Here is a 54561-nt window from a genome sequence, read left to right as displayed (position 1 = left end):
TACACGCTGATGTTGTCGGTGCGGTAATCACCAGTCGCGGTGGCCCGCACGGTCAGTGGGTTCCAGCCGCTGCGGCTGTTGTAGCCCCAGTTGGTGCTGAAGGCCAGATGGTCCAGCCAGGCGTAGTCCCGCTGGTTTTGCAGCAGCCAGGCTTCTTCCGGGGTCAGCGGCCGGTCCGGGGTGGGGGTCCGCACCGGCGTGAAGGTGCCGCCCAGGGTCGCATTGAGGTTCCAGTTCTCCAGGGTGCCGGTATAGAAATTCTGACTGAGGTCACTGCTCAGCTGCACCGGATAGCGGTTGACCCGCACGCCAAAAGCGGTGGCGGCCTGCCGGTCCGGGCTCTCGGCCAGCAGGTCGTGGGTGTGCGATACGCTGACGGCCGCGCCGTCGGTAGGCACCAGATTCAGCGCAACCGTCTGCGGCGCGCTCAGGCGGCGGCCCGACAGCCGGTCGAAGGCGAAGGGGCTGGTGCCTTCATAGCGGATATAGCCGGAGGTGAGGCTGAGGTTGTTTCTGTCTTCTTCGCCAAAACGCTGGTTCAGCTGGGCTTCCAGGGTCAGGTCTACCGTGCGGGCGCCGGTGCCGTAGTAGCGCCCCGTAAAGCGGTTGCGCACGCTGAAATCGGCCCCGTCCCACAGCGGGCGGGCGTAGCTCAGGTCCTGCTGCTCTTCCAGGCGGGAGGTGGTGACGTTGGCCCCCTGGCGGGTGGCGCTGGGCGAATCGGGGTTGGACGCGGCGGTGTACTGCCCGGCCGTCAGCCGGAAGTCGGCGCTCAGACCCCCGCTGCGGTACGGCTTGGGGTCAATGACCACTTCGGGCCATTTGAGCGGCGTGTACTGGCTGCGCGTTTCGTCGTAGCCCAGCAGGTTGTAGAGGTTCAGCTGCCCGGTGAACAGCGGATAATCCACCCGCGCCCCGAATTTCACGCTGGTCACGCCGCGTAAAGGGTCGGTGGCGCTGCGGCCGATGTCACGGCGGGTAACCTGCAGGTCGTAGTCGAGGGGGCTGAGCGCCTCTTGCAGCGGGGCCTGGCCGCGTGCGCTGAAGTCCAGGTCCAGGTCGCGGCCTTCTTGCGGCACAGTGCCGTTAAAGGGTTTGGGGTCGGCCAGCAGGTACAGGTCGGCGCGGTCCACATACGGCAGCGGCGAATACGAGCGCAGGTCCACGCCGGCGCCGAAGCGGGCCGGGCGGTTCTCGTAGTACCGCAGCAGGGTGGTGCCCAGGGTATGGTCGCCCACGCTGAACGGCAGGTCGGCCAGCGCAGTCAGGCCGTCGCGCTCGTCCTGGGACAGTTCCAGCCGGGGCTGGCGCGAAGGTTCGTTCAGCGGCAGCACGATCACCGGCAGGTACAGCACCGGGGTATCGGCCAGCAGCAGCTGCACCCGGTAGGCCACCAGCCGGTCGCCGGGGTACAGCAGCAGGCGCTCGGCCTGGAAAGCGTAGTCGTTGGGGGTCTGTCCGCAGCCGCCGCAGGGGGTGAAATAACTGCCCATCGCCCGCAGCTGCCCCGGCACCCGCTCCAGCTCCTCGCCGCGAATCAGCAGCTTGCCCTGACTGACCAGCACGTCTTCGCCGCTCAGCGAGTTGGTGTTCAGGTCGATCACCAGATCATCACCACTGAGCTTCTGGCCGTCGCCGGTGGCGTAGCGAGCTCCGCCCACCAGCGTCAGGGTGCGGGCAGTGCGGTTGAATTCGATGCGGCGCGCCCGCAGCGATTCGCCGTCCAGCTGCACTTCTACCAGCTCCTCGGGCGAGTTCTCGTCAGCGCCGATCACCACCACTTCCTGATTCTCGATGCGGCGCAGTTCCAGGCTGCCGGCGTCCACAATCTTGACAGTGGCAGCCCCGGCGCTGCCCAGCGCAGCCAGTAGGTTCAGGCTCAGTAGGTTCAGGCTCAGCGCACCCAGTCTCAGTGTGCGCAGCCCCGCAGCCTGCCGTTCCGGGCGGCGCAATTTCACTTTCACTCGGACATCCCAGCGCTGCCGGCAGCCAGCGGCCGGGGCAGCAGTTCACCGGCCTCCGCCAGCGGCAGACTGGCCGGAGCGGAAGGTTCGGCATAGTTCAGGGCCTGCACGGCGGTGCCTGGGTAATAAAAGCCCAGCACGTCGCGGTGGTTGCGGCCCTCGCGGGCAAAGCCCAGGGCGCCGTACTGAGACAGCCCCACCCCGTGACCCGACCCCTGCCCGCTCACCTGCAGCGGCTGCGAGGCACTGACCGCGCCGCTGCCTTCAATCCGGGCGCGGCTGGACTGCCCGCCCAGGGCACGCACGAACCCGCCCGCGCTGGCCCCCGAGAGTTTGGCGGTGCGGGTGGTGCCGGTCACGGTGATTTCCTCCACCCGGCCCGAGGTGCTGGTGTGCGAGAAGGCCACCCGGCGCACGGTGCCCACGTTCAGCCGGTAGGCGCTCAGGGCCGACTGGACCTTGCCCTGGCTGACGCTCAGCTGCCAGCGGCCCCGGTCCCCGCTGGCACTCAGCGACTGCGGGTCGGGCTTGGCGATCAGGTAGGGCAGGTTCTTGCCCCAGACTTCCGAAGCGCTGGCCGTGTAGCCGCCCGAGTTGGCTGAGAAATAGGTGTCGGCCAGCTTGCCCCCGAAGGTCAGGACCTGACCGCGGGTGGCGTCGATGGCGGCGCTGGTGCGTTCGTGTTCGCCGGTCACGCCAGGGTACATCTGGCAGTTGGTGCCGGCGCAGATGTCGTAAGGCTGGGCCGGGTTGACCCGCTGGCTGACATAGGTGCGGGCCACCACCGCCTGGGCTTCCAGCGCCGCTTCGGGCCACAGCGCCGGCATTTCGGCCGGCACCACACCGCGCAGGTAATCCTCGACATTCACCACGTTGATGCCCTGCACCTGCCCCTTATGCAGCCGCAGCAGTACCCCGCCGCGGTAGGTCTGCCGCCCGATCTGCACCAGGCTGCCGGGGCTGGGCGGCACATAGAGGGTGGCGCTGCCGGCGGGGCGGCCGCTCAGGGTCAGCTCATTGCCCTTTGCGCCCACCGTCCAGGTCTGGGGCGCTGGCTGCGGGGCCGACTCGGTGCCCAGCAGCCGGACCGGCACGGTGCTGCCCTGTTGAATCAGCACCCGGACATCCAGCGCCTGCGCTGTCCCCCCCAGCAGGGTGGCAGAGGCGGTCAGCAGTGACAGGGTGAAGCGGCGCAGCATGAGCCTGAGTATAGCTTTGGGGGTTCATGAAGCGTTTCAGTGTGGGATGAGACGCCATGATGGGCAGCATGACGACGGGAGAGAAAAAGCGGCCGGGACAGGTCTGGGCGCACGTGGGGCAGCCGTTCAGCGAGGAAGAGTACGGCGCCGTGGTGCTGGGCGCCGTGGTGCTGGGCGCCGGGCTGCTGGGCACGGCGGCGGCGGTGCAGCTGCGGGAACAGGCCCCTGACCTGCGGGTGCTGCTGCTGGATGAGGGCGGCCTGCCCAACGAAGAAGGCGCCACCCTGCTGGGCGCCGGCGTCTGGGACGGCGCCGGCCTGAGCGGCGAGGCGGCCCGGCTGGCCGACCAGACCCGTCAGGAGCTGGAGCGCTGGCTGGGCGAGGACGCCCTGACCAGGCGGCCGCTGCTGGATTTCGGTGCGGAGGGCGCCGGGGACAGTGCAGCGGTGCTGCAGGACTCCCCGGCGCTGGCCGGCTGGGTGGACCCCGGAAAACTGCCACGTGTCGAGCAGCGCGAGGCCCTGCTGTACCGCCCCGGCGAGCTGACGCTGCGGCTGGGCCGGGCCGCCGTGGCACAGGGCGCCGACCTGATGCTGAATGTGCGCGCCGAGCCTGTCCCCGGCGGGGTGCGGCTTCACCGGCTAAGTGTGACCAACCGCCACGAGATCATCATTCATGAGACAAAAACGGTGCGGACCCGGCACCTGATCGTGGCGGCGGGGGCAGCCGGCCCCGACCTGCTGGAACACAGCCTGGGGCTGCACACTCCGCATGGCCGGGCTTATGTGCAGCGGCCACGGCTGCGCCAGCCCAGCGACGACACTTCGCCGGTGCTGCGGGCCGGCGACCTGCTGCTGCGCCCGCTGACCGGCGAGTATGCCCTGTATCTGCCGCCCACCGGGGCCGATCCACACGGTTATCAGCCCACCTCGGGGCGGCTGACCGGCGTACAGGTGGGCCTGCGCCGCGAGCTGCTGCGCGACCTCTTGCCGCGTATGGAAGCTCTGCCGGTGCTGGCGACCGAAGCTCTGGGCGTGGGCCGCAGCCTGGCCGACCTGGAAAGCGCCTGGCTGGGGCTGCCCTACAGCGATCCCCTCCACCCGCCCGTTGCCGAACAGGTGGCCGAGGGCCTCTGGCTGCTGCTGGGCGGCTCGGCCACCCGCAGCGGCGTAGATACCCTAGGGCTGGGGCTGGTGCAGGAGATGGTGCAGCAGCTGGCCGGCACGCTCTAGCCTGCGGCCAAGCTTCCTTAGACCAGCGCTTCTTGGGTGCCGTCCACCTTCACTTTTCGGGCAGGGCGGAACTTGATGTTCTCCCACTCGCCTTCTTCAATCACTTCTAGCGCCGGATTCAGGGCGCGGAAGTGGGCCACCACCTCCTGCACCAGGTCGTCGGGAGTGCTGGCCGCGCTGGTGATGCCGAGGCTTTCCACACCGCTCAGATCAATGTGGGCAAGGTCGGCAGCCGTTTCCAGGCGTTCGGCGCAGCCACACAGCTCGCGGGCCAGCTCCAATAGGCGCATGCCGTTGCTGGAATGAGTAGAAGTCAGCACCAAAAAGGCGTCCACCTGCGGCGCAATCGCCCTGACCGCGTCCTGGCGGTTCTTGGTGGCGTAGCAGAGGTCCTCGCTGGGCGGAATCACCAGCGCCGGAAAGCGCTCGCGCAGGATGGCGACCGTCTGGCGGGTGTCGTCCACGTTCAGGGTGGTCTGGGTCAGCACCACCAGCTTCTCCGGGTCGGGCACTTCTACCGTGCGCGGGTCGTTCAGGCAGCCGCCCACTCGGCCCTGCACCCCGATCAGGATGGTGTTCCCCGGCGCCTCGCCCTGGGTGCCGATCACTTCCTGATGCTGGGCACTGTCCCCGATAAGCAGGATGGTGTAGCCCTCGGCGGCGTATTTGCGGGCCTCGGTGTGCACCTTGGTGACCAGCGGGCAGGTGGCGTCCACCGTCGCCAGCCCCAGGCTGCGGGCCTGCTCGCGGATCACCGGGCTGATGCCGTGGGCACTGAAGACCACCGTGTCGGTGCTGTGGGGCAGCAGCGGGATTTCTTCCAGGTCTTCCACGAAACTCACGCCCTTGCCGCGCTCCAGCCGGTCCACCACGGTGTGGTTGTGAACGATGGAATGGTAAACGGTCACGGGATTGGCCTCATGGTCGGCGGCCTGCTCCACAGCCTGAATCGCCATGACCACCCCGGCACAGAAGCCACGCGGTTTGGCGAGGTGAATGCGCTTAATCATGCCGACTATTGTTTCAGATCGGACGCGGCCAGATTGGGCCCAAAGGGACGGCTGCGCTCCTGCCAGTCGGCGGCGAAACGCTCCCGCAGCCAAGCGGCGGCGCCCGGGTCGTCGGTCAGCAGCGCGGCTTCGGCTAGCCCGGCCTTGCCCCAGGAGGAAGGGTGAAAGTTGATGCTGCCGATTAGTGTTGCTTCGCCGTCCACCAGCAGCGCCTTGGCGTGGGTGGGGTAGGTCGGAACGCGGATCTCCAGCAGGTGGCTCAGGCCGCGCTCGCGGGCGGCCCGGCGCAGAATCAGCACGCCGCTGCGGTTCTGCCAGCCTTCCGGCCGGGTGTCCATGGTCAGCACCCGCACCCGCACGCCGCGCGCCATGGCGTCCAGCAGCGCCGTGTAATAGGGCGGCAGCGGCAGGTCGCGGCAGATGTCCGGCCAGGGTTGCCATACGGCGCAACTCAGCTGGGTGCTGAAAGATGTCTGGAGCAGGTCAATGTCGTGGCGGGCCGCACCGATCAGGGCCAGCTGCGCCGCGTCCGACTGCAGGTAACTGCTGCGGCGGTACAGCAGCAGCGCCGCCGAGCGGCCCGCCGGCTGCACCTCGCGGGCCAGCGGGGGGCGGGCCACCGCCTCTGCGGGCTGCCAGTCACAGCGGGCCTGCACCTGCCCGGCCTGCAGGTCCGGCGGGCAGTGCAGCTCGCTGGAAAGTGACCAGAGGTCCATAAAGGCGGCGGCAGCGTTCTGCGCCACCGGCCCGCGCAGGCTGAGGCCCAGGTCGCTGACCCCGCCGCCCTGCGGCACCTCGGGTGTGGCCGGCAGCCAGGTCAGGCCGTAGCCATAGCCGGCAGCCGTCACCACCCGGCCGTCCACCACCTGCAGCTTGGCATGGCTGTAGGGCGTCAGCCGGTAGTGGGCCAGCCGCACCTGCCAGCCCAGCCCGGCGTCGCGCAGCGGCACCCCGCGGGCCAGCAGCCCTTCGGCCAGCCGCGCCGCAATCCAGCGCGGCGGGCGCTCGGGCAGCGGATAATTGCCCAGGTGCAGCTGCACGCTCATGCCCTGCGGATAAGCCGCCCGGCCCCCTGCCTGCACGCGGCGGTACAGCTCTGCCAGGGTGTCCAGCAGGGCCTGCGGCGGGGCGTCCGCCTCGGGGTAGAAGTCCATGTTGGTCAGCAGCACCTCGGCGCGGGCGGCCAGAATCTGCTGGTTGTCGCGGGTGAACGCGTCGGGGCCAGCGTCTGGCAGCGGACTGGCCGCTTCCAGCACGCCCACCAGAGCATTGCCGCACGAGAAATCGGTCTCGCCGTACCGGCGCAGCTCCTGCCAGGCTGCCCGCACCGCCGGCTGCTGCGGCGCCGGGCAGCGGTAAGTGCCCGTTTCCAGCCGTGGCTGCGCGGGCGGGGCCAGATACAGCGGCACCTTCAGCGTCTGCGCTGCCGCCGAAGTCCAGGCGAGCAGAGACCAGAGGAACAGCAGGGGCAGCAGGCGGCACAGCCGCGAGAGGTCAGTGGGCACGGTTCCCCTAGCATAGAGTGCTCAGCTGACCCGAGTCCGATGCAGACACGACAGAAGCGGGCGCTGCACCCACCAGCCAGTGCAGCGCCCTCTAACTTTTGCGGCCGGTCAGTCCAGCACGGTAAAGCCCAGCTCCTGCGCCTTGTCCACAAAGAAATTGACATTCTCGGTGCGGGTGCTGCCGCCCAGGCTCTTGCGGTCGTGTTCGCCGGTCGCGGCGATGATCAGTGTTTCGGCCAGGCAGGCGGGCACCGCGCCCTCGCCAAATTGCAGGTCAATCCGGCTGGTCATCTGGCCGGGAGGGGCCACCACTCCGCCGGGGATGACCCGCACGCCGGGCACGTCCCTGACGCTCTCGTCCACGTCGGCCGGGCGGCCCTCGTCAAACAGCCAGGCGCCGGGGCGCACATGCTGGGCAAAAATCACCGGGTCGGGGTCGGAGGTGGCGGTAAAGATCAGCTCGGCTTCGCGCAGCAGGTCGTAGGAGGTGGTCGCCACGACCTCGGTGTCTGGGTTGGCGCGGCGCAGCGTGGCGGCCGAGCGTTCCAGCCGCTCCAAGTTACGGCCCACCATGATGACCCGGGCCACCTGCGGGGCGATGGTGCGGGCGATGCCGAAGGCCACCACCCCGTTGGCACCCACCACGGCAGCGGTGGCATGTTTCAGGTCGCGGCCCTGCGCGGCGAAGTGGTCCAGAATGCCCGGAATGGCCGCCTTGATGGTGCCGGAGGTGTAGGCCCCGCCGTTGGTGATGGTCAGCTCCGGCACAGCGTCCTGCACGTCCTGGCCCTTGTTGCCCACCACGCTCCAGAAAGCCCCCAGCCCGAAGACCTCGGCGCCCAGCTCCTGTGCCAGATGCGCACCCTCGATGGCCTTGCGGGTCGCCAGTTCCGGGTCGTCGCGGAACTGCTCGGGCAGTAGCGGGGCGCTGATCAGGTAGCAGTGGATTTCCCTGCCCTGTTCGGTGCGAATTCCGCGCAGCTCGCCCACTTTCATGGGACGGAACCGGGCCGTGACCGATTTCACGAAATCGTCGGAAATCAGCCCCGCGTCGTACAGCGGCTTCATCCAGGCAAAGCGGGCGCTGGAGGTCCACAGGTCGCTGATACGCATGGGATGGATCATGAAGGCGGCCACCACCTGATCGTCGCGCTTGCCGGCCAGCGGCACCGGCTCGCCCAGGCGCGGCTCGGTATCGTCCAGAATGCGGCCCAGGTTTTCCTTGAAGCGCCACGCGGCGCTCAGCAGCAGCGCATAGGCCAGCGCCTGCTCGGCCGCCGGACGCCGCTGCACGCTGGCAGCGCCGGCAAAAGCCCCCAGGCCCGCCACCGTCGCCAGCGCCGTGTAGTGGGTGCCGGCCAGCGCCGCGCCGTACACCGCCAGTGGCAGCAGGGCAATGCGCCCATAGCCACGGCGGCTCAGCGCCAGAAACACGCCCAGCAGCACCAGATTGCCCCGCCCGCGCGGCAGGCGGTACTCAGGAGACACGTTGCCGTACAGCGCCGCCGGGGGGTTGAGGTGGCCCAGGTAGGCTGCTACACCCGCTGCCAGGGCCGCAGCTGGCGAAGCCGGGGCCAGCACCGGAGCCAGCGAGACAGCCGCCGCGCCCTTGGCGGTGTCTAGCCCAGCGGTGCCGAGGGCCAGCGCGGGGCCGAGGTTCTGCCAGACGTTTTCCACGCCCAAGTTGTAGGCGCTGTTCAGCCGGGTGTCCTTGTGGCGGCGGGCCAGCAGCCAGTGGCCCAGCGGCAGGCTGCCGATCACGAAAGCCGCGGCAGGCACGGCCAGACGGGAGAGGGTACGCAACATGAGGGGCATTCTACGGCAGGGGGCGAGGCCCAAATGGGCCGCTGTCAGGCCGGGGACCGGGAAGGACCGTGCCGGGAAAGGCCAGCGGGCCCGGCAGGCTGATCGGGCAAGCAGCCTCAGGCAATCAGCAGCTCGCGCTGGGCCGGGCCGTGTTCCCAGAGCCAGTCGCGCAGAGCGCGGCCACTGCCGGGAAACAGACATTCCGGCCCCACTCGGCCGACCAGCTCGGCACGGATATCCTCGGAGCTCAGGCCGCGCTGAATCAGGCGGTGCAGGGTTTTCTGGCCGTCCAGCAGCCGCAGCACCGGACTCTGGCGCATCTCCTGGGGGTCATGGCAGGGCGGCAGCACCAGGGTGTCCCACTCGTAGCTGCGGCGCACCGGCCGGATCATCCCGGCCTGCTGGAGCGCGGCCAGCTGGGCGCACACCTCGTGGAGCGGCTGCCCGCTGAAAGCGGTAATCCAGCGAGCACTGACCCCACCAGGCCGCGAAAACGGGTCCAGCTCTCCATAAAAGCGCTGCGAAGGGCTAAACAGTTGCTCGCACAGACGCGGCCACTCGTCGCTGAGGCGGGCCCATTCGCCCAGCAGATTCTGAAAGGGCGCCAGCGGGGGGGCCGCGGGGGTCGGCTGCTGCCAGAACGCAGCCTGACCAGCGGCCACGTCCTGCGGAAAGCTGTAAAGGGCGTCCAGGCCGGTCCAGTCCAGGATGGCGGCGGACGTCACCTCGCCGGCACAGAAGTGCAGTTCCAGCGGCAGGTCGGCCGCGTCCAGCGCAGCCGAGACCCGCAGGGAGCCACTCTGCGACGTGCTATGAATCAGCTCCAGCGCGGCGGTCAGCGGCAGCTCCCCCAAGTCTGCCCTGAGGCCCAGCCGGGCGTCAGAAGGAGTCCGGAGCAACATCATGCCTGACTATATCATGCCTGACTATAAGGAAAGCGGGAGGCAGCGCAGGTTATGGAAATTTTGGTGTTCGGCCTGCAGGAACATCAAGGCCGGCCGGCGCCACCCGACAGCCACAACCAGCCGAAGAACAGCAGCAGCCCGGCCACGATCCAGACGGCACGCGGCACCCGCGAAAGGCCCGAGAGTTCGCGGCGGGCCTGGTCGTTATTGCGGGCACCCGAGCGGCGGTAATCCAGTCGCTGGGCGCGGCGCATGGCCCGCACCGCCTCGCTCCGCTTGCCCTGCTGCCGCAGCACCACCGCCAGATTCTGGTGTGCGGCGTGGTGGTCCGGGTTCAGCTGCAGGGCCCGGCGCAGATCGGTTTCGGCAGCGGCATAGTCGCCCTGTTCGGCGGCCAGGCCGGCACGGTTGGTCAGGGCGCGGTAGTGGCCGGGGTCGGCCGCTAGCGCCCGCGCAAAAGCTTCGGTGGCCTGGGCTTGCAGCCCAGCTTCGGCGGCCAGCACGCCCAGCAGGTTGTGCGCCTCGGCGCGGGTCAGGGGGTGGCGCAGGGCGCCGGCCAGCGCAGGAGCCGCCTCATCGGCCGTTTGCCAGCGCTTGACCGCCGTCAGGGCCCGCAGGCAGTCAGGCAGCGCCGGGTCGTGCAGGGCCGCCAGCACTTCCGGGGCCGTGGTGGGCGGCCGCAGCTCTGTGGCCGCTGCCGGCTGGGGCGCAGCAGGAGAGGGAGTGTCTGCCGTTTCGCGGGCCTCCTCCTTCTGCCAGGCTTCCAATTTGGAGAGGGCACCTTCCGGCCGCTTGTCGCGCAGCAGGCTGGTCAGTTCCCGCCAGGTTTCCAGGCCCCGCACCTGCGCCCGGTCGCCGTCAGTGCGGGCCTGTTGCAGGGCTGCTTCCAGTGGGTCGGCAGCGGCCGGCTGGCGCGAGGTTCCAGAGGTGGCAGTGGGGGCAATCACGGGTCCAGTCTATGCGAGGACGGAAGCGGCGAATGCAGCCTGAGGTGGCCCAGGTGCAGAGGCGCAGAGACGCTCAGGTCCGGCGCGGGTCGGCAGCCGGGCCAGTCAGGTCGGCCCAGGCTCCGCCCAACTCGGCCGCCACATCGCTGGCGCTCAGGCCATAGCCGTAGCGCCGGGCGGCCCGTTCGCCGGCGCGGGCGTGCAGCCGCACCCCGGCCTGCGCGGCCTGGGGCGGCTCCATGCCGGCGGCCAGCAGCGCCGCCAGGATGCCCGAGAGGGTGTCGCCCATGCCGGCACTTGCCATGCCGGGGTGCCCACCGCGCGACACGCTCAGACCACCCGCCCAGGCCACCACGCTGGGCCCGCCCTTGAGCACCACCACGCCGCCTAGGCGCTGCTGCAGGGTTTCGGCGCTTCCCAGCGGATCGGCGGTGATGTCATTCACCGAGCATTCCAGCAACCGGGCCGCCTCGCCGGGGTGGGGGGTCCAGAGGCAGCGCTCGTGCCCCTCTCCGGCCAGTTCGGGATGCAGGGCGTCGGCGTCCAGCACGGTGGGAAGTTCCCAGGCCAGCACGCGGCGGGCCAGTGCCGGAGCCAGCACACCCAGGCCCATGCCCAGCGCCAGCGCGTCCGGCCGCCGGTCCTTGTGCTGCACCCCCTCTTGCTGTGCCCAGTCGAGCAGCGACGCGTGCTGGGTCCGCATCAGCTCTGGCACCAGCAGCGGCAGCTCGGCTTCCGAGTGCAGCGTGACCAGCCCGGCGCCGGTTCGCAGCGCCCCGATTCCGCTCATGACCGGCGCGCCTTCCATCCCGGCCGAGCCGCCCAGCACCCAGACCCGGCCGGCCGTGCCCTTGTGGGCCCCGGCCGGCCGGCGGGGTAACCCGGCGCCCACCTCGGCGTCGGTAGGGCGCACCGCCCGCGCTGCGTCTGCGGCCCACTGCGGCGGCACCGCCAGCCGGGCCAGCTGCACCGCACCGCACCGCTGCGCCGCCGTGCCGAACAGGTGGGCCGTCTTGTGGCCGCTCAGGGCCAGGGTCCGGTCGGCCTGCACCGTCAGCTCCGGCGCCTCTGTCCGGTCGGCCGGCAGTCCGCTGGGCAGGTCGGTAGCGAGGACCGGCTCCGGCCGGGCGTTCAGGGCACGGACCACGGCGGCCAGCTCCTCCCTCAGCTCGCCGCTGACGCCGGTGCCCAGCAGCCCGTCGGCCCAGGCGGCGACCGGGGGCAGGGTCGCCACAGCCGCCGCGCTGAGCGGTTCTACTGCCACGCCTACGGCGCTCAGGCGCTCAAGGTTACGGCGGGTCAGGGGATGCCGGGCCTCACCGGCCAGCACCCGGACCTCCCGGCCAGCGGCGTGCAGGTGCCGGGCCGCCACCAGGGCGTCTCCCCCATTGGCCCCGCCCCCGGCCAACAGCACCAGTGGACCGGGCCGCCCGGCGCTCAGGTCCAGCAGCGCCGCAGCTGTGGCCCGGCCCGCTTCTTCCATCGCCAGTTCCAGCAGGTCAGCCGCTTCCAAGTGGTCATCCAGCGCCCGGATGCCGGCAGCCGTGAAGACATATTCAGTCATGGCCGCATTAGAGCATCCACCCCAGCCGCACTCAGGCCAGCAAAAAAATGGGGCGGAGAGCCAGCCGGCCTCCGCGCCCCACCTCATCAACTGAACTTACCGCTTACTTTTCGCCGTAGTCGTTCTCGTCCTGGCCCATATTGGTGCTGGGCGGATCGCTGGCGTCCATGGTGTCTTCCACGTCCACGTCGTAGCGGTCCATGCCCTGCTCGCGGAATTCGCCAGGGCGGGCGTTTTCAGCGTCCAGCTCGGCGTTCAGGTCATCGTTGGTGCCCTGCTCGACGTCGCGGGTGCGCTGGAACTGGAGGTCCACATTGCTGATTTCCTGCTCGTTCTTGTCGGTCATGGCCTCACCTTAGCGCGGCGGATAGGCCACCTACCCTAAAAAAAGCTTAGGGGTTGCCTCAAATCGCCAGAGAGCCGGGGCGCTGCCTGAGAAGCAACCAGCCGGAGCCCCACTCTAAGACCAGATTCTCAGAAAGGCGAAAAGGCGCGCTGGGACGGGGCCGGCAGCCATACAGACAGGTCCGGCCGCCGGGAGCCGGCTCATCACCCCGTCAGCTTCGCTTCACGCTTGCCACCGGCCAGTATGTTACTGATAGAAGCGTGACTATCTTGCAGCTGATCCAGGCAGCCGGGCCTATCTTTTACGTTATTGTCGCCCTTTCGGTCTACGTGCTGTTCTTGACCTTTGCGCGGGCGCAGACGCTGTCCCGGCTGGGCCAGGATCCCGGCACCCTGATCGAGCGGGCGCGGGCCACCACCGCCGAATCGGGGCCGGCCGCCGCACTGGCCGAGCTGGACTACGCCGGCCACAACTCACCCGCCGCCAACGTGATGCGGGCCGGGCTGTCGCGGGCCGACCGGGGGCCGCAGGCAGCCGAAGCTGCCATGAACTCGGCGCTGCTGGCCGAAGACAGCCGCATTTACGGCGGCCTGAACGCACTGGGCACCGCCGCGCAGATTGCCCCGCTGCTGGGCCTGCTAGGCACGGTGGTAGGGATGGTGCGCTCGTTTCTGGTGTTTTCGGGTACCACCAGCCCCTCGCCGGCCGAGCTGGGCCAGGGCATCAGCGAGGCGTTAATCAACACCGCCGGCGGCCTGATCGTGGCAATCATCGCCTACATTGCCCGCAACGCTCTGCGGGCCCGCGCCGACCAGATCGCCACCGCCGCCGAGCGGGTGCGTGAGGAAGTGCCCAGCTGGCTGAGCCGCCCCGCAGCGCCGGTCCCGGCTGCCCCCCGCGCCGCCCAGGCCGACCCTGAGCCGGTCTACGTGGCTGTACCGAGCGCTGAAGGAGTGACCCGGTGAGAGGCTCAGTCCGCCACCGGCTGCGGGAAGACACCCCGGTCACCTTCGACTTTGCGCCGATGGTGGACGTGGTGCTGCTGCTGCTGATTTTCTTTTTTCTGACCAGTTCGCTGCAAAACGGTGATGCCAAGCAGGCGCTGCCACTGGACCTGCCGCGCGCCAACATGACCGTGGAAGAAACTCCTGACCTGCCGGTGGTCAGCGTGGACGCCGCCGGCAAAATCTACCTGGCGGGGCAACCCACCACCCTGGACGCCCTGGCCGAACAGCTGCCACCGCTGGTGAAAGCGTCCGGCGGGCTGGTGGGCCTGCGCGCCGACCAGAGCGGCAACTACGGCACGGTGGTCAAGGTGATGGACGCCATCAAGGCGGCCGGCGGGCAGCGTCTGGCGCTGGGCACCGCTGAGGCCGGCCCCACAGGGAGCGGCAAGTGACCACCTGGAGACAGCAGGAGCAGCAGCGCAGCGACGACGCCCGCGCCGCCGCCCTGAGCCTGCTGCTGCACGGCGGCCTGCTGCTGGGCCTGCTGCTGATCAAGCAGGTGGCACCGGACCTGTTGAATGCCACGGTCATCAACCCGCCGGCGCCCTCGGTCACAGTGCCGGGCGAGGCCGGGCTGCAACCCGAAGACAACACCATCCGCAATCCCAAGGACGCCCCGCTGGAAATCGTGGCGCTGGCCCCGCGCCGCTCGGCGGTAACCCCGGCGCCGGCCGCGCAGCCCCAGCCGAAACAGCCAAAAGTCCAGGCCAGCAAGCCGGACACCCCCCAGGGCAATAAGGGCGACTCAGCCCCCGCCGCTGGTGCCGCCGGCAGTGCGGGTGCCCCGGCAGCCAGCCCCAGCCCGGCTGGAGCAGCAGATAACGCCGAAACGGAAGCGGCTGGCGCGCCTGCGGCAAGTTCTCCCCGGCGCCTGGAAGACCTGCCGCGCCGCGAGAGCCTGCCAGCCGGCGGCAGTGTGGCCGCCCCAGCCGAACAAGCTGCGGCTGCTGCGCCAGCGACCGCCCCGTCTGCGGCTCCCGCTCCTCAGAGCGCCCCGGCTCAGGCTCCAGCAACCCGGACACCCGCAGCTCAGACACCCGCAGCTCAGGCTCCAGCCACCCAAACTCCGGCAGTTCAGGCAACGCGGCCTCCTGCCACGCCGGCTTCTGCTGCGCCCCAGGCTACTCCCGACACGGCCGCCGCCCAGCCGGAAGTCCGTATCACTCCGCCGGCTCCTACGGTAGAAATCCAGGCTCCGGCCGCTCAGACGGCACTCACAGCGCCCGCGCCGCAGGTCACAGCCAACGTACCAGCACCGGCGGCACAGACTCAACCCACACAGGCCCCAGCCTCCCAGACAGTTGCCCCGGCGGCTGAAGCGCCTGCGCCTGAAGCTTCGGCACCCGAGACACCCGCAGCAGCCGCACCCAAGCAAACGGCGCCGGAGGAGACAGCTCAGGCACCGGCGGCCCAGACCGCGCCCACAGCCACAGTCAACCCGGAAACCCCGGCGCAGCCGGCTGAAGCCCCCATCGCAGCAGCGCCCGCTGCCCCGGCTCCGGTTACAGCCGAGACACCGCCGGTGCCGGCCACCCCCGTTCCACCGGCAGAAGTGGCCGATGTGCCGCTCAGCAATCCGGCGCCCAGCGGAACACCCAGCCCGGCGGCCCCGGCCCGCACGCCGGCAGAAACGGCTGGCACTGGGCCAGTGGCCTCTACGCCGCGGCCAGCCACCACGCCGGCCTCCCCCGCAGCCGAAGCGCCGGTGACGGCCCGTGGAAACGCTCCGGCTGCCAGCGGGCCTGTGCCCACAGCAGCGCCGGAAACGGCTGTTCCGGCCACACCAGCCGCCACTGCGCCCGCCGGAGAAACGGCTCCAGCGCCGGTTGCGGCCACGCCGGCCACGGCTCAGCCGGTCGCCATGCCTGCTGTGCCAACGGCTGAGACCACTGAACCTGCCGCCCCCATTGCCGGCCGGGCGCCCGCAACCTCTTCGCCTGCTCCCAGCGCCCCGGTCTCCAGCAAACCAGCCCCTAGCGCGCCGGCAGCGGCCACGGGCGCCGGCCATAACCCGGTCCCCACACCGGCCGAAGCGGCCCCGGTGGCCTCGGCCGGCCGGGGGCCGGTGACAACCGCACCCAGCACCGCCGCTGAGCCGGCGGCTCCGGTGGCTGCTGCTGGAGACGCCGCCAGGGAAACGCCAGCAACCGCCAGCGCTCCCGAAGACCCGGTGGCGGCCACGGGTGACGCCAGCCGCCCGGACAGTCCTGCCAGCGAAGCCCCGGTCGCCGCAGTCGGCCAGGCGCCGGCCAGCAGCAACGCAGCCGGCCCGGCTCCAGTCGAGGCCCCAGTGGCGGCCGCCGGCAGAGACGCCGCTGCGGCGACTCAGAATGGCGGCGAGAGCCCGGTGGCCGCTGCCGGCGGTGCAGAGCGCCCGGCTGCCAACGGCGGCAACAGTGCCGGCAACGGCTCTGGCACCGCAGAAGCACCGGTTGCGGCCACCGGCGGTGGAGCTGGAACAGCCGCCGGCAAGGGCAGCAGCGGTGAAGAACCTGTTGCAGCAGCTGGAGGCGCCGGCGGCAACGCCCAGAGCGGAGAAGGCACCCGTGCCGGAACGGGCCGCGGCGAAGCGCCGGTGGCCGGCCGTGGCGCTGGAGACAGCGGCGGCGCAGAGAAGGGCAACGGCAAACCGGGTGGCCAGGGCGAAAGTCCGGTTCCGCAGGCAAGCGGAGGCGCCGGTGAAGCAGGCCGCGGTAACGGGTCTGCCGGCTCCGGGTCCGGCAGCGGTGAAGCGCCGGCTGGCCCGGTGGCTGACCTGCCGGGCATCGCCTCGCCGGTCGGTTCCTCGCCGCTGCCGACAGCCCCGGCGGCAGAAGAAACGCCCGCCCCAGCGGCCGGCGCCGAGATGGACCAGACTGGCGGGCGAGGCGGCGAACTCTGCACCGTGGTGGTGGATGTCCGTGGCCTGGGCAGCTTTGAGCGCGACCAATTCAGCTACATTTACGGCCCCGGCGGCGAGCGGCTGTGGCCCACCCCGCAGCAGGCCGCCAACGTGGACGGTCAGCTGGCCAACGAGGGCCTGCTCACCTACTTCCGCTCGGAAGGCGAGATCGCCAAAGCCTACGGCAAGTACACCGTGATCAAGGCGGCGTCGCTGGCCCGCAACCCCGACGCCACCGCCCGGCAGATTCTCAGCTCGGCCCAGCTGGGCCCGGCCGCTGCTGCGCAGTTCCGGCAGGTCGGCTCGGAATGCCGGCTGGCCTATCTGTACTAGGCCCCGGCCCGGCCCAAAGGCGGCCTCTTCAGGTTGGTTTCAGCTTCACTTGCTATCTCTAGAGTTCACTGTCTCTTTTCAGGCTCATTTCAGGAGGAACCCTTATGCGTAAAACCCTGCCCACTCTGCTAACCCTTATTTCCCTGCCGCTGCTGGCCCCCAGTGCCCTGGCCTGGAGCCCCGCGCTGGACGAACCCACCGCCCAGAAGGTGATCGACACGGCCTTTCAGCGGCCGGTCACCGATGCCAAGCCCACCTACCAGACCGTGAACCTGGCAGTAGAAAACGGCGCTTTCAAGATGCCCGGCGCCGTCACCCAGTTTTCCGGCCCTGAGACCTGCCTCAGCAGCTGGCAGGCCGAGCCGGGCAACTTTGCCGGGGGCAGCCGTATCCAGAGCGTGACAGCCAGCGGTCAGGCCGACAGCGTGTACTGGCAGGCCAACAAGGCCTACAAGGACTGGGTCAACCTCAAGGCCGCCGACGTGCTGACCGAACAGGCCCGCGCCGGCCGCATGGCCGACAACCTGCTGCGGGTAGACATCAAAGTGAACGGTGCCAAGAGCGAGGAAACCCGCCGCGCCTACCGGGTGCGCCTGCAGTCCGGCGAAACCTTCGTTAGTCCGGTGCGCCAGAGCTACGTGGCTGACTGGAAGCAGGACGCCGGTGGCCTGTGGTCCGGCACCGTGGTGTATTACTTCGACGCCAGCCCTGCCGAAGGCCAGAGCGGCCTGCGCTTTGACCCCAACGGACAGGTAAAGCTGCAGTTCATGAACGAGCTGAGCGAGTGCGGCTACAGCGTGCCGCTGAACCTGGGCAGCTTCATTTGAGCTGAGCTGCACATAAAAAAGGCCCCCGCCAGCTATCTGGGCGGGGGCTTTGTCGTTCCGGCTCTCAGAGGCCGGCTTCGGTCAGGAACGCTTCCAGCTTCTGGGGGCGAAAGCCGCTGAGGCTATGGGCCACGTCGCCGTAGACCAGGGTGGGCACACTGCGCCGGCCGCCGTTGAGCTGCATGACCCGCTCGGCCGCCGTGTCGTCCTGCTCGATGTCTACCTCGGTAAAGGCGATGCCCTTGGCCTTGAGGGCCTTTTTGGCAATCATGCAGTCGGGGCACCAGCTGGTGGTGTACATGGTGATGGTCTGCTCGGTCATGAGAGACAGTCTAGGGGATGGCGCATGACCCCTTGTGGTCAGCGGAACATTCCGAAGACGGCGCTCAGCAGCGACAGCACCACGCTCAGAACCAGCATGCTGACCCAGGGAATAAAGACGAAGGTGTTGCCGCTTTGGTGGTTGATGTCGCCGGGCAGGTGCCCGAACCAGCCGAACAGGGCCTTCAGAGTCCCGGGCGCAAAGGCCCACAGCAGGCCCAGCAACAACAGCAGGGCACCCAGAAAGATGATCAGGCGGGGTCCATCGGTCATGCACCCAGGTTAAGCAAAGGCCGGACTGCCGCCGGCGAATGTAAAGCCCAGTTTAGTGAGCAGATGAGAAGTCGGGTGGGCGCACCAGACCCCAGGCGTCCTCCCGAACGCTGAAGCCTAGGCTCTGATACAGCGCCTGCGCGTGATACTCCGGGTCGGCCACAATGACCAGTGTTTGTGCCCCCAACTGCTGGCGGGCCCACTCGCCGGCTGCATGAACCAGGCCACCGGCCAGCCCCTGCGAGCGCCAGTCCGGATGGGTTTCCACACTCTGGTAGCGGGCCGCTGCACCACCTTCATATTCCCCGGCCCGGTAGATGCCCAGGGCCGCCCGCAGCTGCCCATTGACGAAGGCGCCCCAGACCGCCCCGGCACCACGTTCCTGCGCCTCACGCAACAGCCGCAGCCGGCTGCGGGCGAACGGCAGATAGTCGGGGATAGGGGCTTCCTCGGCGGCGTTCACCGCCAGCCGCAGGTTCAGGGCCTGGTGCCAGTCGTCGGCCAGATGCAGAGGGCGCAACACTGTGCCGGGCGGCAGGGGGCGCCGGGGAGCAGTCCGGGTGGCAGTCAGCACGGTGGACCGCTCCAGCTGGAAGCCTAGTGCTGTCCATTCGGCCAGCTGGAGCGGTGGGGGCGCGGCCGGGGTATCCAGCCCCAAAGCCACGTGACGCGCCTCCGGGAACTCGGCAGCGAAGCGGGCCAGCCACTCATGGGCCGGTGTGTGGGAGTCCAACTCCGGGAGCAGCAGGAAATTGCCCCACCAGAAGTCGGGGTTGCCGGGGGTACGCACGGCCAGATAACCGTCCCGCGCCGTCAGCTCCGCCCCCTGATGCCGCAGCACGGCCAGATCGGTCTGGTAGCCCAGCGAACGGACCGCCGGCAGCTGGGCACTCTGGGCCGGTGCAATCTGAGAGAAGGGGGCAGCTTCACACATGGGCCCAGCCTAGGCGGGCGGCCAGCCCCGGCGCATCCGGCAAATGGCGTAGAGGGGCCGCCGCGGTCGGCGCTCGCCCGTTATGCCTCAGTTCAGCCGCGCCGGTCCAGCACCCACAAGCGCATCGGCTTGGGGCTGGGCTGCCTCTCGCCCACCTCCTGCCAGGTCATGGCCGTGTCCAGCTCGGGGCGCATCACGTAGCCGCGCCGCTCAGCCAGGCTGCGGGGCGAGCGCCAGCCGGCCGGCATCCGGGGGTGGTCCTGCGGGCGCTGCACCATCGCGGCGGCCACCAGCGGCAGCCCCAGAGTTTCCGCGTGGGCTTCGGCGCGGTCCAGCAGCCGCCCGCCCAGGCCCTGGTTCTGGTATTCCGGCTCCAGCAGCACCTCGCCCACATACAGCACCTGCGCCGGGTCCAGGCCGGCGGCGCGGAAGGGGACCTGCAACTCCTCCATCTCGTGGTTTAGCGGCACGGCGGTGCAGGCCCCCACCACCCGGCCGCCGTCACGGGCCAGAATCAGCAGGGCGCCGGGGGCCTCCGCGTAAGTCCGCAGGTACTCGCGCTCGTATTCGGCGCTGCCCTCGTACAGATAGGGAAACTCGCGGAACAGCGTCAGGCGCAGGCGGGCTACCTCGTCCAGGGCGGCACTAAAGTCGCCCTGAAGAACGTCGAAAGTCATGTCATGGGAAGCAGAAATCGGCATATCAGCGCCGACTCTACCCCGCCTGGCTGCTGCGCCGCCGGCCCGGCAGCACGGTTCCGCGCTACAGTTCCCTGCATGACCCCGGGCCACAGCACAGACCTTCAGACCGTTTCCATCGTCGGCCTTGGCGCGCTGGGCATTCTGTTCGGCAGGCAACTGGCCGCCGGGCTGCCGGCCGGACAGGTGCGGGTGGTGGCCGACCCGGCACGGACAGAGCGTTACCGCACTGAGGGTGTGTGGATGGACGGCCAGCCAGTGCCTTTTGCTTACCTCACCCCGCAGGGCACCCCCTCCCCCGCCGACCTGGTGCTGGTGTGCGTGAAGTTTCACGCCCTGGAAGCCGCCCTGCCGCTTATCGCCAGCCAGCTGGGGCCAGAGACGCTGATCGTCTCGGCGCTGAACGGCATCGCCAGCGAGGAAGTGCTGGCGCAGCATTTTGGGCCGGAGCGCATCGTGTACGCGGTGGCGCAGGAGATGGACGCCCGGCGCGAGGGCAACCGGCTGGTCTACCGCGACCGGGGGCAGCTGGTGATCGGCCCGGTGACGGACGACCCGGCCGAGGCAGCGCGGGTGCAGGCAGTAGACCGCTTTTTTACCCGCGCCGGCCTACCGCACTCGGTGGACCCCCAGATGCCCCGGCGGCTGTGGGGCAAATGGATGCTAAATGTGGGCGTGAATCAGGCGGTGGCGCTGTATCAGGGCACCTTCAGCACCGTGCAGGCAGAGGGCGAACCCCGCGAAACATTTCTGGTGGCCATGCGCGAGGTGCTGGCCCTCTCGCCACATGCCGGCACCGGTCTGACCGAAGACGATTTCCACTACTGGGTGCGCGTGATGGACGCCCTGGACCCGGCCGGCAAGCCGTCGTTGGCGCAGGACCTGGAAGCCGGCCGGCCCACCGAGCTGGAGCTGTTCGCCGGCACCGTCATCCGGCTGGGGCGGCAGTACGGGGTGCCCACGCCGGTCAATGAGCGGCTGTACGCCGGGATTCGGGCGCTGGAAGCAAAGGCCCCGGAAGTTCAGGCTTCGGCTTCATCCAGCGGCACCAGCGTCAGCTCTAGCAAGTAGGGCTTCGCGCCCTCACGCAGCCCCGTTTCCAGCGCCTGAATCCGCGCGCTTAGTGCGTCGTAAGCAGCCTGCAACTCTGCTTGCTGCGTCTCATCCAGCCAGAGCCGGCCGGTGCGGTTGCTGCCCCGGCTTCGCCGCATAGAAGCGCCGGCAGAAGACGCGGCCTCGCTGTACACTTTGCCACTGGTGTCGTCGCGGTACAGCACCCGCCCATCGGAATGCACCTCGGCCAGCACGCGGGCCAATGCGCGGGCTTTGGCCGCCTGAATAGGCTGCAGGTTGCCCGCGAGCTGCGCTTCCAAGTCGGCAAATGGCGTGTACTGAAAAGGCAAAAAGATACCGCCCGCCGCACGGTACAGCCGCACAGGCCGCCCACGCCTCGGCTGCTCGCCCACGCATTCCAGCAGCCCCGCCGCCACAAATTGCCGAATGCGGTAACTCAGCCGCTCCACGCTCACGCCTGCCTCGCGCGCCGCCTGCGCTGCGCCCAGCGTGCGGCCCATAAACGGCTGAAGCATAGTCAGCGCAGCTGCGTCACTGAGTAAGCGCGCCTGCTCTGGCGTCTGCACAGTGAACCACTCGCCCGTATAGCTACCCAAAATTGTCTGCGGCATTTTCGGTAGCGTAGCGCACACGCTGGAAGGCATGACGAGGGCCAGTTCTAACCATTTACCACGCGGCTTCTGGACGTACCTTGCGGGCATGGCGGGCATGTCGCTAGGCGACGCGCTGCTCAGCCTTGCCATGCCGTTTTTAGCGCTGGGCCTAAGCACTTTGCCCGACGAGCGGGCGGTGGCGCTGGTGTTCTTGGCTGGAAGTCTGCCGCGTCTTGCTGCGCCGCTGCTGGGCAGCATGGCTGACCGCCTCACGCCCCGCGCGGCCATTGGCGTGGCGAGCGGCCTACGTGCGGCGGCGGTGCTGTCGGTGGCTGGGTTGGCACTGGCTGGAATGCTGCCGTATTGGGGTTTGCTGGCCCTCGCCGCCGCCAACGCACTGCTCAACGTGATGAATGCCCGCGCGCCTCTCGCGCTGAGTGGCGCTGGCGGCGACATTCACGCCTACGTCGTCTTTGAAGTGCTGGTGGCGAGCAGTATTTTGGTGGGCATCACGTGGGCCAGTCGGGGCCACCACATGCCCCAGCTGCACCGCTTTGCCGTGCTGGGCGCAGCGTTGGTGGCGCTGGGGCTACTGCCGATGCTGTCAGCGGCTGTGCAGGCGTGGTGGGCAGGGGCCGTGTGCTTTGGCGTGGGTCTCGGCCTCGTCAGCGTGGCCATCACCACCCGCTCGCAGCAACTGGCGCCCACGGCTGAGCGGGGCCGCACCATGGGTGCACTCATTGGCCTGAATGCACTGGGCCTGACCCTCGGCGCGGCGCTGGCGGCATCAGCCCTTCCCACGCCTGCGCTGATGCTGGGGCTGGCGCTTGGGCTGGGGGCAGCGGCGTGGGCGCTGAAAGCTGCCAGTAACTGAACTGGGAAGCAGAAGGCTGCAGACCCACCCATATTTGCCGGCCCAGCCCGCCTTTTTCCCCTAGGCTAAAGCCATGCAGCCTGCCCTCAGACCACTCCTGCCGCTGCTCGCCCTGCTGGGCAGCACGGCCGCCCTGGCCGACACCCGGATTCCTGGCACCACCGCGTCCTATAAGGTCAGCTCCAGCCAGGGGGTGAACACCAGCATGGCTTTTGTGGACGAGAAATACGACACCAGCGGCAGAACTTACCTGGCTGTCAAGTGCCAGGCCGGCTCGCCGCAGGTCAGCCTCTACAGCAAGAACCCGCTGGGCCGCAGCGCCGGCCCAGCCGATATCGTGCTGACCTGGGACGGCGGCGAACCCTATCTGGTGTCCGGCGCCGTGCAGCGTGACCGCCAGACCGGAACCCTGGGCGTCTGGGACGCGGAACGGGGCGCCAGCAGCGGCATGCTGGGGGTGTTGACCGGCGCCCGGCGCAACGTCTCGCTGACCGTGCTGCGCCCCGGCTACTCACAGCTTACCTACACCTTTCCCACCGCCGGCTTTCTGAAAGCCATGCAGGCCATTCGCTTCTGCCGCTGAGCCGGCCCGCTCCTTCTTACAGCGCCGGCAACACCGCCGCCGTCAGCTCGGTGGTGTCGGCTTTCCCGCCCAGGTCGCGGGTGGGATGGGCACTCAAGGCCGCCTGCACCGCTGTCTCCACCCGGTCCGCCTCGGCCCCCCGGTTCAGGCTGTAGCGCAGCAGCATCGCCACGCTGAGGATGGTGCCGGCTGGGTTGGCCACGCCCTGCCCGGCAATGTCGGGGGCGCTGCCATGAATCGGTTCGTACAGCCCCGCGCCCGCGCCCAGGCTGGCCGAGGGCATCAGCCCCAGCGAACCGGGCAGCACCGCCGCCAGGTCCGAAAGGATGTCCCCGAACAGGTTCTCGGTCAGCAGGACATCGTAGCGCTCCGGGCGGGTGACCAGCAGGGTCGCCACGCTGTCCACGTACTCGTGGTGCAGCGTCACGTCCGGGTACTGCTGCGCCCGCGCCGTGACCGTCTCGCGCCACAGCTCGCTGACTTCCAGCACGTTGGCCTTGTCCACGCTGGTCAGGCCGCCGCGTCGCTCCTGCGCGGCCCGCAGGGCGTGGCCGCTGACCCGCTCGATTTCGGCGCGGGTATAGCCAATGGTGTTGAAGGCGGCGTCCTCACCCCGCTCGCGGCGTGGGTCGAAGTACGCGCCGCCCAGCAGCTCGCGCACGATCAGGAGGTCCACTCCGGCGGCAATCTCGGGGCGCAGCGGGCTGAGGTGTTCCAGGCCCGGCATCACCCGCACCGGGCGCAGGTTGGCGAACACGCCCAGGTGCTGACGCAGCCTCAGCAGTCCGCTTTCCGGGCGCTGGGGCCGGGGCAGCCGGTTCCAGGCGCTGTCCTGGGCGCCGCCTACCGTGCCCAGCAGCGCAGCGTCGGCGCCGGCCAGGGCGTCGCGGGTGCTGCCCGGAAAGGGATCGCCTTCCGCGTCGAACGCCGCGCCGCCGATCAGGTGTTCTTCCAGCGTCAGGTCCGGGGCCACCTCGCGCAGCACCTCCAGCGCCGCGCCCACCACCTCGGGGCCGATGCCGTCACCGGGCAACACCACGACCTTAGGCATGGTCCGGCTCCACCGCATCCCGGGGTGCTTCAAAACTTTCGCGGTCACCGGCAGGGTGGCCGGCGTGGCCGTGGCCGCCCTCGGTGCTGGCGGTGTTCAGCGTCTCGCCCGGCAGCTCGGCGCTGTTCGCCTGGGCCGCCGCTGCATCCTGGTCACGCATGTATTCCAGCCAGCCGCCGGCTTCCTTGACCGCCAGCGCAAACTCGGGCAGCGGGGTAAATTTCAGCTCTTTGCCGGTCGTCTCATTGCGGATGGTGCCGGCTTCCAGGTCCAGGGTGGCCTCGTCGCCGTCGCTGAACAGGTCCTCAATGCCTTCGCACTCCAGCGCCGGAAAGCCGTTGTTGATGGCGTTGCGGTAAAAAATCCGGGCAAAGTTGGGGGCCAGCACCGCGCTCACACCTGCGCCGCGCAGCGCCCACACGGCATGTTCGCGGCTGGACCCGCAGCCGAAGTCGGCCCCGGCAATCACGATGTCGCCTTTACCCACCCGCTGCACGAACTCGGGGTCGTAGTCCTGCATGGCGTAGGGGGCCAGCTCTTCCTCGCGGTCGGTGGTGAGGTAGCGGGCCGGAATAATCTCGTCGGTGTTGATGTGGTCGCGCCCGAACACATGCACGTGGGCGGTGCGGGTGGTCATCGGCTGGAGGGTGTGGGTCTGCGTCTGGGTGCCGCTGCGGGTCGGTCTTGGGTCGGGTCATGGGGAAAGCTCCTTGGGAGTAGGGATCAGGCGTCAGTCGGCGGCTTCTTCAGCCTGCATGGTGCGCGGGTCGGTAATCACGCCGGTCACGGCGCTGGCGGCCACCGTGGCAGGGCTGGCAAGGTAAATCTGCGCCGTGGGGTCACCCATGCGGCCCACGAAGTTGCGGTTGGAACTGGAAATACACACGTCGTTCGGCCCCAGCACGCCGGTATGCATGCCCAGGCAGGCGCCGCAGCTGGGGTACGAGACGGTGGCCCCGGCGTCCACGAAAATCTCCATCAGCCCTTCCACCGCCGCCTGTTTCCAGATGGCCTGGGTGGCGGGCACGATGGTCATCTGCACCCCGTCGGCCACCCGGCGGCCGCGCAGAATCCGCGCCACCTCGCGCAGGTCGCTGATGCGGCCGTTGGTACAGCTGCCCACATAAGCGTGGGTCACCGGAATGGCGTCGCTGCCGGCCACCCGCCCGTTGCTGGGAATGTGCGGGTAGGCCACGGTGGGCTCCACCTGCGAGGCGTCAATCTCCACGGTCACGGCGTAGCGCGCGTCCGGGTCGGACTGGTACTCGGTGTACCCATCCGGGGTTACGCCGCGTGCCCGCAGGTACTCGCGGGTGGTGCCGTCCACCGCCACGATGCCGGTCTTGCCGCCGGCCTCAATCGCCATATTGGTCAGGGTAAAGCGGCCTTCCATATCCAGTCCATATCCAGGCCCTCGATATAGTCGCCCACCCATTCCATCACCATGTAGTTGGCGCCGTCCGCGCCGATTTGCCGGATCACTTCCAGCACGATGTCCTTGGGCGACACGCCGGGGCCGGCCTCGCCGGTCACGCGAATCAGCATGGTTTCGGGCACCTTGAACCACACCCGGCCAGCGTAGATGGCCCCGGCCAGGTCGGTGCTGCCCACGCCAGTGGCGAACGCGCCCAGGGCGCCCGCATTGCAGGTGTGGCTGTCGCCCGACACCAGCGTCTGGCCCGGCTTCATCAGGCCGCTGTTTTCCAGCACCACGTGGGCGATGCCGCCGCGCCCCACGTCATAAAAGTGGCGGATGCCTTTTTCCTGCACCCAGCTCTTGAGCTTCTGGTACATCTGCGCCGCTTTGATGTTCATGGCCGGCACCGAGTGGTCCGGGACCGCCACGATTTTCTCCGGGTCAAACACCCGGTCCATGCCGCGTTCTTCCAGCATCCGCAGGGCAGCGGGGGTGGTGATCTCGTGGCACAGCACGAGGTCGGTGCTGCACTCGATCAGTTCTCCGGGGGTGACGCTGTCTTTGCCGGCGTGCGCGGCGAGAATCTTTTCGGCGATGGTCATGCCCATGTGGGGGCCTCCTTGGCAGGTTGGCGGGGATGCGGGGAGTGGCAGGAGAAAAAAAGAAAAATGGCCCCAGCAACATGCAGCTGGGGCCATGCGGCGCGGAGCGCTATGACCCGGGTGGCAGCAGTAGGTCGCTGTAAGCATTCGTTGGCTGTCCGGGTTGCTCAGGCATGCAAGGACTATACCCAGGCCCCTCTATTTTGGCAAGTGGCAAACAAGCCTTGCCAACCGGCTGACATTCGGCTAGGATGGCCCACATGTTCCACACTGCGCCCGGCCTACTACGCTGCTGTTCTCCCTGAGAGTCAGCCAGCCGGCCCTGCACCCACGCCCATCTGCCCTGACTTCCCCCGGAGAACCCACCTGCTTCTCCCGGGGGTTTTTGCTGTGCTTGCCCGCGCCCCTTTGCCCCCTTTTCCCTACAGGAGCCCTGACCATGACCACCCCCAGTTTCCCCAGCGACCCCGGCTACATCCGCATTTTCGACACCACCCTGCGCGACGGCGAGCAGAGCCCCGGCGTGGCGCTGAACCACGCCCAGAAAATCGAGATCGGGCAGCAGCTGGCCCGGCTGGGTGTAGACATCATCGAAGCCGGCTTTCCGATTGCCAGCGCCGGCGACCTGGAGGGCGTGCAGCGCATCGCCCGCGAGGTGCGCGGCCCGGTGATTGCCGCCCTGGCCCGCGCCGGCCGCGCCGACATCGAAGCGGCGGCACGTGGGGTGGAAGCGGCACAGCGGCCCCGAATTCACACCTTTATCGCCACCAGCCCCATCCACATGCAAAAGAAGCTGAAGCTGGAGCCGGATCAGGTGGTAGAAAAGGCCGTGCAGGCGGTGGAATACGCCCGCACCTTTGTGGACGACGTGGAATTCAGCGCCGAGAACGCCACCCGCTCGGACGTGGACTTCATGATCCGGATTTTCCGGGCGGCCGCCGCGGCCGGTGCAGCCACCATCAACGTGCCCGACACGGTGAGTTACACCACCCCCGAGGAAATCCGCGCCCTGTTCGCCCGGCTGCGGGCCGAACTGCCGGAGCATGTCGTTCTCTCGGCGCACTGCCACGACGACCTGGGCATGGCGGTCGCCAATTCCATCGCGGCGGCGCAGGGTGGGGCGCGGCAGATCGAATGCACCGTGAACGGCATCGGTGAGCGGGCCGGCAACGCCAGCCTGGAAGAAATCGTGATGGCCTTTCATACCCGCGCCGATCAGTACGGTTTCAGCACCGGGATTCAGACCCGCGAACTCTACCGCGCCTCGCGCCTGGTCAGCCGCCTGAGCGGGATGCCGGTGCAGCCCAACAAGGCCGTGGTGGGCGACAACGCTTTTGCCCACGAATCGGGCATTCACCAGGACGGGGTCCTGAAAGCCCGCGAAACCTACGAGATCATGAACGCCGAACTGGTGGGCCGGTGGGCCGCGAGGCCGCCGTGATGGTGATGGGCAAGCACTCGGGCCGCGCCGCGTTCCGGCAGGCGCTGGCGGACCTGGGCTACGCGGACATGGACGAGGACAAGGTGCAGGGGCTGTTCGGCCGCTTCAAGGACCTGGCCGACCGCAAGGGGCAGGTGTTCGCCGAGGACCTGCGGGCGCTGGCCGACTCGCGCACCGACGTGCCACAGACCTACAGCCTGGACGCTTTCCAGATCACCTCCGGCATGAACGTGGAGCCGGTGGCCTTCGTGCGCCTGACCACCCCGCAGGGCAGCCGCAGCGCCACCGCCCATGGTGACGGCCCGGTAGACGCCGCTTTTCAGGCCATCAGCGACATCACCGGCGTGCAGCCGGAGCTGGAGAAATACCGCATTCAGTCGGTCACGCAGGGCGACGACGCGCTGGGCGAAGTGAGCATCACCGTGCGGCACGGCGAACAGTACCTCAGCGGAGTGGGTGTCGCCACCGACATCGTGGAAGCCAGCGTTCGCGCCTGGCTGCGGGTGATCAACATGATTGAAGCCGGCATGGGCAAGGAAAAGGTGAGCGCACAGGTCAGCACGCCCTGAGCTAGAGCCCAGGTGAAAAAGGGGAGGCCGGAGGTAGGCCTCCCCCTCTCTTGATTTGCCCTGCTCTGCCCTATTCTCGGAACGTGGCCAGAACGCATGTCAACGGCAAAGCCGCCCGCCCCCCGGCCGAGCGGGCCAGCAAGGTATGTCCGGTATGCGGGCGGCCGTTTCAGTGGCGCCGCAAGTGGGAACGCGACTGGGACAACGTGCGCTACTGCTCGGATCGCTGCCGACAAGCGGCGAAATCTCAGCCGGAAACTGGCCCGCAGAAAGCCCGCTAGCAGCGCCGGAGCTGCCCCGGCACAGGGCCCCCGGCACAGGGCCAGCGCCTACGCCTGCACCCCGAACAGGCTGCCCACCAGCGCGCTGAGAGCCATCGCTGCTGCGCCCCAGAGCGTGACCCGCAGCGCCCCTTTCCAGAGTGAGGCTCCGCCTGCGTAGGCCGCCAGGGCGCCCAGCACCAGCAGCGCCAGCAGGGTGACCACCGTGACCCCCACACCCACAGCGCTGTGCGGCAGCAGCACGGCCGCAATGACCGGCACGATGCCGCCCACGATGAACGACACCGCCGAGGCCAGCGCCGCCTGGAAAGGCCGGGCCCGCAGCTGCTCGGTGATGCCCAGTTCCTCGCGGGCGTGGGTGCCCAGGGCGTCGGCGGCGGTCAGTTGCTGCGCCACCTGCCGGGCCAGCCCCGGCTCCACCCCGCGCGCGACATAAATGTCGGTCAGTTCCTGCAACTCTGCTTCGGGCTGCTCGCGCAGTTCGCGGGCTTCCTTGGCCAGGTTGGCGTGCTCGGTATCGGCCTGCGACTGCACCGACACGTACTCGCCGGCCGCCATCGAAGTTGCGCCGGCCACCAGCGCGGCCACGCCGGCCAGCAAAATGGTGCCGGGCGTGGTTCCAGCAGCGGCAGCCACCCCCACCACGATGCTGGACACCGACACCACCCCGTCATTGGCCCCCAGCACCGCCGCCCGCAGCCAGCCGATCCGTTCAGTGTTGTGTTGTTCCTGATGCGCCGTTCCCGTCATAAGCAGCATCCTGTCACAGTCTGGCGGCCAGCCGTCCGCAGGAAACTTTTATTCCTTTTCTTTCAGAATCAGTCCAGCAGGCGCCGCTGGAGCAGGGCCGCCACCGGCCGGAAGCCCCGGCGGTGCGCCTCACTGACCCCCAGTTCGGCCAGGGCCGAGCGGTGTGCCGAGGTGCCGTACCCTTTGTGCGCCGCAAAGCCGTAGCCGGGGTAGGTGCTGTCCAGCTGCCGCATCAGGGTGTCGCGTTCGGTCTTGGCGAGGATGCTGGCTGCCGCCACGCTGAAGCTCAGGGCATCGGCGCGCGGCGGGGCCAGCAGCGGCAGCGGGGTGCGCAGGCGCAGGTAGTCGGTCACCAGGGCCTGTGGTTCCGGATTCAGGGCAGCAATCGCCCGCATGGCCGCCGCGTGGGTGGCGCCCAGAATATTCAGCCGCTCGATTTCCCCCGGCCAGGCGTGCTCCACCGCCCAGGCCAGGGCGATCCGGCGCACCTCGGCGGCCAGGTCCTCGCGCTGGGCAGCGCTCAGCGTCTTGCTGTCAGCGAAGGGCAGTTCCCCTCCCGTATTCGGCAGAATCACGGCGGCCACCGTTACCGGCCCAGCCCAGGCGCCGCGCCCGGCCTCGTCCACCCCAGCCACCCGGAAGTACCCACGCACCCAGTGCTGGCGTTCCAGGGACCAGTCGGGTGTCACGGCAGCAGGCATCTTCCGCAGCATAGCGCTCCGCTGCTTTCTCTCCTGCCGCCTTTCTGCCGGCGCAGGGCACGGTCCGGGCAGCGGCGCCCGCGCTATTGTGAACGCTGTGCATGGCATGGAACAACTGCGCGCCCTGATTGCGGAGCGGCCTGACGCCGAACGCGATCTGGTCGAACGCGCCTATGAATTTGCCCGTGAGGCCCACGCGGGCGTGGTCCGCAAAAGCGGCGAGGAGTACATCACCCATCCGGTGGCGGTCGCCACCATCCTGGCCGATCTGGGCATGGACAGCACCAGCATCGCCGCCGGGCTGCTGCACGACACGGTCGAAGACGTGGACGGCGTGACTTTCGAGGTGATTACCGAGCGGTTCGGCCCGGATGTCAGCCGGATCGTGGAGGGCGAAACCAAGGTCAGCAAGCTGAGCAAGGCCGGCTCGCAGACCGCCGAGGTCAGCGACGACGGCCGCGACATGCAGGCCGAGAACCTGCGCCAGATGCTGATCGCTATGACCGACGACCTGCGGGTGATCGTGGTCAAGCTGGCCGACCGCCTGCACAACATGCGGACCATGGATTCGATGCCGCCCGAAAAGCAAAAGCGCATCTCGCGTGAGACGATGGAAGTCTTCGCGCCGCTGGCGCACCGCCTGGGCATCGGGCAGGTCAAGTGGGAGCTGGAAGACCTCAGCTTTCGCTACCTCTATCCCGAGGAATACCACGAACTGCGCTCCAGACTGCGGATGCAGCTGGACGAGCGCGACGGCATCGTCAAGAATGCCGAGGAAAGCCTGCGCTCGGCCCTGGCTGACGACCTCGAACTGCCCGACTGGGTGATCGACATCGACATCTCGGGCCGCTCCAAGCACCTGTGGAGCATCTTCAACAAGATGCGGCGCGAGGGCAAGGCGCTGGAACAGATTTTCGACCTGATGGCGCTGCGGGTGATTCTGACCCCCCGGCCGATGGAAGCCCGCGAGGGCACCGACCCCGAGCGGCTGGCCCGCGCCGAGGAAACCCGCGAGAAGCGCATCTGCTACCACACCATTTCGATCGTCCACTCGCTGTGGACACCGCTGCCGGGCCGCTTCAAGGATTACATCGCGGTGCCCAAGCCCAACGGCTACCAGTCGCTGCACACCACGGTGATCGGCAAAAGTGGGCAGCCTATCGAGATTCAGATTCGGTCGCTGCGAATGCACGAGGTGGCCGAATACGGGGTGGCAGCCCACTGGATGTACAAGCAGGGCGGGCAGCTGAACCAGCGCGAGCGCGACCAGTGGATCGACCAGCTGCGCGAGCTGCAAAACGAGGTGGGCGACGCCACCGAATACATGGAGACCGTCAAGAACGATTTCCTGTCGCAGCGGGTGCGGGTCTTTACACCCAAGGGGCTGGCGATCAGCCTCACGGCCGGCAGCACGCCGGTAGATTTCGCGTACCACATTCACACCCGCATCGGGGAAACCATGGTGGGGGCACGGGTGAACGGCAAAATCGTGCCGCTGAGCCAGAAGCTGCAAAACGGCGACATGGTGGAAATCCTGACCAGCAAGAACGGCAAGCCCAGCAAGGACTGGCTGAACTTTGCCGGCACCCGCTCGGCCCGCACCAAGATCCGCTATTTCTTCCGCCAGGACGAGCGGCTGGGCGCACTGGCGCACGGCCAGCAGATGCTGGAGCGTTATCTGCGCAAGCGCCAGCTGCCGGTGCGCAAGCTGATGAGCGTCAAGAAGCTGGAAGACGCCGCGCAGAAACTGGCCGGCAGCCGCAACCCCGACGAACTGTTCCTGGCACTGCACGCCGGCAAAGTGACCACCGCCCAGGCCGCCCGCACCCTGGACCCGGCGCTGGAGGTGAAAAAAGCGCCGTCCTCACCGCTGCCGCCCCACAGCAGCGCCAAGGACGGCCACGCTCCCACCATCTACGTGGACGGCCTGAGCACCTCCACCAAGCTGAGTCAGTGCTGCCAGCCCATTCGCGGCGACCAGATCATGGGTTACCTGACCCGTGGGCGCGGAGTCAGCATTCACCGCATCGACTGCCCCAACATGATCCGGCTGCTGGCCGACGAGCCGGAGCGCTGCGTGTCGGCGTCGTGGAACTCGCGCGCCGAGGAGCATTTCGAGGTCAATCTGGACGTGGTGGCCCCCGACCGCGACGGGTTGTTGGCCGATATTCTCAGCGTGCTGGCCCGCAACCAGTACAGCCCGCTGCGCTTCGAGGCTTTTGTGGACGCCGGAGAGGCAGCCCATGTTTGTCTGCGGCTGGATTTTGCCAACAATCCGGAAATGAAAAGCCTGCTGAGCGAACTCAAAGCGGTGAGCGGCGTAGAGGAAGTGCGCCGCACCCGTGGCTTTGGCCGCACCGCCCTGAACGAATAAACGGGCATCTACCGTAGATAAACGCGCCGCCCGGAAAGAAAGTCCAGGGCGGCGTGTTTCGCTGAGGTAATGACGGGCCGGGCCGCCGGCCTGGCTGCCTTGACCTTACTAACGCTTGCGGCGGCGCAGGCGGTCCATGGCGGCGCTGAGGCTCAGGCGCATGCGCTCCAGGGCCTGGGCCAGATCGCCCACCTCGTCGTTGGCTTCGGCGTGCACCGGCTGGTTCAGGTCCCCGGCGCTGATGGCGTCGGCCGCACGCACCAGTCGCTGCAGGGGTTGCAGCAGGCCCTGGGCTGCGCGGCGGGCCCACAACGCCGCCAGGCCCAGTAGTGCCAGCGAGGCCAGCAGCCAGGGCAGCACCGTGCGGGCCAGGTTAAAGCGGTACGGCACGCCCACCGAGACCTGGGGGGTCTGTTCGGTGGCGTCAACCGCGCCCACCGCGTAACTGGAGTTGCCGTTCCGGAACAGAGCAGCGTTGTTCTGTGGCTTCCAGCCAGCAAAAGCTTTCTGGAGGTTCTGGCTGTCGGCCGGCTTGGCGTCGCTGGCAAAGTAGGTAGAGCCGCCGGGCACTTGCACCTGCACAAAGCCGATGCCGTTGTCGTTTGCCAGCGTCCGCAGCTGGTTTTGCAGCGCGTCGGTAGAGCCGGTCTGCAGCGTGGCGCTGAGGCTACGGGCCAGGGTCTGCGCCTGCGCCGCCGACTGGGTGCGCTGGGCGGCTGGCAACAAGGTGCTCAGCAGCAACAGCGACAGCAGTGCCAGCGCGGCCGTGGGCAACAGCGAGGACAGCAGCAGCTGACGCTCCAGGCTGCGGCGCGGCCCCGACACCGTGACCGGCAGTTCGGCGTCGTCGGCCACGTCCATAAAACTGGGCACCAGCGGCGCTGGGGCGGCGGCCGTTTCGGAGCGCTCCGGCACCGGTACGTCCACCTTCAACGAATCGGCGAAGTCGGCCCAGACATCACCAGTGTCACCCGCCTGTTCCGTTTTCTGGTCACGGCCGGCGCTGCCCAGGTCCTGGGTAAAGCTGGCCCACTCGTCATCTGCCGGGGCGGCAGGGGCCGGATCGTGGCGGCCGGCAGGACGCGGGCTCTCAGTGCTGCCCGTGACCCCGCCCGGCGCGGCGCTGAACACCTGACTCTGGCTCCCTTGACTTTGACCTGCCTGGCCGCTGGCCGGCGCCGCAAATGGATCGGCCGCAAAAGGGTCTGTGCCGAAGGAGGGAGCTGCGCTGAACGGGTCGGCACCGAAGGGGTCCGCCCCAAAAGGATCAGCACCGAAGGGGTCTGCGGCGGGGGCCGTCGCCGCTCCCAGCGGGCTGGCCGAAAAAGGATTGTCTGCCGGGGCTTCTGCACCCGGCTGGCCTGCGCCAAACGGGTCCGCAGACGGGGCAACCAGTGTGCTGGCACTGTCACTACTGGCCGCCGGCCCAGGTGCCGGCGCCGCAGCAGCAGAAGCAGCACCGAGGCCGCTCAGCGTGCCCTCTTCGGGCACCTCTTCCAGGGTGACGTCCGCACCGACGCCGCTGAAGATGCCCAGCAGTTTCTCGGCCTTGGGGCGGGTGGTGGGCTTGAGCAGCCGCCCCGAGCGGCGGGCAGACAGCTTACCGGCCGCCGAGGCACTGAGCCCCAGCCCCTGCTGAAGCCTCTGCTCCAGGTCGGCACGAACCTCATCCTGAACGGGTTGCTGAATGACTACGGTGTACTTCATGCTTTCCTTCCTTGGTGCGGCGCGGTTCCGTCCGGGCCAGCCCGGCGCCCGGGAGTGCGGCCATGCAGAGAACCTGCGGAGAATGGCTTCAGCTTAGAGACTGAAGTCTGACCACTTAGGCACAGCCGGCCCTCAGGCCAGCTCATGCTCGCGGGCCAAGTGAGCAAAAGCGCTGCGCTGCTGTGGCTCCAGTTCCTGCGAGATTTTCTGAAAGAGGCTGCCGGCCCGTGGCTCCGGGCCCAGGTCTTCCAGGGCCTCGTCCACAATCACGCCGGCGATGGGCCCGATCAGGCTGCCCAGCAGCCGGGTGATTTCCTGCTGCAGCCCAGCGTCTACCGGGCGCAGCAACCGCTGGTGGCTCTGGGCGCGGCCGGCCGCCTCGACCACCGCCTGCAGCACCTCGTCCTCACCGACGCCGGCCAGCCGGGCCACCTCTGCCGCCGACAATTGCCCGTCAATCAGGTCCAGCACCCGCCACACCCGGTAAGGCAACGGCGTCTCGTCGCTGAGACCTTCGGGCCAGCTCAGGGCGCGGGTCATGCCTGACCCCTTTCTTCCAGCGCCTGCAGGCCGCTGGATTCCCACAGCTCATGCTGGCGCAGCCGCTCCAGCGGCAGGTCGCTCAGGCGCAGGCCCAGGCGGGGCAGTGCCAGGCTGTACGCCGCCAGCAGGGCCGGCTGCAACTCGTCAGCCTCCACCGCCGGGTCCACCTTTAACTCGCCGGTCCGGACCGTCACCTCACGGGTAAAAGGGTCCAGCACCGGATAGCGGACGGCCAACTGCAACGACACCTGCCGCCAGACCTCATCCAGCGCGGCGCGGCGGTGGGTCAAGGTCAGCAGCTGCCGCCAGAACAGCTCCAGCTCGCTGCGGTCCAGCGGCCGGTGGAGCGGCACGAACTGCCATTCCTGGCTTTCGCTGTCCCCTGCTGCCTGCGGCTCCCAGCTGCCCCAGCGCGGCTGGCCCTCCAGCCAGTACGACACCCCCGCGCCGGCCCCGGAGCCGGTCAGCAGGCCGGTCTGACCACTCAGCTGCGCGGTCACCTGCGCCGCCGTGCCGCGCAGCGCCTGCCCGCTGCCGGCGCGGTGTTCCCAGATGGCCGCCGCCGCCGCCTCGCTGAGCGGCAGCAGGGTCACGCGGGCCCGCGGCAGGCCGCGCATCAGCATGGCAAAGTTCAGTTCATGGGGGCCGCTGTGGCCCCCCAGCAGCTGTCCAGCCAGCCAGACGAAGCGGGCACAGGTGCCACCCGACTCGGCCTGAAACAGCAGGCTCTGCCCGGCCTGTGAGCGGGCCCGGAGGTCAGCGATGATTTCGGCCCACGGATAAAAATCGGTCGAAATCTGGCGGTAGATCGGTGCAGGAACGCCCTGGACTGCGGCTGGCTGCGCGCCGGGATGGACAGCTGGGGGGGTAGGGTCGCTCATGGTTCTAAGAGCAGTATAAAGGGCTGCCTCCGGAGAATGGCAGCCCTATGAGAATGGGGATTCAGTTGCTCAGCGACCGGCCAGCGCCTTAGGCAGCCGGCGGGGCCTCAGCTCTGAGCCAGCAGCTCGGCGCGCAGCTGTTCCACACGCGGGCGCAGGTCGCCGCGGGCGGCCGGTGCGCCCAGCTGGTGCAGGCCGCCGTGGTAGGCATCAGGGTCGCCGAACAGACGCGACAGCAGCTCGAACTCGCGTTGCGAACGCAGGCTGGCGTCGTCGCGGAACATCGGCACCCAGCGGTCCTGGAACTCGAAATCGTTCAGCTGACCGGCCAGGTAGGCGTCAATCAGGTTGAGGTAGGGCTGAATGTTGCTCTGGGTGTCCACGCCGCTGCCGCTGCGCTCGGGCACCAGTGCCGTAAAAGCCGGGGCCAGCGCCTCGGGAGTGATGTCCCAGTTGTTCACCTCGAACTGCGGCTGGCCGTCCTTGAACAAAATCAGCTGCGGGCTCTGGTGCTGGATGCCGGTGGATTCGGCCACAAAGTTGGACGCCGGGCGCCAGTCCACCACCCGGATAAAGCCCACCGGCAGGTCATAGCGCTGCAGGAAGGTTTCCAGCACGCCGAATCCCTGCATGGTCTTGTGGCAGGTGCCGGCCTTGAACACGGCAGCCACCGGATACTGGCTCAGGAAAGTCTGCACTTCTTCGGGGGTGGTCAGGGGCTCCAGCACCTGCGCGGTCGCATTGGCTTGCGTCATACCCGGCAGAATAACAAAGGGGCCGCGGCAGCAAATGTCGGCGGGTGACGGTTGCCGCCCACTACACTGACAGTCATGATTGGTCTAGAGACGGGCGGCATCGGCCCGGAAGTTCTGCTGTACGGCCTGCCGCTGGCATTTCTGGCCGGGTTCATCGACGCGGTCGCGGGCGGCGGCGGCACCATTTCGCTGCCGGCGCTGTTTTTCATGGGGCTCAGCCCGGTGCAGGCGGTAGCGACCAACAAGCTGCTGGCCATCTTCGGCTCGGCCACGTCCACCTACCAGTACTGGCGCGGCGGGCACCTCAACCGCGAGCTGCTGCTGCGCACGGTGCCGCTGGCCCTGATTGGCAGCGCGCTGGGCGCCTATCTGGTGCGCTTCGTGGGCCCGGACTCGTTCCGGGCACTAGTGGGCGGGGTGATCCTGGTGGTAGGTGCCCTGGTCATTGCCAACAAGCGCTTCGGGCTGGAATCCACCTATCCGGGCCTCACAGCGCGGACCCTGGCCATCGCCCTGCCGGGGGTGCTGGTCGTTGGCCTGTACGACGGCTTTCTGGGCCCCGGCACCGGCACCTTCCTGATGCTGCTGTTCGCCCTGACTGGCATGAATCTGGTCAGTTCCAGCGGCAACGCCCGCGCCGTGAACTTCGCCACCAACCTGGGCGCCCTGGGCCTGTTTATCGCTGCCGGCAACATCGTGTGGTGGCTGGGCCTCAGCATGGGCCTCGCCAACGCGCTGGGCGCCCGCACCGGCGCCCGGATGGCAATGCTCAAGGGCAGCGGCTTCGTAAAAGTCATCTATGCGGTGATCGTGGTGATCGTGGCGTTCGTGATGTTTCGCGGCTGAGCTGGCCGGGGCAAGGGATAGAGAAAGGGGCCGGCAGAGGGGTCAACCCTACGCCGGCCCGCCCCCAGTAATTTAGTCCTTCCGCAGCCAGCCCGACAGCCAGGGCAGTTTGACGTCCACTTTCTCGCGCAGGCCGCCCCAGTAACGTCGGCTCCAGCCTTCCAGGTTACGCTGACGGCCACGGGCTACCGCCATTGCGCCTTCGGGCACGTCCTGATGCACGGCGCTCCCAGCGGCGATAAAGGCGGCGTCGCCCACAGTGCGCGGCGCGATCAGGGTGGAGTTGGAGCCGATAAAGACCCCGGCGCCCACCTGTGACTGGTGCTTGTTGACCCCGTCGAAGTTGGCGACGATGGTGCCAGCACCCACGTTGGTTTCCTGGCCAATGGTCACGTCGCCCAGGTAGGCCAGGTGCCCTGCCTTGACGCCCTGATCCAGCCGGGCGTTCTTGGTTTCCACAAAGTTACCGATGTGCACGCTCTCGCCCAGCATCGTGCCGGGGCGCAGGCGGGCAAAAGGGCCCACGTCCGCGCCCCGGCCCACGCTGGCCTGTTCCAGCACCGAGTGCGCCCGGATCACGGCGCCGCTCGCAATCCGGCTGCTGCCCACCACCGAGTAGGCCCCGATCACGGCGCCCGGCTCGATCACGGTCTCGCCGGTCAGGATGACGCCCGGTTCCAGCACCACGTCGCGCCCGATCTGCACGGTGTCTTCAATCCGCACGGTGTCGGGGGCCTGAATGGTCACGCCTTCTCGCATCAGGTTCTGGGTGATGCGGCGGCGCATGACCGCTTCGGCGTCGGCCAGCTGCCGGCGGTCGTTGGCGCCCATCACCTCGTCCGGGTCGGCCAGCTTGAAAGCGCGCACGGCGCCGCCCTCGGTGCGGTACAGCTCCAGCAGGTCGGTCAGGTAGTATTCCTGCGCTGGGTTGTCGTTGCCGATGCGGGCGGCCAGCTCAGGGGCGCGGGCGTCCATCACATACACGCCGGAATTGAACTCGCGCACCGCCTTTTCCTCTGGGCTGGCGGCCTTTTCCTCCACGATCCGCAGCACGCCGCCGGTCTCGTCCCGGATGATCCGGCCGTAGCCGGTCGCGTCGGGCAGTTCGCCGGTCAGGACCGTCATGGCGCTGCCCTCGGCGCGGTGATCTTGCAACAGACCGCGCAGCGTATCTTCCGAGAGCAGCGGGGTGTCACCGTACAGCACCAGCACGTCGCCGTCGCCGGGCAGTTGCTGGGCGCCACACAGAAAAGCGTGGCCGGTGCCCAGCTGCTGATCCTGACGGGCAAACGTCACGCCCTCGCCGGCCAGCGCCGCTTCCACCCGCTCGGCGCCGTGCCCGGTCACCACCACCACCTGCCGCGCGCCCAGGCTGCGGGCCGCTTTCACGGCCCAGCCCACCATCGGGCGGCCGGCCACCGGGTGCAGCACCTTGGGCAGGTCGGATTTCATGCGGGTGCCCGCGCCGGCAGCCAGCACGATCACATCCAGGGGGCGTTGTTCGGTTGCAGTCATATCCATCTCCTTGAGTCTCGGCATCCGGGAGTCAGGCCCGGAGCGTTCGGAACTGTAGCGCATTTATGTTCAGGCAGGGCCGTGGGGGGACATCAATTGTAACCGCCTGCCGGGGGCGTCACAGCCCGGGCAGGCGGAAGGGGGGCCGGCGGCAGCCCCGCCCCTGTTGTTTATTCGCCGCCGCGGGCCCGCGCCTCGGCGTGGGTCATCACCTGGCCGGCCGCGACCGGCTGAGGCTCCGGCCGGGATGCGATGCGCCACAGCATATACAGGCTCAGCAGCACCAGCGGCACGCTGATGATCTGGGTCAGGGTCCACAGCCCGATGCCCGGTTCATGCAGGCCCTGGCTGAGATAGCTGTTCACCACCAGCGGATTGAGCCGGAAGGTCTCTTCCAGGCCGGCCCGCAGCAGCGAGTACCACAGCCAGAACTGCCAGAACGCCCAGCCGGGTTTGTGGCTGCGCAGCCAGTAGAACGACGCGATCAGCAGGCCAATGCCGATCAAGACCCCATACAGCTGGGTGAAATGCACCGGTGCCGTCATCACCAGCTGCCCGCCCACCGTCTCGCAGTACTTCGAGAGGTCCATGGTGGGGTCGGGGTTGGGAATGCACATGCCGTCGTGAAAGGCGCGGGCCCAGGCCGGCCAGTGGTAGCCGATAGGCCAGCCGGTCACGCGGCCCACGGTATCGGTGCCGTTCATGATATTGCCCAGCCGGCCGCCGATGATGCCCAGCGCCACGCCCGGCGCGGCCAGGTCCAGGTAGCGGTAGAAGTTCATCTTGTACTTGCGGGTAAACCACAGCGCCGCCAGAATGCCGCCCAGCAGCCCCCCATGAATGGAAATCCCGCCCTGGCGCAGGTTGATGATGTCCAGCAGCCGCTGCGGGAACGGGGTGTCGGCAAAGAGGTCCCACGAGGTCGCCACGAACATCAGCCGCGCCCCAATAAAGCCCCACAGCAGCATGGTGTAGATCATGCGCTCGAAAAGATCGGCGTCCAGGCCGCGCTCGCGGGCCAGCTTCAGACCGATGCTGATGCCGGCCACAATGCCCAGGGTCATCAGCACGCCGTACCAGGCGATGGTGAAGCCCCCGATATTCAGGAAAATTGGGTCCATAAGTCCTGGCTAGTGTACGGGTTTGGCCGGGGGCTGGGGTGAGCCGGGGGCCCCGGGCGCCCTCCCGCCGCGCCCCTAGAGCCGCACCGGTTCGTCGTCGTCGGGTACGCGCACCTGAAACACCCGCGACAGGACGATGCTCAGCTCGTAAAGCAGGTAGAGCGGAGCCACCACCAGCATCATGGTGCCGGGGTCCGGCGTGGGCGTGATCACGGCCGAAATGATCAGGATGCCCACTATGGCAAAGCGCCAGCCGGAGCGCAGCAGCCGGTGGTTGATCAGCCCGATGCGGGTCAGCAGCACCGCCAGAATCGGCAGCTCGAAAGCCAGCCCGAACGCCACCAGAAAGGTGACCACCATGCCGATGTACTGCGACACGTCCGGCATGGCCTGCACCTGACCGGCCAGAAAATCCAGGAAAAAGCGCACCATCGCCGGCAGCACGAAGTAATAGCCGAAAGTGACGCCGGCGGCAAAAGCCACCCCCGCCCCCACGATAAAAGGCAGCGCCCAGCGCCGCTCGTTCTGGTAGAGGCCCGGCGCGATAAAGGCCCACACCTGGGTCAGAATCAGCGGCAGTGAAATCGCCATGCCGGCCCAGAAACTGAGGTTCAGCGCCGCCATGAACTGCCCGGTGAGGGTGGTGCTGATCAGTTTGACCTCGCCGGCCTGAAACTGCACCGAGGCGTTCAGCGGCTTTTCCAGCAGCGTCAGCAGCGGCTGATGCACCGTGAAGGCGACGCCCATGCCAACGCCCAGAAACACCACCGACCAGATCAGCCGGGTACGCAGCTCCCCAAGGTGCTGCATCAGCGTGGCGCTGGCGAGTTCCTCGCGGGTCAGGGCAGAATCAGGCCTGTCGGTCACGCTGTTCGGTTCCCACCTGTTCACGGACCTCTACGCGGGGCAGTTCGGTGGCCTGCACGTCGGTGATGTCGTCTTGGCGCAGTTCCGGGTTCAGCAGCTGAGCGTCGGGACCGGGGCGGCCAAGGTCACGGGTTTCTTCCCTGAATTCCCGGATGCCCCGGCCCAGGCCCTTGCCCAGCTGAGGCAGTTTGCTGGCGCCGAACAGCACCAGGATAACGGCGGCAATAATCAGTAATTCCAGTGGGCCAATAGGCATAAGTTCCTCCAGTTTAACGGGGTCACCCAAAGAGGCGGGGCCCGCATGCCTACCCTACTCTTTTTGACCTGCCGGTTTGGTCGCCGGAGCATAGTTGGCCAGAGCAGAGTTGGCCGGAGCAGAGTCGGGTGAAACAGGGTCAGCCGAAACGCTGCAAAAACTCCTCCCGGCTCATGATGCTCAGCACCGGCTGGCTGCGGCGCGGGGCGCTGCCGTACGCCCGGTGCATCAGGTCCGACCACAGCTTGAGGCGCCACTGGTCGAACGGGCGCAGCGGCACGCTGGCAAAGCCCAGCCGCTGCAATACGGCGCCGTGCACGCTGAGGCAGTAGATGAACTCGGCCGATTGCAGCTCAGGGCGGCGGCGCCAGTCCTGGGCCACCCAGCCGAATTCGATGCGGGCGCGGGCGGGAAAGCGGCGCAGGCCCAGGTTCACCAGCAGGGGGTTGTTCACGTGGAATTCCAGCGCAGGCGTGCCTTTCGCGATCAGGCGGTCGTCCGGCCAGCGCAACCCGGATAGCGGAAAAGGCAGCGGCTGCAGCCGGAACAGTCCCCCGCGCCGCTCCAGCGCCGGGCGAATGCCCAGCCGGGCGTCCAGCCGGCGGTCCAGCCCGGCCATCAGGCGGGCCGGCAGTTCGCTGCGCGTGACCGGCGCCCCCCCCAGCTCACTCAGGGTCACTGAATGAAAGCCGCGTTCCTGCAGGCCCTGCAGCAAGCCCGGCAGGGCCTGCGGCGTGACCCGCGCCCCGGGGCCGCTATCGTGCAGCACGATCACGGCCCCGCCGTGCAGCTCGCGCAGCACCTTCTGCTGCACCCGCTGCGGGGTGGCTTCCTTTTCCCAGTCGCCCCCTTCGATGCTCCAGTGAACCAGAGTCAGCCCGGCGCGGCGCAGGCCGGCCAGGTTAGCCAGCGAGTAGGCGCCGTGCGGCGGCCGCCCCCAGCGCAACTTGACCCCGCTGCTCTGCTCCAGCGCCGTGCGGGCCTGCAGAGGATCGCGGTAAGCATCGCCCGGCCAGCGGGCCCAGGCGTGACGGTGCCGGGCCGCATGCACCCCGATTTCGTGGCCCTGCGCCAGAATGCGCTGCACCAGTTCCGGATGCTGCCGCGCCGGGCCAGCCACCAGAAAGAAGGTGGCGTGCATTCCAGCGGCGGCCAGCGCATCCAGTACAGCGGGAGTGTGCTGCGAGTCGGGGCCGTCGTCGAAGGTCAGGGCCACCCGGTCGCCGGCAGCCGGGCCGCCGCGCACCGTGCCCAGGCCCAGCCGCTGCACCAGCAGATACGGTAGGCCGATATAGGCCAGCAGGCCAGCGGCCGCCAGACCCAGCCCGCCCAGGGCCACGCGGCGTCTGCCCCGCGCCGCCCGCAAGCCCCCACTCACGCTTTCCACCCCAGCCGGGCCAGCAGTTCGTCGGCCACCCGCTCGGCAGCGGCGGGGCAGCCCAGCGCTGCCGAAGCAGCCGACACCTCGGCGCGGCGGGCCGGGTCCAGCAGCTCCAGCACGGCGCGGCGCAGTTCGTGGCGGGAGCGCGGCCACAGCGCGGCGCCGCCCCGCAGCAGGTAATCAGCGTTGTATTCTTCCTGGCCCGGAATCGGCTGGTAAACGACCAGGGGAATGCCCAGCGCAGTCGTCTCGGCCACCGTCATGCCGCCCGCCTTGCCCACCAGCAGGTCGGCGCCGGCCAGCAGGGCGGCAAAGTCCGGCCGGTAACCCAGGTGATGCACCGTGGCCCCGCTCCGCCGCTCGCTGCCGGGCGGGTAGGGCCCGGCCACCACCAGCACCTGCACCCGCCGGCCCAGATTGCCCAGCACGTCCAGCACCTCATCAAAAGCACCGTACACGCCGCTGCCACCCGACACCAGAATCAGCGGCTCGCCGGCCGGCACCTGCGTCCAGCCCAGCGCCTGTACCGTGCGGCGGCGGCGCTCAGCATGGTCCAGCCGGCTGAGCCGGGCCGTTTCCAGCGACACCGGCAACCCGGTCACCGCCAGCCGCTGCGGCTCCATGCCCCAGGCCAGCATTTCGCGGCGGGTTTCCTCGGTGGGCAGCAAAATCAGGTCAGCCTGGGGGCGCGCCCAGTGGTGATGCACCCGGTAATCGGTCAGCACCAGCGCGTTCAGAAAGTCCAGGCTCTCGCGCTGCCGTACCGTGTCGGCCAGCGCCACCGAGGTGGGAAAGGTACTGACCACCACGCCGGGCCGCTGCGCCAGCAGCTCGCGGCGCAGGCTGCGGATGCCCAACCAGTCGAACGACGAGGTCAGGACACGCGGCTCGCTGCGCTGATCGGTCCAGCGATAAAAAGCGTGATAGGCGGCCGGCAGGTGCTGCAACCAGAACCCGTAGACGCCCACGATCACGGTGCGTTCCAGCGGCGTCAGCATGTCCACCACGTCCACCTGGGCCAGCCGCACAGCCACCCGCCGGGCCAGGGCCTGCGCCACCGCGCTGCTGGCGTGCTGGTGCCCACCGCCGAAAGAGGCGGAAATCATCAGGACCGACCTCCCGGCGGCGGGGCCAGACATCAGGCCCGCCTCAGCAGCAGCAGCCCGGCAATCAGAAGGACCAGGTTGCCCAGCCAGGGCAGCGCCAGCGCCAGCGGCCCGCTCATTCCCCCGGCCAGGGTTAGGCCCAGGGCGGTCAGCAGGTAATAGGCCAGCGCCACCAGCAGCGCCATCCCCAGGCTGACACCCAGGCTGCGCCCAAAACGCAGGGCGAATGGCAGCGCAGCCAGCGCCAGCACCAGATTGCCGAACGGCAGCGCCACCTTGCGGCTCAGCGTCAGGGCGGCGTCTTGGCGGTCGGCCGCCGGGGCCTGCGCGTCATTGATGGTGCTGGTCAGCTCGTCCCAGCCCTGGTCGTCGGCGCCGATGGCGTCGGCAAAGCGGGCGATGGCTTCCTTGCGCGAGGTGCCGGCCTCTATCTCCAGCGGTTTGGCCGGATCCGCTTCCACCACGATGCCCGGAAACACTGCCGCAATGCGGTGATTGATCTCTTCGGCCTGTTGCCGCAGGGCCAGTAGATTGCTGCTGGCACCGGAAGCGCCGCCCGGCAGCGGCGTGCCGGGGGCCAGTTTGGCCGCCGCAGCGTAATCCACCTTGAAGGCCTGATAGTCCGTCAGGCGCAGCTGGTTGTCCTCGAAGGTGCCGGTCTTGGCAAAGACCACGTCCGCCTGCTGGGGATGCTCCTTGTTCCAGCGCTCGGCCCGCACGCCCTGCAACTGGCGGGTGGCCGGGTCGTAGCTCTGCCACGACACGTTCAGCCCGCCACCCAGGTCCAGGGTGCGGCCGGACATGGTGCTCAGGCCAGCGCCGGTCATCACGTCCCAGTAGAGGCTGCGGGTTTCCACGTTGGCACGCGGCGCCACCCAGAGGCTCAGCCACAGCGACAGCAGGGCCAGCGCCAGCCCGGTCACGGCCACCGGCCGCCCCGCCTGCCCCAGCCCGATTCCGCCCGACTGCATGGCGACCAGTTCCGAATCGGTGTTCAGCCGCCCGAAGGCCACGATGGTCATCAGGACCGCCGCCATTGGCAGCACTTTGACCAGCGTGTCGGGCAGCTGATAGCCCAGCCACTGCGCCACCAGCGCCGGAGAAACGCCCTGGAGCCACTGACTGCTCACGAAGAAATAGCCGAAGCTCAGCAGCGCTGTGAACAGCAAGACCCCGGCCAGCAGCGGCGGAATCAGTTCAGCCAGAATGTAGCGGGTGATCCGGGACACTTACTTGGCGACAGCAAAGAGAATGGTGGCTTCGGCGGCCACCGCGCCGTCCACCTCGGCGCGGCAGACCGTCTTGCCCAGGCCGCGGCGCAGGTATTCCAGCCGGGCGTAGAGGTGCAGCTGATCTCCCGGCACCACCTTGCGCTTGAAGCGGGCACCCTCGATGCCGGTCAGGTAGCCCACCGTGCCGGCCGGCATCTCGCCGTGCAGGCAGAACATGCTCGCCTGCGCCAGCGCTTCGGTGATCAGCACGCCGGGCATCACCGGTTCCTGGGGAAAATGGCCCATGAAATACGGCTCGTTCACTGAGACATTCTTGATGGCATGAACTTCGCCGTCCGTGACCGACAGTATCCGGTCCACCAGCACAAAGGGATAGCGGTGCGGAAGGACTTTCAGGACATCCTGAATCAGCAGCGGAGCAGCAGCATCTGACATGGCCCTCAGTTTACGCTGCCGGAGCCGTCTTCCACCTGATAGGAGAACAAGTAAGGTGAGTTCCCGGCGGCCACCCGCATCCGCCGGCGCGGCCAGGCCCAGGCCGCCGTGCCCAGCGAGATGCTGCTCAGCAGCGCCAGGATCAGTGCACGGGCGAAGCCGTCCCAGCCGGCGTAGGCCGACCCGAACAGCAGCTGTCCGGCCAGCTGTTCGGCGGCCGCCAGGGTGTCCAGCCACAGCGGCGCGCCGGCCCCCAGCGCCGAGAACCGGCCCACGCACAGCGCGGCGAGCGCCAGGCCCAGCAGGCCCAGCAGCCCCGCAACGACGCCGCGCAGCACCCGGCCCGCCGCTTGCAGCAGAGGCCGAAAGCCGGGGCGAGCCGGAACCGAAGTCGCATAATCCATAAGGTCACTTTTCAGTATAGCGTCTGCCGGGTCTGGCGGCGGGGGCAAGCTGAGGGCGGCAAGTTGGCTGCGCGGCTTGGCACCATAGCGTTGCCCCCCGCACCTCTGCCCCGCCCCACACGCCTGCCCCTGCCCTACACTCAGGGCTGACATGACCCAGGCACCTCCACCTCCCGTCCCAGCGCCTCACCCCACCGCCGCCCTGCCACCGCAGCGCAAGCTGCTGCTGGGCGCCCAGCACGCCATCGCCATGTTCGGCTCCACCGTGCTGGTGCCGATTCTGGTGGGCCTGCCGCCCTCGCTGGCGCTGTTCGGAGCCGGCATCGCCACGCTGATTTTCCACGCACTGAGCGGCTGGCGGGTGCCGATTTTCCTGGGCAGCAGCTTCGCCTTTATCGCGCCCACTGCGCTGGTGGTCAAGGAAATGGGCCCGGCCGCGGCAGCCGGTGGCCTGATCGCCGCCGGGCTGCTGTATGTGCTGTTCAGCGGGCTGGTGCGGCTGTTCGGCACCGAGCGCATCCTGCAGCTGTTTCCGCCTATCGTGACCGGGCCGGTCATCATGGTGATCGGCCTGAGCCTCAGCAACGTGGCCGTCAAGCAGGCCGGCACCAGCGTGGTGGAGCACGCTGCGCTGGGCAGCTGGGGCGTGGCGCTGATTACCCTGCTGGCCGCCGTGATCGCCAGCGTGTTCGGGCGGGGCATCTTCCAGATGATTCCTATTCTGGTGGGCATCGTGGTGGGCTACCTTACAGCGCTGCTGACCGGCAACGTGGACCCCCAGGCCCTGTCACACCTGCGCAGCGCCGCCTGGCTGGGCCTGCCGCCCTTTCACGCGCCGGAACTGAACTGGCAGGCGGTGGCCCTGATCGCGCCGGTGGCGGTCGTCACCTTCATCGAGCATATCGGCGACGTGGTGGTCAACGGCCGGGTGGTGGGCCAAGACTTCCTCAAGAATCCGGGCCTCAGCCGCACCCTGCTGGCCGACGGCATCGCCAACATGTCCTCGGCGGTGCTGGGCGGGCCGGCCGCCACCACCTACGCCGAGAACACCGGCGTGCTGGCGCTGACCAGGGTGTATGACCCGGCCATCATCCGTATCGCTGCCGTGTTCGCCATCGCGTTCGGCTTCTCGCCCAAGCTGGCTGCGCTGCTGGCCAGCCTGCCTCCCAGCGTGCTGGGCGGGGTGTCCATTCTGCTGTTCGGGATGATCGCCTCGGTCGGGATCCGCACCCTGGCCGAAGCCCAGATCGATTTCGCGCACTCGCGCAACCTGATCGTGGTGAGCCTGATTCTGGTGCTGGGCCTGGGCGGCGCCGCTTTCAAGCTGCCCGGCAGCCAGCAGGAACTTTCGGGCATGGCGCTGGCCGCGCTGGTGGGTATCGTGGCGAACCTGCTGCTGCCGGCACAGCGTCCGGAAACCGACGCGAGCAGCGACAGAGTATGAGTGCCGACCTGCGCCTGGCGGTGCTGAGCGACGTTCACGGCAACGCTTTTGCGGCGCAGTCCGTGATTCAGGACATTCGGTCCTGTGCCCCCGACCTGACCGTGAACCTGGGCGATCAGGTTTGGGGACAGACCGACCCGCTGCGGGCGCTGGAGCAGTGGCTGGCCACGCAGCTGCCGGCACCGGAGCGTGAGCGGCTGGCGGGCCCTGCCGCTAAACACTACGCTGGTCGGCGGCGAAGTGCTGGTATCGTACGGCACGCCGGCAACCGCCTGGGACAGCCTGCTGTTGCAGTTCGACTATGACACCCGGCTGTTTCGCCGCCGCAGCGAAGCCGAAATCGCAGAGCGCCTACGCGGCTTCGGCGGCCACCGAATCTATCTGGTCGGCCACATGCACCGCGCGACTACCCGCCGCATCGCAGAAACGCTGCTGGTCAGGAGCGGCCCGGTCAACTGGCCCAACGACGGCGATCCCAGAGCGGCCTGGACTCTGCTGGAACGGCGCAGCGACGGCTGGCACGTCGAACACCGCCGGGTGACTTACGACTGGGACGCGGCCGCCCGCTTTATTCGGCAGAGCGGTGCCCCGGACTGGGCCGAAGTGGAGCTGATTCTGAACCCGTCCGCCGACGCCTGGGTCTAGGCCGGCGGCAGGCTGATTTATCTCATACTGGGGCCATGAGCACCGACCTGCATTCCCCGCTGGACACCGCCACCGCCATTCGCACCCGCCGCTCGGTTCCCTTCGGCCGTCTCAGCGCCGAGCAGCCAGAGATTCCCGAAGCCCTGGTCTGGACGCTGCTGGAAGCGGCCCACTGGGCGCCCAGCCACGGCAACACCCAGCCGTGGCGTTTCGGCGTCTTTACCGGCGCGGGCCGGGCACGTCTGGCAGAAGTGCTGGCCACGTCCATGGCGGCGCACAAGGGCCTGACCGACGCCAACGCCGAGGCCGTGGCCGAGTTGCACGCCGCGCAGCAGGCCACCCAGGCCCAAGCACCGGTCTGGATCGTGGTGGCGGCCAAAACGCCGGCCATCACCAAATTCCCACCCCAAGAGGAAGACTGGGCTACCGCCGCCGCCATCCAGAACCTGCTGCTGGCGGCCCGCGCCCACGGCCTGGGCAGCAAATGGATGACCAACGCGGCCGTCATGCACCCGGCCACGCTGCCTGCGCTGGGCTTCGAGGAAGGCTGCCGGCCCATTGGTCTGGTGTATCTGGCACAGGTGGACGAGTGGCCCGAAGGCCGCCGCGACCCGGTGGCCGGGCAGGTGATGTGGGTGCGCGAGTAAGTCCACGCCATATAAGGCCTGAATGTGGGCGGCGTCTGGAGAACATCTTCGCTCGCATCACGCTCAAAAAAGCTTGAGGGCTGCCCCCACCTACCAGAAGGCGACTGGACTGACCTGGGCGGCAGCTCAGGCTACAGCGTTCTCCACGCCGGCCACTCAGCCGGCCGACGGACGCTGAAGCCGGTAGCGGCTCTGTACCAGCCCACCTGCAAAGCTGCGGCTCTCCAGCAATTCCAAGCTCACATCCTCCTCCACCGCGCCGAACAGCGGCCGCCCCCGTCCCAGCAATACCGGGACAGTGGTCAGGGTCAGTTCGTCCAGCAGGCCCGCTGCAATGAAGCCCCGCACCACTTCGCCGCCGTCTGCGTAGACTCGCTGCAAACCTTCTGCGACCAGCGTCTGCAGCAGCTCTGGCAGCGGCCCGGCGTGCAGACGCAGCGGTAACCCGGCAGGCAGGTCGGCTGGCGCCAGCGTGCGGCTGAGAACCACTACCGGTTTGTCGCCATAAGGCCAGGGCGTAAAATCCCGCACTGTCTCGAAAGTGCGCCGGCCCAGCACCAGCACGTCGCGGCCAGCGAAGAATTCAGCGTAGCCGTAGTCTTCCCCGCCCTCCTGCGGCTGAGGCAGCCAGTCGAGTGCGCCGTCCTCACGGGCAATCATCCCGTCCAGACTGGCGGCCAGATAAGCAGCGACATGCATGGAGCGAGTGTAAAGGTCGGCTGCGGCTTTTGCACATGCCGCGCTGGCGGCCCCCAGCCTAGACTGCAAGGCATGAATATTTCCGATATCCAGCAGGCTTTTGACGCCGCTTACACCAAGGACCCCCGTGACGGCCTGACCATCAACCACAGCAGCGAAGAAGGCCACTTCCGCGTGGAAGTCCGCCACCAGGACACCGACGGCAACCTGCGCGGTTTTGACGTGGTGGCCGAGCCTACCCCCGCCGAAGAACGCAGCGCCGACGATATCGGTCAGGCAATGGCGCAGGTCGTGGAGCAGGAACTGGCTTACGGCCAGCTGCCTGCCCGCGGCGACGACGGCGAGTTCCGGCGCATCGTGGTCTGAGTACCAGGGCCAGCCCACCATAAGCACAGCAAAGCCGGAGCGGGAAGAATCTCTTCCCTGCTCCGGCTTTGTTCAGGGAGTCAGGTCAGGCCTGCGGTTTTAGCTCTACCTTAATCCAGCCCGGCTGGCGCTTATCGAACGCCTTGTAAGCGTCAATGGCGCTGTGCATATGCTCGTGCTCGGTCAGCACCTTGGCGGGGTCCACCACACCTGCCGCCACCAGGTCCACCAGTTTGGGGATGATGGTGCGGTGGTTGCAGTTGCCCATGCGCACGGTCAGGTTCTTGTTCATCGCCTTGCCAATGGGGTAGGTGGTCATCTGCGGCGGGTACACCCCGATAATGCCGATCTGGCCGGCCTTCTTGACCATTTCTATAGACCATTCCAGTACCTGGGCCGGGGCGTCGCCGGGCACCCACTGGCCGTCCTCGGTGGGCTGTGCGTCCGGAGCCACTTCCTGCACCAGCTGTTCGTCCTGCTGTTTTCCTGGCGGTCTGGCTGGGCCGGGCCACTCTGGGCATGCTGCGCTTCAACGCCCACGGCGTCAATCACGCAGTCGGCCAGCAGGCCGCCGGTCAGGCGCTTGACAGCTTCTACCGGATCTTCCTCGTCGAAGTTGATCACTTCGGCGCCGTTGCAGCGGGCCATCTCCAGCCGGTCGGGCAGGCGGTCCACCGCAATGACCCGGTTGGCGCCCAGCAGCTGAGCGCTGATAATCGAGAACTGTCCTACCGGGCCGCAGCCCAGCACCACCACCAGGCTGCCTTCCTTCACACCAGCCAGCTCAGCTCCGAAGTAGGCCGTCGGGAAGATGTCGGAAATCAGCAGGGCCTGATCGTCGCTTACGGTATCGGGCAGGCGCACCAGGCTGGAATTGGCATACACGATCCGGGCTTTTTCAGCCTGCAGGCCGTTCAGAGGGCCAGTGGATTTGGGCCCACCGTAAAAGGCAGTGCCGGCTTCCGGGCCGTTGGGGTTGGCATTGTCACACTGCGAGGTGTTGCCCTCGCGGCAGGGCGCACAGTAGCCGCAGGACGCCGAGGAAGGAATCACCACACGGTCGCCAGGAACGAAATTGCGCACGTCCGCGCCGACCTCTTCCACGATACCCACGCCCTCGTGTCCCAGAATGGTGCCGGGAACCATCTCGGCCATGGTGCCGCGCACGAAATGCAGGTCGGTGCCGCAAATCGCGCTGGCCGTCAGCCGCACGACAGCATCGGTGGGTTCCTGAAGCTGGGGTTCGGGCACGTCGTCCAGGCGAATATCGCCAATGCCGTGCCAGACAACTGCTTTCATGGTCATACAAACCTCCTGTGGTTCAGGGGCGAGTGTAGGAGGCCGGGGGTACCCGCACGTGAACGGGACCGTCACAGCTGCTTAACGGCCCCGCCCCAGGCCGCAAGGGCCGCCGGAAATCAGGCTCAGCGCCGGCCCTTGCGCCGCACTTTCTGCCCAGGAACGGTCGCCTGCTTGAACTCCTTGCCCTGCAACTTGGCTTCAATCGCGCGAATCTGGTCACGCAGCGAGGCGGCCAGCTCAAAGTCCAGGTCCTCGGACGCCTGCCACATGCTCAGCTCCAGCTCGGTCAGCTGCGCGGTCAGGGCGTCGCGGTCGCCCGCCATGTTCTCGGAGCTGATTTCGTCCGGCGTTTCCTCGCCGCGGATCACGTCGCGCACGCTCTTGCTCACGGTGCGCGGGGTAATGCCGTGTTCCTCGTTGTAGGCCAGCTGTTTCTCGCGGCGGCGGGCAGTTTCGTCCATCGCAAACTGCATGGCGGGCGTAATACTGTCGCCGTACAGCACCACCTCGCCGTTCACGTTGCGGGCGGCGCGGCCGATGGTCTGAATCAGCGAGCGCTCACTGCGCAGGAAGCCCGGCTTATCGGCGTCCAGAATCGCCACCAGCGACACTTCCGGCAGGTCCAGGCCCTCGCGCAGCAGGTTGATGCCCACCAGCACGTCGTAGTGGCCCAGCCGCAGGTCGCGGATAATCACCTGACGTTCCACACTGTCAATGTCCGAGTGCATATAGCGCGCCCGCACGCCTTTTTCCAGCAGGTACTCGGTCAGGTCCTCGGCCATCCGCTTGGTCAGGGTGGTGACCAGGGTGCGTTCTCCCGCCTCGGCCCGCTTACGCACCCGGCCCAGCAGGTCGTCCACCTGGCCCTGAATCGGACGCACCGTCACAGGCGGGTCCACCAGGCCGGTGGGGCGAATGATCTGGTCGGCAATCTGGTCGGCATGTTCGCGCTCGAACGGGCCCGGCGTGGCCGATACGAACACCACCTGTCCGGTCTTGCTCCAGAACTCGTCGAGGTTCAGCGGGCGGTTGTCCATCGCGCTGGGCAGGCGGAAGCCGTGGTCCACCAGCGTCTGCTTGCGGGCCCGGTCGCCGTTCGCCATGCCGCCAATCTGCGACACCGTCACGTGCGACTCGTCAATAAAGGTGATGAAGTCTTCGGGGAAGTAATCCAGCATGGTGTAGGGCGTCTCGCCGGGGCGCCGCCCGTCGATATGCCGTGAGTAGTTCTCGATGCCCGAGCAGTGCCCCAGCACCCGCAGCATTTCCAGGTCGTAGAGGGTGCGTTCCTTGAGGCGCTGGGCTTCCAGCAGCTTGCCGGTGGACATGAAATACTCCAGCCGGTCTTCCAGCTCCTTTTCGATTCCGCCGATCGCCCGCTCAATGTTCCCCGCGCCCGACACGTAATGCTTGGCCGGGTAGACGACGGTGCCGTCCATCTCGGTCAGGCGGTCGCCGGTCAGCGGGTCCACCATGCTGATCCGCTCCACCTCGTCGCCCCACAGCTCGATGCGGGTGGGCTGCTCGTCGTAGGCGGCCCAGACTTCGACCATCTCGCCCTTGGCCCGGAAGCGGCCCGGCATCAGTTCCACGTCGTTGCGTTCGTACTGCATGCCCACCAGCCGCTCGATGATGGTCTCGCGGCCCACTTCCTCACCCACCCTCAGCACCAGGTTCAGGGCGGTGTATTCGGCAGGGTCGCCCAGACCGTAAATGGCCGACACCGACGCCACCACGATCACATCGCGCCTCGTGAGCAGGCTGCGGGTGGTGGAGTGCCGCAGCCGCTCGATTTCCTGGTTGATGCTGGCGTCTTTCTCGATAAACAGGTCCTTGCCGGGCACATAGGCTTCCGGCTGGTAGTAGTCGTAGTAGGAGATGAAGAACTCGACGGCGTTATCGGGGAAGAACTCGCGGAACTCGGCGGCCAGCTGCGCGGTCAGCACCTTGTTGGGCGCCATGATCAGGGCTGGGCGCTGGGTTTCCTCGATCACTTTGGCCATGGTGTAGGTCTTGCCGGTGCCGGTCGCCCCCAGCAGGGTCTGGAAACGCAGGCCACTTTCCAGCCCATCCACCAGGGTCTCGATGGCGGTGGGCTGGTCTCCGGACGGCTGAAACTCGGACTGGACCCTCAGGGTGTGGTCTTTAGTTCTGGTCATGCTGACTCCTCGGCTGAAACAGGCCTGACAGGGAGGCGCGGCGGGAAGGGGCAGAAGGCATCCCATCAGTTTACGCCCTGGGCATAAGGGCAAAATAGGGCAGTATGGTTTATGCCTTTCGCCCCCCACCAGCGTGAACTGCTCCTGACAGTTGTTATCACGACCCGCGCTTGCCCGAATATCTGGAACGCATTTTGGTAGAGGGCCCGGGCGAGTATGACTGGCCACCCACTCCAGGCCACTTCGAAGACGAGTAAATTCCGCTGCACGAGCGCATCTGGGCGCAAATCTGGCACCAGGGCGACATTTATCCGGCGACTTATATGGCTGTGCCGGTGCTGTGCGGGGCAATGGCGCAATTTCCGGAGATGAATCATGGGCGGATGCTGTCCAACCTGCTCACGGTTGACCTGCTCACGGTTGAACAGTCCAGGCCACGCCTCGAGCCATTGATTCGGCCCTACCTGGAAGAATCAAGAATCCGACCTGACCGCGTATCAGGCAGCCCTTGATGGCCTGCTGCCGCATCTGCCCGCACAACTGCGGATGCAGGACGACAGCACCGAGGAAGGCTTCCGCACAGCGGAGACGGTACTGGCGCTACTCGCCCAAATTAACGAGCAGCACTGGCTGGGCACCCTGCTGAGCCGGGGGGCGCTGCCACTGACCTATGAGTGGGCGCAGAGGCTCACCCGCAGCTTTGACGAGGAAACCGCAGACGCGGTGGTGCTGCCGGAGGTAATGAAAACAGCCTTTTTCCTGAACCGCGACGACCTGCCGCGCTCGCTGCGCGAAAACCACGCTGAGCGGCAGGCGCTGGCGGCAGCGGGTCAGGCTGAACCGTCCGAAGACTTGGAGTTCTGACCCCTCATCCCCGGATGACGGCTGTGCACCACAATCTTGCCATGACCCTCTCCACGGACCATGACCTGTTGCTGGCAGCACTGCGTTTTCAAGGTGGGCCGCAGACGCCCACGCTGTGGCCAGGGCAGCTTCCGCAGGCTGCTCCCGTGCCGCTGCCAGAGCTGGCCGGGCTGCTGGGCAGCATCGAAGAAGTGACTGACCCCGGCGACTACAGCGCCACGCTCTACTTTCTGCCAGTACCAGGGCACCAGAGTGACGAGCTTATTCGCCGTATTAATGCCGGATTGGAGGGCGCGGGCTGGCGGGTTCCGCAGAGCAGGTTGCCCTTTAGACCGTCAGGCTTTCAGGCCAGTGGTGCGCCCCACTTCCCAGACCAGCCCCAGTCCAGCGAACCCGACCCCGCGCCTGCCCATCGGCTCATTCACGGCGGTGCGGGCCTGGGCGCCTTCTGGGACAGCCGGGAGGAAGCCGGTCAGACTTTCTTGCAACTGGCCCTGCGCGCTGGCCTGTACCACCATCTGACCTGGGATGAGGGCAAGTCGCCCCTGCCCACTTTGCCCCCGCTGACCGCCCCGGACGGCTGGACGCTGGAAAATATCGGTGGCAGCGGCAATGGTCATGAGCGGGCCAGCCACGCGTCCTCTATGGCCCTGTTGCGCGGCACAGGAACGCTGAATGACCTGTATGGCCACTTTGCCGAGCAACTGGATAACTTTGGCTGGGATGAGCAGGGCGCGGCGGCAACTGAAGCTCTGGCTATTAGTCAGTGGCAAACGCCGGACGGCGGCCTGGGCCTGCTCACCCTCGCAGAGCGTGGGCCGGGGCTATGGCAGGCGGAGCTGACGGTAACACGCCTGAAAGATGGTGACGAGCCGGAGCACAGTTGGTTCAGTTTCTGACGGTGGCGGGCGACCCGGTCACCTCTGCCCCATTGCTCAGCCCCGCCAGCCGCAGCGCCGTGCGAAGTTGTGCCCGTTGCCACGCCACCTGCACGGAAAGGCCCCTAATATCAAGCAACAGCCTGCGCAGCAGTAGAAAAACACCTTTACCAGCACAGTAAACCCTTTACTCAGAACTTGCACCTGAATAGGCGGACAAAAAGCGCTCCCAGAGCTGAAATTCTGGAAGTGTGTACAAACAGGTTTCAGGGGAGCGCGTCCGTATTTTCGCACAGCAGGTTCTGGATATTCCAGAGACGCTGTATCAGCAGCGAAGCTTGCAAGCTTCGCTGCACCTCTTCCACAGTCCAGGTCAGAAGACCAAGTTCAGCCAGGCAGAGGGAGTCAGCCCCAGTGCACTCAGCCGTTTCTTCAACATCTACGAC

General features: G+C 68.0%; 54 protein-coding genes and 2 pseudogenes (2 of these 56 cut by a window edge). 20 read left to right on the top strand and 36 right to left on the bottom strand.

What is annotated here, in order from left to right; all coding sequences use genetic code 11:
• Nucleotides 1-1964, bottom strand: partial view of a hypothetical protein gene (locus OCI36_RS02420; RefSeq protein ID WP_261663491.1) — the 5' portion only. Its footprint begins 850 nt before the window's first position; only the first 1964 of its 2814 coding nucleotides appear in the window; it begins with the start codon at nt 1962-1964; its stop codon lies off the left edge, out of view.
• Complete coding sequence (locus OCI36_RS02415; protein WP_261663490.1) at nt 1961-3163, bottom strand: SpoIID/LytB domain-containing protein; 1203 nt, start codon at nt 3161-3163, stop codon at nt 1961-1963. Before OCI36_RS02415 ends, OCI36_RS02420 begins: the two co-directional genes overlap by 4 nt.
• A 68-nt stretch (nt 3164-3231) precedes the next feature.
• Here OCI36_RS02415 and OCI36_RS02410 point away from each other — a divergent pair, with 68 nt between their 5' ends.
• Nucleotides 3232-4395 (top strand): FAD-dependent oxidoreductase, encoded by a 1164-nt coding sequence (locus tag OCI36_RS02410; RefSeq protein WP_261663489.1) that lies wholly within the window; start codon nt 3232-3234, stop codon nt 4393-4395.
• Between the two features lie 17 nt (nt 4396-4412).
• On the opposite strand, the gene ispH is transcribed toward OCI36_RS02410, so the two are convergent.
• The 7 genes from ispH to OCI36_RS02375 all read right to left on the bottom strand — a co-directional run bounded on the left by ispH (nt 4413) and on the right by OCI36_RS02375 (nt 12478).
• On the bottom strand, nt 4413-5405 hold the full coding sequence (gene ispH / locus OCI36_RS02405; RefSeq protein WP_261663488.1) for a 4-hydroxy-3-methylbut-2-enyl diphosphate reductase: 993 nt from the start codon (nt 5403-5405) through the stop codon (nt 4413-4415).
• A gap of 5 nt (nt 5406-5410) precedes the next feature.
• Nucleotides 5411-6910: a phospholipase D-like domain-containing protein gene (locus OCI36_RS02400; RefSeq protein WP_261663487.1), complete on the bottom strand. Its 1500-nt coding sequence runs from the start codon at nt 6908-6910 to the stop codon at nt 5411-5413.
• A 108-nt stretch (nt 6911-7018) separates the two neighbouring features.
• On the bottom strand, nt 7019-8716 hold the full coding sequence (locus OCI36_RS02395; protein ID WP_261663486.1) for a glycerol-3-phosphate acyltransferase: 1698 nt from the start codon (nt 8714-8716) through the stop codon (nt 7019-7021).
• A 116-nt stretch (nt 8717-8832) separates the two neighbouring features.
• Nucleotides 8833-9621 (bottom strand): DUF4388 domain-containing protein, encoded by a 789-nt coding sequence (locus tag OCI36_RS02390; protein WP_261663485.1) that lies wholly within the window; start codon nt 9619-9621, stop codon nt 8833-8835.
• An 83-nt stretch (nt 9622-9704) separates the two neighbouring features.
• Nucleotides 9705-10568 (bottom strand): tetratricopeptide repeat protein, encoded by an 864-nt coding sequence (locus tag OCI36_RS02385; RefSeq protein WP_261663484.1) that lies wholly within the window; start codon nt 10566-10568, stop codon nt 9705-9707.
• A gap of 73 nt (nt 10569-10641) precedes the next feature.
• Complete coding sequence (locus OCI36_RS02380; protein WP_261663483.1) at nt 10642-12132, bottom strand: NAD(P)H-hydrate dehydratase; 1491 nt, start codon at nt 12130-12132, stop codon at nt 10642-10644.
• 103 nt (nt 12133-12235) lie between these two features.
• Nucleotides 12236-12478, bottom strand: coding sequence for an M-like protein (locus OCI36_RS02375; RefSeq protein ID WP_261663482.1), 243 nt, complete (start codon nt 12476-12478; stop codon nt 12236-12238).
• Nucleotides 12479-12738: 260 nt separating this feature from the next.
• Between OCI36_RS02375 and OCI36_RS02370 the strand changes: the two genes are divergently transcribed.
• The 4 genes from OCI36_RS02370 (at nt 12739) to OCI36_RS02355 (ending at nt 17526) form a co-directional block, all read left to right on the top strand.
• Nucleotides 12739-13443, top strand: a complete 705-nt coding sequence (locus tag OCI36_RS02370; protein WP_261663481.1) for a MotA/TolQ/ExbB proton channel family protein — start codon at nt 12739-12741, stop codon at nt 13441-13443.
• Nucleotides 13440-13877 (top strand): ExbD/TolR family protein, encoded by a 438-nt coding sequence (locus tag OCI36_RS02365; RefSeq protein WP_261663480.1) that lies wholly within the window; start codon nt 13440-13442, stop codon nt 13875-13877. Before OCI36_RS02370 ends, OCI36_RS02365 begins: the two co-directional genes overlap by 4 nt.
• Nucleotides 13874-16699: a hypothetical protein gene (locus tag OCI36_RS02360; protein WP_261663479.1), complete on the top strand. Its 2826-nt coding sequence runs from the start codon at nt 13874-13876 to the stop codon at nt 16697-16699. Before OCI36_RS02365 ends, OCI36_RS02360 begins: the two co-directional genes overlap by 4 nt.
• A gap of 104 nt (nt 16700-16803) precedes the next feature.
• A complete protein-coding gene (locus OCI36_RS02355; RefSeq protein WP_261663478.1) occupies nt 16804-17526 on the top strand; it encodes a hypothetical protein in 723 nt (240 codons plus the stop codon).
• Nucleotides 17527-17590: 64 nt separating this feature from the next.
• On the opposite strand, the gene OCI36_RS02350 is transcribed toward OCI36_RS02355, so the two are convergent.
• From OCI36_RS02350 to OCI36_RS02335, 4 genes are all read right to left on the bottom strand, one after another.
• A complete protein-coding gene (locus OCI36_RS02350; RefSeq protein ID WP_261663477.1) occupies nt 17591-17848 on the bottom strand; it encodes a glutaredoxin family protein in 258 nt (85 codons plus the stop codon).
• Nucleotides 17849-17886: 38 nt separating this feature from the next.
• Nucleotides 17887-18120, bottom strand: coding sequence for a DUF2905 domain-containing protein (locus OCI36_RS02345; protein ID WP_261663476.1), 234 nt, complete (start codon nt 18118-18120; stop codon nt 17887-17889).
• Between the two features lie 52 nt (nt 18121-18172).
• Nucleotides 18173-19054: a GNAT family N-acetyltransferase gene (locus OCI36_RS02340; protein ID WP_261663475.1), complete on the bottom strand. Its 882-nt coding sequence runs from the start codon at nt 19052-19054 to the stop codon at nt 18173-18175.
• Nucleotides 19055-19146: 92 nt separating this feature from the next.
• Nucleotides 19147-19731, bottom strand: a complete 585-nt coding sequence (locus tag OCI36_RS02335; RefSeq protein WP_261663474.1) for a GNAT family N-acetyltransferase — start codon at nt 19729-19731, stop codon at nt 19147-19149.
• A 99-nt stretch (nt 19732-19830) separates the two neighbouring features.
• On the opposite strand from OCI36_RS02335, the gene OCI36_RS02330 reads away from it, so the two are divergent.
• Entirely contained in the window at nt 19831-20823 is a 993-nt protein-coding gene (locus OCI36_RS02330; RefSeq protein WP_261663473.1) for a ketopantoate reductase family protein, read from the top strand.
• Here the strand turns inward: OCI36_RS02330 and OCI36_RS02325 are convergent.
• Nucleotides 20775-21437: a helix-turn-helix domain-containing protein gene (locus OCI36_RS02325; protein WP_261663472.1), complete on the bottom strand. Its 663-nt coding sequence runs from the start codon at nt 21435-21437 to the stop codon at nt 20775-20777. The two genes, OCI36_RS02330 and OCI36_RS02325, sit on opposite strands and share 49 nt — an antisense overlap.
• A 31-nt stretch (nt 21438-21468) precedes the next feature.
• On the opposite strand from OCI36_RS02325, the gene OCI36_RS02320 reads away from it, so the two are divergent.
• Nucleotides 21469-22293: a hypothetical protein gene (locus OCI36_RS02320; RefSeq protein WP_261663471.1), complete on the top strand. Its 825-nt coding sequence runs from the start codon at nt 21469-21471 to the stop codon at nt 22291-22293.
• Between the two features lie 73 nt (nt 22294-22366).
• Nucleotides 22367-22876: a hypothetical protein gene (locus OCI36_RS02315; protein ID WP_261663470.1), complete on the top strand. Its 510-nt coding sequence runs from the start codon at nt 22367-22369 to the stop codon at nt 22874-22876.
• A gap of 16 nt (nt 22877-22892) precedes the next feature.
• Here OCI36_RS02315 and leuB read toward each other — a convergent pair whose 3' ends face one another.
• The 3 genes and pseudogenes from leuB to OCI36_RS02300 all read right to left on the bottom strand — a co-directional run bounded on the left by leuB (nt 22893) and on the right by OCI36_RS02300 (nt 25952).
• Nucleotides 22893-23927, bottom strand: coding sequence for a 3-isopropylmalate dehydrogenase (leuB, locus tag OCI36_RS02310; protein ID WP_261663469.1), 1035 nt, complete (start codon nt 23925-23927; stop codon nt 22893-22895).
• Nucleotides 23920-24564, bottom strand: coding sequence for a 3-isopropylmalate dehydratase small subunit (locus OCI36_RS02305; RefSeq protein WP_261663468.1), 645 nt, complete (start codon nt 24562-24564; stop codon nt 23920-23922). The genes leuB and OCI36_RS02305 overlap by 8 nt, the downstream gene beginning before the upstream one ends.
• Before the next feature lie 93 nt (nt 24565-24657).
• Nucleotides 24658-25952 (bottom strand): annotated as a pseudogene (locus OCI36_RS02300) (3-isopropylmalate dehydratase large subunit).
• 433 nt (nt 25953-26385) lie between these two features.
• Here OCI36_RS02300 and OCI36_RS02295 point away from each other — a divergent pair.
• Together OCI36_RS02295 and OCI36_RS02290 are read left to right on the top strand one after the other, a co-directional pair.
• A pseudogene (locus OCI36_RS02295) lies at nt 26386-27956 on the top strand (2-isopropylmalate synthase).
• An 83-nt stretch (nt 27957-28039) separates the two neighbouring features.
• Entirely contained in the window at nt 28040-28237 is a 198-nt protein-coding gene (locus OCI36_RS02290) for a DUF2256 domain-containing protein (protein ID WP_261663467.1), read from the top strand.
• Nucleotides 28238-28285: 48 nt separating this feature from the next.
• On the opposite strand, the gene OCI36_RS02285 is transcribed toward OCI36_RS02290, so the two are convergent.
• Nucleotides 28286-28987 carry a VIT family protein gene (locus OCI36_RS02285; RefSeq protein ID WP_261663466.1) on the bottom strand — a complete coding sequence of 234 codons (702 nt, stop codon included), beginning with the start codon at nt 28985-28987 and terminating at the stop codon, nt 28286-28288.
• Between the two features lie 68 nt (nt 28988-29055).
• A complete protein-coding gene (locus OCI36_RS02280) occupies nt 29056-29688 on the bottom strand; it encodes a ribonuclease HII (protein WP_261663465.1) in 633 nt (210 codons plus the stop codon).
• Nucleotides 29689-29794: 106 nt separating this feature from the next.
• Here OCI36_RS02280 and OCI36_RS02275 point away from each other — a divergent pair, with 106 nt between their 5' ends.
• Complete coding sequence (locus OCI36_RS02275) at nt 29795-32062, top strand: RelA/SpoT family protein (RefSeq protein ID WP_261663464.1); 2268 nt, start codon at nt 29795-29797, stop codon at nt 32060-32062.
• A 108-nt stretch (nt 32063-32170) separates the two neighbouring features.
• Here OCI36_RS02275 and OCI36_RS02270 read toward each other — a convergent pair whose 3' ends face one another.
• The 4 genes from OCI36_RS02270 to OCI36_RS02255 form a co-directional block, all read right to left on the bottom strand.
• Nucleotides 32171-33769 carry a HAMP domain-containing protein gene (locus tag OCI36_RS02270; protein ID WP_261663463.1) on the bottom strand — a complete coding sequence of 533 codons (1599 nt, stop codon included), beginning with the start codon at nt 33767-33769 and terminating at the stop codon, nt 32171-32173.
• A gap of 132 nt (nt 33770-33901) precedes the next feature.
• Nucleotides 33902-34309: a hypothetical protein gene (locus OCI36_RS02265; RefSeq protein ID WP_261663462.1), complete on the bottom strand. Its 408-nt coding sequence runs from the start codon at nt 34307-34309 to the stop codon at nt 33902-33904.
• Nucleotides 34306-35193, bottom strand: a complete 888-nt coding sequence (locus OCI36_RS02260; RefSeq protein ID WP_261663461.1) for a hypothetical protein — start codon at nt 35191-35193, stop codon at nt 34306-34308. Before OCI36_RS02260 ends, OCI36_RS02265 begins: the two co-directional genes overlap by 4 nt.
• 107 nt (nt 35194-35300) lie before the next feature.
• A complete protein-coding gene (locus OCI36_RS02255; RefSeq protein ID WP_261663460.1) occupies nt 35301-35948 on the bottom strand; it encodes a thioredoxin family protein in 648 nt (215 codons plus the stop codon).
• A gap of 75 nt (nt 35949-36023) precedes the next feature.
• Between OCI36_RS02255 and OCI36_RS02250 the strand changes: the two genes are divergently transcribed.
• Entirely contained in the window at nt 36024-36794 is a 771-nt protein-coding gene (locus OCI36_RS02250; protein ID WP_261663459.1) for a TSUP family transporter, read from the top strand.
• Nucleotides 36795-36866: 72 nt separating this feature from the next.
• Here the strand turns inward: OCI36_RS02250 and glmU are convergent, their stop codons facing one another.
• The 9 genes from glmU to OCI36_RS02205 form a co-directional block, all read right to left on the bottom strand.
• Entirely contained in the window at nt 36867-38309 is a 1443-nt protein-coding gene (glmU, locus tag OCI36_RS02245; protein WP_261663458.1) for a bifunctional UDP-N-acetylglucosamine diphosphorylase/glucosamine-1-phosphate N-acetyltransferase GlmU, read from the bottom strand.
• A 170-nt stretch (nt 38310-38479) separates the two neighbouring features.
• Nucleotides 38480-39430, bottom strand: a complete 951-nt coding sequence (gene lgt, locus OCI36_RS02240; RefSeq protein ID WP_261663457.1) for a prolipoprotein diacylglyceryl transferase — start codon at nt 39428-39430, stop codon at nt 38480-38482.
• A gap of 75 nt (nt 39431-39505) precedes the next feature.
• A complete protein-coding gene (gene tatC / locus OCI36_RS02235) occupies nt 39506-40240 on the bottom strand; it encodes a twin-arginine translocase subunit TatC (protein WP_261664358.1) in 735 nt (244 codons plus the stop codon).
• 40 nt (nt 40241-40280) lie between these two features.
• Complete coding sequence (locus OCI36_RS02230; protein WP_261663456.1) at nt 40281-40553, bottom strand: twin-arginine translocase TatA/TatE family subunit; 273 nt, start codon at nt 40551-40553, stop codon at nt 40281-40283.
• Nucleotides 40554-40692: 139 nt separating this feature from the next.
• A complete protein-coding gene (locus tag OCI36_RS02225; protein ID WP_261663455.1) occupies nt 40693-41931 on the bottom strand; it encodes a polysaccharide deacetylase family protein in 1239 nt (412 codons plus the stop codon).
• Nucleotides 41928-43040 (bottom strand): MGDG synthase family glycosyltransferase, encoded by a 1113-nt coding sequence (locus OCI36_RS02220; protein ID WP_261663454.1) that lies wholly within the window; start codon nt 43038-43040, stop codon nt 41928-41930. The genes OCI36_RS02225 and OCI36_RS02220 overlap by 4 nt, the downstream gene beginning before the upstream one ends.
• 32 nt (nt 43041-43072) lie before the next feature.
• A complete protein-coding gene (locus OCI36_RS02215) occupies nt 43073-44269 on the bottom strand; it encodes an LptF/LptG family permease (RefSeq protein ID WP_261663453.1) in 1197 nt (398 codons plus the stop codon).
• Entirely contained in the window at nt 44270-44707 is a 438-nt protein-coding gene (gene fabZ / locus OCI36_RS02210) for a 3-hydroxyacyl-ACP dehydratase FabZ (protein WP_261663452.1), read from the bottom strand.
• A 5-nt stretch (nt 44708-44712) separates the two neighbouring features.
• Nucleotides 44713-45111, bottom strand: a complete 399-nt coding sequence (locus OCI36_RS02205; RefSeq protein ID WP_261663451.1) for a hypothetical protein — start codon at nt 45109-45111, stop codon at nt 44713-44715.
• A gap of 151 nt (nt 45112-45262) precedes the next feature.
• Between OCI36_RS02205 and OCI36_RS02200 the strand changes: the two genes are divergently transcribed.
• The 4 genes from OCI36_RS02200 to OCI36_RS02185 are packed head-to-tail and all read left to right on the top strand — an operon-like array spanning nt 45263 to nt 47847.
• A complete protein-coding gene (locus tag OCI36_RS02200; protein WP_261663450.1) occupies nt 45263-46555 on the top strand; it encodes a uracil-xanthine permease family protein in 1293 nt (430 codons plus the stop codon).
• Complete coding sequence (locus tag OCI36_RS02195; protein ID WP_261663449.1) at nt 46552-46860, top strand: metallophosphatase family protein; 309 nt, start codon at nt 46552-46554, stop codon at nt 46858-46860. The genes OCI36_RS02200 and OCI36_RS02195 overlap by 4 nt, the downstream gene beginning before the upstream one ends.
• Entirely contained in the window at nt 46796-47200 is a 405-nt protein-coding gene (locus OCI36_RS02190; protein ID WP_261663448.1) for a metallophosphoesterase family protein, read from the top strand. Before OCI36_RS02195 ends, OCI36_RS02190 begins: the two co-directional genes overlap by 65 nt.
• Before the next feature lie 35 nt (nt 47201-47235).
• Nucleotides 47236-47847 carry a nitroreductase gene (locus OCI36_RS02185; protein ID WP_261663447.1) on the top strand — a complete coding sequence of 204 codons (612 nt, stop codon included), beginning with the start codon at nt 47236-47238 and terminating at the stop codon, nt 47845-47847.
• A gap of 156 nt (nt 47848-48003) precedes the next feature.
• Here the strand turns inward: OCI36_RS02185 and OCI36_RS02180 are convergent, their stop codons facing one another.
• On the bottom strand, nt 48004-48546 hold the full coding sequence (locus OCI36_RS02180) for a dihydrofolate reductase family protein (RefSeq protein WP_261663446.1): 543 nt from the start codon (nt 48544-48546) through the stop codon (nt 48004-48006).
• Nucleotides 48547-48618: 72 nt separating this feature from the next.
• On the opposite strand from OCI36_RS02180, the gene OCI36_RS02175 reads away from it, so the two are divergent.
• Nucleotides 48619-48912 (top strand): hypothetical protein, encoded by a 294-nt coding sequence (locus tag OCI36_RS02175; protein ID WP_261663445.1) that lies wholly within the window; start codon nt 48619-48621, stop codon nt 48910-48912.
• 85 nt (nt 48913-48997) lie between these two features.
• Here OCI36_RS02175 and OCI36_RS02170 read toward each other — a convergent pair whose 3' ends face one another.
• The 3 genes from OCI36_RS02170 to uvrB form a co-directional block, all read right to left on the bottom strand.
• Nucleotides 48998-49282, bottom strand: coding sequence for a hypothetical protein (locus OCI36_RS02170; RefSeq protein ID WP_261663444.1), 285 nt, complete (start codon nt 49280-49282; stop codon nt 48998-49000).
• Between the two features lie 2 nt (nt 49283-49284).
• On the bottom strand, nt 49285-50217 hold the full coding sequence (locus OCI36_RS02165) for an alcohol dehydrogenase catalytic domain-containing protein (RefSeq protein ID WP_261663443.1): 933 nt from the start codon (nt 50215-50217) through the stop codon (nt 49285-49287).
• Nucleotides 50218-50336: 119 nt separating this feature from the next.
• A complete protein-coding gene (gene uvrB, locus OCI36_RS02160; RefSeq protein WP_261663442.1) occupies nt 50337-52373 on the bottom strand; it encodes an excinuclease ABC subunit UvrB in 2037 nt (678 codons plus the stop codon).
• A 546-nt stretch (nt 52374-52919) separates the two neighbouring features.
• On the opposite strand from uvrB, the gene OCI36_RS02155 reads away from it, so the two are divergent.
• The 3 genes from OCI36_RS02155 to OCI36_RS02145 all read left to right on the top strand — a co-directional run.
• Complete coding sequence (locus OCI36_RS02155) at nt 52920-53237, top strand: hypothetical protein (RefSeq protein WP_261663441.1); 318 nt, start codon at nt 52920-52922, stop codon at nt 53235-53237.
• Nucleotides 53238-53278: 41 nt separating this feature from the next.
• Nucleotides 53279-54136, top strand: a complete 858-nt coding sequence (locus tag OCI36_RS02150) for a hypothetical protein (RefSeq protein ID WP_261663440.1) — start codon at nt 53279-53281, stop codon at nt 54134-54136.
• A gap of 230 nt (nt 54137-54366) precedes the next feature.
• Nucleotides 54367-54561: the 5' portion of a transposase gene (locus tag OCI36_RS02145; RefSeq protein ID WP_261663439.1), read on the top strand. It continues 894 nt past the right edge of the window; the window shows 195 of its 1089 coding nt (coding positions 1-195); it begins with the start codon at nt 54367-54369; its stop codon lies off the right edge, out of view.

Origin of the sequence: Deinococcus sp. Marseille-Q6407, assembly GCF_946848805.1 — a bacterium.
Lineage (GTDB): Bacteria > Deinococcota > Deinococci > Deinococcales > Deinococcaceae > Deinococcus.
This window is presented reverse-complemented; position numbering and strand designations above follow the sequence as displayed.

Excerpts from the sequence above, each read along its gene's own strand:
- OCI36_RS02415 (WP_261663490.1), bottom strand. The coding sequence starts at position 3,163 with ATGCTGCGCCGCTTCACCCTGTCACTGCTGACCGCCTCTGCCACCCTG.
- OCI36_RS02410 (WP_261663489.1), top strand. The coding sequence starts at position 3,232 with ATGACGACGGGAGAGAAAAAGCGGCCGGGACAGGTCTGGGCGCACGTG.
- ispH (WP_261663488.1), bottom strand. The coding sequence starts at position 5,405 with ATGATTAAGCGCATTCACCTCGCCAAACCGCGTGGCTTCTGTGCCGGG.
- OCI36_RS02395 (WP_261663486.1), bottom strand. The coding sequence starts at position 8,716 with ATGTTGCGTACCCTCTCCCGTCTGGCCGTGCCTGCCGCGGCTTTCGTG.
- OCI36_RS02390 (WP_261663485.1), bottom strand. The coding sequence starts at position 9,621 with ATGATGTTGCTCCGGACTCCTTCTGACGCCCGGCTGGGCCTCAGGGCA.
- OCI36_RS02380 (WP_261663483.1), bottom strand. The coding sequence starts at position 12,132 with ATGACTGAATATGTCTTCACGGCTGCCGGCATCCGGGCGCTGGATGAC.
- OCI36_RS02375 (WP_261663482.1), bottom strand. The coding sequence starts at position 12,478 with ATGACCGACAAGAACGAGCAGGAAATCAGCAATGTGGACCTCCAGTTC.
- OCI36_RS02355 (WP_261663478.1), top strand. The coding sequence starts at position 16,804 with ATGCGTAAAACCCTGCCCACTCTGCTAACCCTTATTTCCCTGCCGCTG.
- OCI36_RS02350 (WP_261663477.1), bottom strand. The coding sequence starts at position 17,848 with ATGACCGAGCAGACCATCACCATGTACACCACCAGCTGGTGCCCCGAC.
- OCI36_RS02345 (WP_261663476.1), bottom strand. The coding sequence starts at position 18,120 with ATGACCGATGGACCCCGCCTGATCATCTTTCTGGGTGCCCTGCTGTTG.
- OCI36_RS02340 (WP_261663475.1), bottom strand. The coding sequence starts at position 19,054 with ATGTGTGAAGCTGCCCCCTTCTCTCAGATTGCACCGGCCCAGAGTGCC.
- OCI36_RS02335 (WP_261663474.1), bottom strand. The coding sequence starts at position 19,731 with ATGACTTTCGACGTTCTTCAGGGCGACTTTAGTGCCGCCCTGGACGAG.
- OCI36_RS02330 (WP_261663473.1), top strand. The coding sequence starts at position 19,831 with ATGACCCCGGGCCACAGCACAGACCTTCAGACCGTTTCCATCGTCGGC.
- OCI36_RS02325 (WP_261663472.1), bottom strand. The coding sequence starts at position 21,437 with ATGCCGCAGACAATTTTGGGTAGCTATACGGGCGAGTGGTTCACTGTG.
- OCI36_RS02320 (WP_261663471.1), top strand. The coding sequence starts at position 21,469 with ATGACGAGGGCCAGTTCTAACCATTTACCACGCGGCTTCTGGACGTAC.
- OCI36_RS02315 (WP_261663470.1), top strand. The coding sequence starts at position 22,367 with ATGCAGCCTGCCCTCAGACCACTCCTGCCGCTGCTCGCCCTGCTGGGC.
- leuB (WP_261663469.1), bottom strand. The coding sequence starts at position 23,927 with ATGCCTAAGGTCGTGGTGTTGCCCGGTGACGGCATCGGCCCCGAGGTG.
- OCI36_RS02305 (WP_261663468.1), bottom strand. The coding sequence starts at position 24,564 with ATGACCACCCGCACCGCCCACGTGCATGTGTTCGGGCGCGACCACATC.
- OCI36_RS02285 (WP_261663466.1), bottom strand. The coding sequence starts at position 28,987 with ATGACGGGAACGGCGCATCAGGAACAACACAACACTGAACGGATCGGC.
- OCI36_RS02280 (WP_261663465.1), bottom strand. The coding sequence starts at position 29,688 with ATGCCTGCTGCCGTGACACCCGACTGGTCCCTGGAACGCCAGCACTGG.
- OCI36_RS02275 (WP_261663464.1), top strand. The coding sequence starts at position 29,795 with ATGGAACAACTGCGCGCCCTGATTGCGGAGCGGCCTGACGCCGAACGC.
- OCI36_RS02270 (WP_261663463.1), bottom strand. The coding sequence starts at position 33,769 with ATGAAGTACACCGTAGTCATTCAGCAACCCGTTCAGGATGAGGTTCGT.
- OCI36_RS02265 (WP_261663462.1), bottom strand. The coding sequence starts at position 34,309 with ATGACCCGCGCCCTGAGCTGGCCCGAAGGTCTCAGCGACGAGACGCCG.
- OCI36_RS02260 (WP_261663461.1), bottom strand. The coding sequence starts at position 35,193 with ATGAGCGACCCTACCCCCCCAGCTGTCCATCCCGGCGCGCAGCCAGCC.
- OCI36_RS02255 (WP_261663460.1), bottom strand. The coding sequence starts at position 35,948 with ATGACGCAAGCCAATGCGACCGCGCAGGTGCTGGAGCCCCTGACCACC.
- OCI36_RS02250 (WP_261663459.1), top strand. The coding sequence starts at position 36,024 with ATGATTGGTCTAGAGACGGGCGGCATCGGCCCGGAAGTTCTGCTGTAC.
- glmU (WP_261663458.1), bottom strand. The coding sequence starts at position 38,309 with ATGACTGCAACCGAACAACGCCCCCTGGATGTGATCGTGCTGGCTGCC.
- lgt (WP_261663457.1), bottom strand. The coding sequence starts at position 39,430 with ATGGACCCAATTTTCCTGAATATCGGGGGCTTCACCATCGCCTGGTAC.
- tatC (WP_261664358.1), bottom strand. The coding sequence starts at position 40,240 with ATGCAGCACCTTGGGGAGCTGCGTACCCGGCTGATCTGGTCGGTGGTG.
- OCI36_RS02230 (WP_261663456.1), bottom strand. The coding sequence starts at position 40,553 with ATGCCTATTGGCCCACTGGAATTACTGATTATTGCCGCCGTTATCCTG.
- OCI36_RS02220 (WP_261663454.1), bottom strand. The coding sequence starts at position 43,040 with ATGATTTCCGCCTCTTTCGGCGGTGGGCACCAGCACGCCAGCAGCGCG.
- fabZ (WP_261663452.1), bottom strand. The coding sequence starts at position 44,707 with ATGTCAGATGCTGCTGCTCCGCTGCTGATTCAGGATGTCCTGAAAGTC.
- OCI36_RS02205 (WP_261663451.1), bottom strand. The coding sequence starts at position 45,111 with ATGGATTATGCGACTTCGGTTCCGGCTCGCCCCGGCTTTCGGCCTCTG.
- OCI36_RS02200 (WP_261663450.1), top strand. The coding sequence starts at position 45,263 with ATGACCCAGGCACCTCCACCTCCCGTCCCAGCGCCTCACCCCACCGCC.
- OCI36_RS02195 (WP_261663449.1), top strand. The coding sequence starts at position 46,552 with ATGAGTGCCGACCTGCGCCTGGCGGTGCTGAGCGACGTTCACGGCAAC.
- OCI36_RS02185 (WP_261663447.1), top strand. The coding sequence starts at position 47,236 with ATGAGCACCGACCTGCATTCCCCGCTGGACACCGCCACCGCCATTCGC.
- OCI36_RS02180 (WP_261663446.1), bottom strand. The coding sequence starts at position 48,546 with ATGCATGTCGCTGCTTATCTGGCCGCCAGTCTGGACGGGATGATTGCC.
- OCI36_RS02175 (WP_261663445.1), top strand. The coding sequence starts at position 48,619 with ATGAATATTTCCGATATCCAGCAGGCTTTTGACGCCGCTTACACCAAG.
- OCI36_RS02170 (WP_261663444.1), bottom strand. The coding sequence starts at position 49,282 with ATGGTCAAGAAGGCCGGCCAGATCGGCATTATCGGGGTGTACCCGCCG.
- OCI36_RS02165 (WP_261663443.1), bottom strand. The coding sequence starts at position 50,217 with ATGACCATGAAAGCAGTTGTCTGGCACGGCATTGGCGATATTCGCCTG.
- uvrB (WP_261663442.1), bottom strand. The coding sequence starts at position 52,373 with ATGACCAGAACTAAAGACCACACCCTGAGGGTCCAGTCCGAGTTTCAG.
- OCI36_RS02155 (WP_261663441.1), top strand. The coding sequence starts at position 52,920 with ATGCAGGACGACAGCACCGAGGAAGGCTTCCGCACAGCGGAGACGGTA.
- OCI36_RS02150 (WP_261663440.1), top strand. The coding sequence starts at position 53,279 with ATGACCCTCTCCACGGACCATGACCTGTTGCTGGCAGCACTGCGTTTT.